This window comes from Azospirillum lipoferum 4B (assembly GCF_000283655.1).
Taxonomy (GTDB): domain Bacteria; phylum Pseudomonadota; class Alphaproteobacteria; order Azospirillales; family Azospirillaceae; genus Azospirillum; species Azospirillum lipoferum_C.
In genome coordinates this window covers 571,257-628,927 of record NC_016623.1, presented here as the reverse complement: position 1 = coordinate 628,927, position 57,671 = coordinate 571,257, and the positions used below count along the sequence as shown (strand labels likewise).

Annotated in this window: 43 protein-coding genes (2 of these 43 cut by a window edge); 35 read left to right on the top strand and 8 right to left on the bottom strand. The window is 69.6% G+C overall.

The window, feature by feature from the left end; genetic code table 11:
• From AZOLI_RS24150 to AZOLI_RS24070, 17 genes are all read left to right on the top strand, one after another.
• Nucleotides 1–539, top strand: partial view of an ABC transporter permease gene (locus AZOLI_RS24150; protein ID WP_014249828.1) — the 3' portion only. 220 nt of this gene lie to the left of the window's left edge; 539 of the gene's 759 nt are visible here — the last part of the coding sequence; its start codon lies off the left edge, out of view; its stop codon occupies nt 537–539.
• A gap of 238 nt (nt 540–777) precedes the next feature.
• Nucleotides 778–1,734: a thiamine pyrophosphate-dependent dehydrogenase E1 component subunit alpha gene (locus AZOLI_RS24145; RefSeq protein WP_014249827.1), complete on the top strand. Its 957-nt coding sequence runs from the start codon at nt 778–780 to the stop codon at nt 1,732–1,734.
• 17 nt (nt 1,735–1,751) lie between these two features.
• Nucleotides 1,752–2,711 (top strand): alpha-ketoacid dehydrogenase subunit beta, encoded by a 960-nt coding sequence (locus tag AZOLI_RS24140; protein ID WP_014249826.1) that lies wholly within the window; start codon nt 1,752–1,754, stop codon nt 2,709–2,711.
• Between the two features lie 48 nt (nt 2,712–2,759).
• Nucleotides 2,760–3,248, top strand: a complete 489-nt coding sequence (locus AZOLI_RS24135; RefSeq protein WP_044552916.1) for a c-type cytochrome — start codon at nt 2,760–2,762, stop codon at nt 3,246–3,248.
• 116 nt (nt 3,249–3,364) lie between these two features.
• Nucleotides 3,365–5,488, top strand: a complete 2,124-nt coding sequence (locus AZOLI_RS24130) for a 3-hydroxyacyl-CoA dehydrogenase NAD-binding domain-containing protein (RefSeq protein ID WP_014249824.1) — start codon at nt 3,365–3,367, stop codon at nt 5,486–5,488.
• A 170-nt stretch (nt 5,489–5,658) separates the two neighbouring features.
• Nucleotides 5,659–6,174 (top strand): hypothetical protein, encoded by a 516-nt coding sequence (locus AZOLI_RS24125; protein ID WP_014249823.1) that lies wholly within the window; start codon nt 5,659–5,661, stop codon nt 6,172–6,174.
• 282 nt (nt 6,175–6,456) lie between these two features.
• Nucleotides 6,457–7,167, top strand: coding sequence for a flagellar hook assembly protein FlgD (locus AZOLI_RS24120; RefSeq protein ID WP_044552913.1), 711 nt, complete (start codon nt 6,457–6,459; stop codon nt 7,165–7,167).
• Between the two features lie 41 nt (nt 7,168–7,208).
• Nucleotides 7,209–8,504 (top strand): flagellar hook protein FlgE, encoded by a 1,296-nt coding sequence (flgE, locus tag AZOLI_RS24115; RefSeq protein ID WP_014249820.1) that lies wholly within the window; start codon nt 7,209–7,211, stop codon nt 8,502–8,504.
• Between the two features lie 4 nt (nt 8,505–8,508).
• Nucleotides 8,509–8,766, top strand: a complete 258-nt coding sequence (locus tag AZOLI_RS24110; protein WP_014249819.1) for a hypothetical protein — start codon at nt 8,509–8,511, stop codon at nt 8,764–8,766.
• Between the two features lie 88 nt (nt 8,767–8,854).
• Nucleotides 8,855–9,433, top strand: coding sequence for a hypothetical protein (locus tag AZOLI_RS24105; RefSeq protein ID WP_014249818.1), 579 nt, complete (start codon nt 8,855–8,857; stop codon nt 9,431–9,433).
• A 30-nt stretch (nt 9,434–9,463) separates the two neighbouring features.
• Nucleotides 9,464–11,224, top strand: coding sequence for a flagellar hook-associated protein FlgK (flgK, locus tag AZOLI_RS24100; RefSeq protein WP_014249817.1), 1,761 nt, complete (start codon nt 9,464–9,466; stop codon nt 11,222–11,224).
• An 11-nt stretch (nt 11,225–11,235) separates the two neighbouring features.
• Nucleotides 11,236–12,141 (top strand): flagellin, encoded by a 906-nt coding sequence (locus tag AZOLI_RS24095; RefSeq protein ID WP_014249816.1) that lies wholly within the window; start codon nt 11,236–11,238, stop codon nt 12,139–12,141.
• Between the two features lie 126 nt (nt 12,142–12,267).
• Nucleotides 12,268–13,092 carry a flagellin gene (locus tag AZOLI_RS24090; RefSeq protein ID WP_014249815.1) on the top strand — a complete coding sequence of 275 codons (825 nt, stop codon included), beginning with the start codon at nt 12,268–12,270 and terminating at the stop codon, nt 13,090–13,092.
• 158 nt (nt 13,093–13,250) lie between these two features.
• Nucleotides 13,251–14,936 (top strand): flagellar filament capping protein FliD, encoded by a 1,686-nt coding sequence (gene fliD / locus AZOLI_RS24085; RefSeq protein WP_014249814.1) that lies wholly within the window; start codon nt 13,251–13,253, stop codon nt 14,934–14,936.
• Nucleotides 14,937–15,006: 70 nt separating this feature from the next.
• A complete protein-coding gene (gene fliS, locus AZOLI_RS24080; protein ID WP_014249813.1) occupies nt 15,007–15,486 on the top strand; it encodes a flagellar export chaperone FliS in 480 nt (159 codons plus the stop codon).
• Entirely contained in the window at nt 15,467–16,201 is a 735-nt protein-coding gene (locus AZOLI_RS24075) for an RNA polymerase sigma factor (RefSeq protein WP_244442627.1), read from the top strand. Before fliS ends, AZOLI_RS24075 begins: the two co-directional genes overlap by 20 nt.
• The gene (locus tag AZOLI_RS24070) at nt 16,191–16,469 is read left to right on the top strand and encodes a hypothetical protein (protein ID WP_014249811.1); all 279 of its coding nucleotides are present in this window, start codon (nt 16,191–16,193) and stop codon (nt 16,467–16,469) included. The genes AZOLI_RS24075 and AZOLI_RS24070 overlap by 11 nt, the downstream gene beginning before the upstream one ends.
• A gap of 15 nt (nt 16,470–16,484) precedes the next feature.
• Here the strand turns inward: AZOLI_RS24070 and AZOLI_RS24065 are convergent, their stop codons facing one another.
• The 5 genes from AZOLI_RS24065 to ptsP all read right to left on the bottom strand — a co-directional run bounded on the left by AZOLI_RS24065 (nt 16,485) and on the right by ptsP (nt 24,818).
• The gene (locus tag AZOLI_RS24065; RefSeq protein WP_014249810.1) at nt 16,485–18,794 is read right to left on the bottom strand and encodes a tetratricopeptide repeat protein; all 2,310 of its coding nucleotides are present in this window, start codon (nt 18,792–18,794) and stop codon (nt 16,485–16,487) included.
• 153 nt (nt 18,795–18,947) lie between these two features.
• Nucleotides 18,948–19,265 (bottom strand): hypothetical protein, encoded by a 318-nt coding sequence (locus AZOLI_RS24060; RefSeq protein WP_014249809.1) that lies wholly within the window; start codon nt 19,263–19,265, stop codon nt 18,948–18,950.
• 160 nt (nt 19,266–19,425) lie between these two features.
• Entirely contained in the window at nt 19,426–21,207 is a 1,782-nt protein-coding gene (locus AZOLI_RS24055) for a fructose-specific PTS transporter subunit EIIC (protein ID WP_014249808.1), read from the bottom strand.
• A 132-nt stretch (nt 21,208–21,339) separates the two neighbouring features.
• Nucleotides 21,340–22,290 carry a 1-phosphofructokinase gene (gene pfkB, locus AZOLI_RS24050; RefSeq protein WP_014249807.1) on the bottom strand — a complete coding sequence of 317 codons (951 nt, stop codon included), beginning with the start codon at nt 22,288–22,290 and terminating at the stop codon, nt 21,340–21,342.
• Nucleotides 22,287–24,818: a phosphoenolpyruvate--protein phosphotransferase gene (gene ptsP / locus AZOLI_RS24045; protein WP_014249806.1), complete on the bottom strand. Its 2,532-nt coding sequence runs from the start codon at nt 24,816–24,818 to the stop codon at nt 22,287–22,289. The genes pfkB and ptsP overlap by 4 nt, the downstream gene beginning before the upstream one ends.
• A gap of 274 nt (nt 24,819–25,092) precedes the next feature.
• Between ptsP and AZOLI_RS24040 the strand changes: the two genes are divergently transcribed.
• The 11 genes from AZOLI_RS24040 to AZOLI_RS23990 all read left to right on the top strand — a co-directional run bounded on the left by AZOLI_RS24040 (nt 25,093) and on the right by AZOLI_RS23990 (nt 42,428).
• Complete coding sequence (locus tag AZOLI_RS24040) at nt 25,093–26,118, top strand: LacI family DNA-binding transcriptional regulator (RefSeq protein WP_014249805.1); 1,026 nt, start codon at nt 25,093–25,095, stop codon at nt 26,116–26,118.
• A gap of 633 nt (nt 26,119–26,751) precedes the next feature.
• Entirely contained in the window at nt 26,752–28,119 is a 1,368-nt protein-coding gene (locus tag AZOLI_RS24035) for an oligosaccharide flippase family protein (RefSeq protein WP_014249803.1), read from the top strand.
• 52 nt (nt 28,120–28,171) lie between these two features.
• Nucleotides 28,172–30,022, top strand: coding sequence for a glycosyltransferase (locus AZOLI_RS30545; protein WP_014249802.1), 1,851 nt, complete (start codon nt 28,172–28,174; stop codon nt 30,020–30,022).
• Complete coding sequence (locus AZOLI_RS24025; protein WP_014249801.1) at nt 30,019–32,163, top strand: hypothetical protein; 2,145 nt, start codon at nt 30,019–30,021, stop codon at nt 32,161–32,163. The genes AZOLI_RS30545 and AZOLI_RS24025 overlap by 4 nt, the downstream gene beginning before the upstream one ends.
• A gap of 66 nt (nt 32,164–32,229) precedes the next feature.
• Nucleotides 32,230–34,554 (top strand): GumC family protein, encoded by a 2,325-nt coding sequence (locus AZOLI_RS24020; RefSeq protein WP_014249800.1) that lies wholly within the window; start codon nt 32,230–32,232, stop codon nt 34,552–34,554.
• A gap of 53 nt (nt 34,555–34,607) precedes the next feature.
• Nucleotides 34,608–35,765, top strand: a complete 1,158-nt coding sequence (locus AZOLI_RS24015; protein ID WP_014249799.1) for a glycosyltransferase — start codon at nt 34,608–34,610, stop codon at nt 35,763–35,765.
• Nucleotides 35,762–36,772 carry a glycosyltransferase family 2 protein gene (locus AZOLI_RS24010; protein ID WP_014249798.1) on the top strand — a complete coding sequence of 337 codons (1,011 nt, stop codon included), beginning with the start codon at nt 35,762–35,764 and terminating at the stop codon, nt 36,770–36,772. The genes AZOLI_RS24015 and AZOLI_RS24010 overlap by 4 nt, the downstream gene beginning before the upstream one ends.
• Complete coding sequence (locus AZOLI_RS24005) at nt 36,769–38,316, top strand: O-antigen ligase family protein (RefSeq protein ID WP_014249797.1); 1,548 nt, start codon at nt 36,769–36,771, stop codon at nt 38,314–38,316. Before AZOLI_RS24010 ends, AZOLI_RS24005 begins: the two co-directional genes overlap by 4 nt.
• 14 nt (nt 38,317–38,330) lie before the next feature.
• Complete coding sequence (locus AZOLI_RS24000) at nt 38,331–39,476, top strand: glycosyltransferase family 4 protein (RefSeq protein WP_014249796.1); 1,146 nt, start codon at nt 38,331–38,333, stop codon at nt 39,474–39,476.
• Nucleotides 39,477–39,486: 10 nt separating this feature from the next.
• Nucleotides 39,487–40,767, top strand: coding sequence for a glycosyltransferase family 4 protein (locus AZOLI_RS23995; RefSeq protein WP_014249795.1), 1,281 nt, complete (start codon nt 39,487–39,489; stop codon nt 40,765–40,767).
• Nucleotides 40,764–42,428, top strand: a complete 1,665-nt coding sequence (locus AZOLI_RS23990) for a DUF2190 family protein (RefSeq protein ID WP_014249794.1) — start codon at nt 40,764–40,766, stop codon at nt 42,426–42,428. The genes AZOLI_RS23995 and AZOLI_RS23990 overlap by 4 nt, the downstream gene beginning before the upstream one ends.
• Before the next feature lie 83 nt (nt 42,429–42,511).
• On the opposite strand, the gene AZOLI_RS23985 is transcribed toward AZOLI_RS23990, so the two are convergent.
• Nucleotides 42,512–43,684, bottom strand: a complete 1,173-nt coding sequence (locus tag AZOLI_RS23985; RefSeq protein ID WP_014249793.1) for a glycosyltransferase family 4 protein — start codon at nt 43,682–43,684, stop codon at nt 42,512–42,514.
• A 341-nt stretch (nt 43,685–44,025) separates the two neighbouring features.
• Between AZOLI_RS23985 and AZOLI_RS23980 the strand changes: the two genes are divergently transcribed.
• The 3 genes from AZOLI_RS23980 to AZOLI_RS23970 all read left to right on the top strand — a co-directional run bounded on the left by AZOLI_RS23980 (nt 44,026) and on the right by AZOLI_RS23970 (nt 50,300).
• On the top strand, nt 44,026–46,755 hold the full coding sequence (locus AZOLI_RS23980) for a carbohydrate-binding domain-containing protein (protein WP_044552907.1): 2,730 nt from the start codon (nt 44,026–44,028) through the stop codon (nt 46,753–46,755).
• Between the two features lie 739 nt (nt 46,756–47,494).
• The gene (locus tag AZOLI_RS23975) at nt 47,495–48,304 is read left to right on the top strand and encodes a LuxR C-terminal-related transcriptional regulator (protein WP_014249790.1); all 810 of its coding nucleotides are present in this window, start codon (nt 47,495–47,497) and stop codon (nt 48,302–48,304) included.
• A 202-nt stretch (nt 48,305–48,506) separates the two neighbouring features.
• Entirely contained in the window at nt 48,507–50,300 is a 1,794-nt protein-coding gene (locus AZOLI_RS23970; RefSeq protein ID WP_014249789.1) for an ABC transporter ATP-binding protein/permease, read from the top strand.
• Between the two features lie 7 nt (nt 50,301–50,307).
• On the opposite strand, the gene AZOLI_RS30735 is transcribed toward AZOLI_RS23970, so the two are convergent.
• Both AZOLI_RS30735 and gcvA read right to left on the bottom strand, forming a co-directional pair.
• Nucleotides 50,308–51,225 (bottom strand): glycosyltransferase family 2 protein, encoded by a 918-nt coding sequence (locus AZOLI_RS30735; protein WP_014249788.1) that lies wholly within the window; start codon nt 51,223–51,225, stop codon nt 50,308–50,310.
• A gap of 53 nt (nt 51,226–51,278) precedes the next feature.
• Nucleotides 51,279–52,178, bottom strand: coding sequence for a transcriptional regulator GcvA (gene gcvA, locus AZOLI_RS23960; protein ID WP_014249787.1), 900 nt, complete (start codon nt 52,176–52,178; stop codon nt 51,279–51,281).
• Nucleotides 52,179–52,304: 126 nt separating this feature from the next.
• Between gcvA and AZOLI_RS23955 the strand changes: the two genes are divergently transcribed.
• From AZOLI_RS23955 to AZOLI_RS23940, 4 genes are all read left to right on the top strand, one after another.
• Nucleotides 52,305–53,975 (top strand): thiamine pyrophosphate-binding protein, encoded by a 1,671-nt coding sequence (locus AZOLI_RS23955; protein ID WP_014249786.1) that lies wholly within the window; start codon nt 52,305–52,307, stop codon nt 53,973–53,975.
• A 71-nt stretch (nt 53,976–54,046) separates the two neighbouring features.
• Complete coding sequence (gene amaB, locus AZOLI_RS23950; protein ID WP_014249785.1) at nt 54,047–55,543, top strand: L-piperidine-6-carboxylate dehydrogenase; 1,497 nt, start codon at nt 54,047–54,049, stop codon at nt 55,541–55,543.
• Nucleotides 55,544–55,631: 88 nt separating this feature from the next.
• The gene (locus AZOLI_RS23945) at nt 55,632–56,864 is read left to right on the top strand and encodes a hypothetical protein (RefSeq protein ID WP_044552904.1); all 1,233 of its coding nucleotides are present in this window, start codon (nt 55,632–55,634) and stop codon (nt 56,862–56,864) included.
• A 253-nt stretch (nt 56,865–57,117) separates the two neighbouring features.
• Nucleotides 57,118–57,671, top strand: the 5' portion of a protein-coding gene (locus tag AZOLI_RS23940) for a motility protein A (protein ID WP_014249783.1). Its footprint extends 286 nt past the window's final position; only the first 554 of its 840 coding nucleotides appear in the window; it begins with the start codon at nt 57,118–57,120; its stop codon lies off the right edge, out of view.

Genomic DNA, 57,671 nt, shown 5'->3' with positions numbered 1-57,671 from the left:
TGCTGGGCGGCGGGGCCGGCATCGCCGTCACGCGCCCCTGGGGGCGGGAGTTCCGCGGCCTGCTGGAGACCGTCGCCACCATGGGCCAGACCTTCCCGCCGGTGGCGGTGCTGGCGCTGGCGGTTCCGGTGATGGGCTTCGGTCCCGAGCCGGCGCTGATCGCGCTGACGCTCTACGCCCTGCTGCCGGTGGTGGAGAACACGGTGGCCGGGCTGGACGGCGTCTCGCCTGCGGTGCTGGACTCCGCCCGCGGCCTCGGCATGGGACCGGCGGAGGTGCTGTTCAAGGTGGAGCTGCCGTTGGCCGCCCCGGTGATCCTGGCCGGCGTGCGGACCGCCGTCATCATCAATGTCGGCACCGCCGCCATCGCCTCCACCGTCGGGGCGAAAACCCTCGGCCTACCCATCATCGTCGGGCTGAACGGATCCAACCAAGCCTACGTCATCCAGGGCGCTTTGATCGTTGCCGCACTTGCGGTGGTGATCGACGCCGGGTTCGACCGGCTGGCCGGATGGATGACACGCTGGTCGCGTCGCTGAAAAAATCGATATGATTCAGATAATTATATCGGCCGCGACACTTAATGAACTTTTAGCATTCCGGTAAGAAACAGTTAGTACCGGAAGTTCGATTAGCGTGCCTATGGTCGTTTCCGAACACAGACCGTTCGGAATGCAACATCGCGGCAGGCCCCGCCACTTCGCTGAAGAGAGGCATCAGGCGCCGCAACGAAGAATCCCCGCATCCGAACGGTCCCCCGAATTCAGGGAGACCACCATGAGCATTCATCCACTGGACCCCGTCCAGGCCCTGGAACGCATGATGCTGATCCGGGCCTATGAAGAGACGCTGATCGACCTGCATGGCCGCGGCCGCGCCGCCGGAACCTGCACCTCGGTGGGGCAGGAGGCGCCGGCCGTCGGCGTCGTGTCGGCGCTGACCGCCGACGACCTGATCCTCACCAACCACCGCAGCGCCGGCCATCTGCTGGCCCGCGGCGCCGATCCCGGCCGCATGCTGGCGGAGGTGATGGGCAAGCGCGACGGCTATTGCGGCGGCAAGAGCGGGTCGCTGCACATCTCCGCCAAGGATCTGGGCGTCGTGCTGACCTCCACCATCGTCGGTGGCGAACTGGCCCTGGCGACCGGGGTCGGGCTGTCGCGCAGGATGCTGGACCAGCCGGGCATCGTCGCCTGCTTCTTCGGCGACGGCGCCGCCACCGAAGGGCGTTTCCAGGAATCGCTGAACCTCGCCGCGGTATGGACGCTGCCGATCCTCTATGTCTGCGAGAACAACCAGTGGCAGGCCTTCGTCCACCGCAAGGAAACCATGCTGGCCGACGGCATCGCCGGTCAGGCGGCGGCCCTGGGGGTGCAAAGCGCCGTGGTCGACGGCAACGACCCGCTGGCGGTGTTCGATGCCGCCTGCACCGCCATCGACAGCATCCGCCGCACCGGCAAGCCCTTCCTGCTGGAGGCGATGACCTACCGCCTGCGCGGCCATTTCGAGCCCGACGACCAGGCCTATGTCGACCGCACCGAACTGGCCCAGTGGCGGGAGCGCGACCCGATCCTGCGCCTGCGCACGAGGCTGGAACGTGAAGGCCGCCTCGGCGCCGACGGCGTCGCCGCCATGGAGTCCCGCGTCCGCGCGACGATGGAGGCCGCGACCGCCTTCGCCGATGCCAGCCCCTATCCGGGCCCCGATGCCCTGACCACCGACGTCTACGCCTGAGCGGAAGGATCGCCATCATGACCACCATGACCGTCAACGACGCGATCTCCGCCGCCCTGGCCGAGGAGATGCAGCGCGACCCCACCGTGATGATCTTCGGCGAAGGCGTCGCCACCAAGCGCCGCGACCTGCTGGAGCGGTTCGGCGCCGCCCGCGTCCGCAACACCCCGCTGGCGGAGGGCATCATCGCCGGCACCGCCGCCGGGGCCGCCGCCACCGGCCTGCGCCCGGTGGTGGACCTGCTGTTCGCCCCCTTCCTCTGCTATGCCATGGACGAGATCGTCAACAGCGCCGGCAAGCTGCGCTACATCTCCGGCGGGCAGTTCAGCTTCCCGATGGTGGTGCTGGCGATGACCGGCGCCGGCTGGGGCGTCGGCGCCCAGCACAACCACAATGTGGAGAGCTGGTTCGTCCACAGCCCCGGCCTGAAGATCGTCATGCCCTCCACCCCCGCCGACTTCAAGGGGCTGATGAAATCGGCGATCCGCGACGACAACCCGGTGCTGGTCTTCGCCGACATCGCGCTCGGCTACAGCGCCGGCGACGTGCCGGAGGATGCCAACGCCATCCCGCTGGGCAAGGCGGCGGTGCGGCGCGAGGGCCGCGACGTGACCCTGGTGTCCTATGCCAAGACGGTCGGCACCTGCATGGCCGCCGCCGACACACTGGCGGCCACCGGCATCGACGCCGAGGTGATCGACCTGCGCAGCCTGAAGCCGCTGGACGAGGATGCCATCCTGCGCTCCGTCGCCAAGACCGGACGTCTGGTGGTGGTGCATGAGGCGAGCCGCCTGTGCGGCGTCGGCGCGGAGATCGCCGCCCTGGTGGCGGAAAAGGCCTTCGCCAGCCTGCGTGCCCCGGTTCTGCGCCTGACCGGCCCCGACGCCCCGGCCCCGGCCAGCTTCCCGCTGGAACAGGCCTTCGTCCCGCAGGCCGACGCCATCGTCGCGGCCGTCCGCTCGCAGATGGGCGGCTGACGCAGCGCCCGATACCCCGCCATGTCTTTTTCCCCGGAGCACACCCCTATGATCCGCCACACCCTGTCCGCCCTGCTTCTGTCCGCGACCCTCGCCGGTCCTGCCCTGGCCGACGACGCCGTCGCCCGCGGCAAGTATCTCGTCACCGTCATCAGCTGCGGCGATTGCCACACGCCGGGCCATCTGCTGGGCAAGCCGGACCTCGCCCGCGCGCTCAGCGGGTCGGAGGTCGGCCTTGAGATTCCCGGCCTCGGCGTCTTCCACGGCTCCAACCTGACCCCCGACAAGGAGACCGGGCTCGGCAACTGGACGGAGGAGCAGATCGTCACCGCCATCCGCACCGGCAAGCGTCCGGACGGGCGCATGCTGGCGCCGGTCATGCCCTGGATGTCCTTCGCCGCGCTCAGCGACGAGGACGCCCGCGCCATCGCCGTCTATCTGAAAAGCCTGCCCCCGGTCGCCAACAAGGTCGCCGGCCCCTTCGGTGCAACCGACAAGCCGACAGGCTTCGTCATGCGGATCTCGGCCCCGCAATGATCTTAAATTCCGTATAGCAAAATCATATTCCGAAAACTTGATTCCGGCCGGTCGTCTGCTAGACTGACCGTCCGCGGGCCGACGTGCCCTGATTCAAGGCTTTTCGGAGAGCGCCGATGCCGTCGCCGGCCCAGACTGAAGCGATTCCGTCCAATCCTGTCCAGTATGCCCGGCAGGGGCGCGTCGGCGTCATCACCGTGGACTATCCGCCGGTCAACGCCGTCGGCCATGGCGTGCGCAGCGGGCTGGTGGCGGCGCTGGAGGCGGGGCTTGCCGATGCGGAGGCGGAGGCACTTCTGCTGGTCTGTGCCGGCCGCACCTTCATGGCCGGGGCGGATATCCGCGAGTTCGGCAAGCCGTCGGCACCGCCGACCCTGCCGGAGGTGGTGGCCCGCCTCGACGCCTCGACCAAGCCGGTGATCGCCGCCATCCACGGCACGGCGCTGGGCGGCGGGCTGGAGGTCGCGCTGGCCTGCCATCTCCGCGTCGCGCTGAAATCGGCAAAGCTCGGCCTGCCGGAGGTGAAGCTGGGCCTGCTGCCCGGCGCCGGCGGCACCCAGCGGCTGCCGCGGTTGGTCGGCGCCGCCAAGGCGCTCGACATGATTCTGTCCGGTGACCCGGTGGGCGGGGAGGAGGCTCTGACAATCGGCCTTGTCGATGCGGTGGAGGACGATGTTTCGCCGCTTGAGGCAGGCCTGCGCACCGCCGACCGGCTGCTCGCGGACGGGCGGATGCCGGAGCCGGTCAGCGCCCGCACCGACCGCATCGCCGGGACCGACCCCGCCCTGTTCACGGCGAAGCGAGCGGAACTGGCGAAGCGTCAGCCGCAGCTGTTCTCCCCCCACCGGATCGTCGATGCGGTGGAGGCCGCCGTCACCCTGCCCTTCGCCGAGGGCACGGCGCGGGAGCGGGAACTGTTCCTGGCCTGCATGGACTCGCCCCAGCGCGCCGGACTGATCCACGCCTTCTTTGCGGAGCGCGAGGTGGCGAAGGTCCCCGGCCTGCCGGCCGGCACGCCGACGCGCGAGATCCGCAAGGTCGGCGTGATCGGGGCCGGCACCATGGGCGGCGGCATCGCCATGTGCTTCGCCAATGCCGGCATCCCGGTGGTTCTGGTCGACAGCGCGCAGGAGGCGCTGGACCGCGGCACCGCCGCCATCCGCCGCAACTACGAAGCCACTGCCCGCAAGGGCCGCCTGACCGCCGCGCAGGTGGAGGAGCGGATGGCCCTGATCCGCCCCACCCTGTCCTACGGCGACCTCGCCGACGCCGATCTGGTGGTGGAGGCGGCGTTCGAGAGCATGGAGGTCAAGCGGACCATCTTCCGGACGCTGGACGACACCTGCAAGCCGGGCGCGATCCTCGCCACCAACACCTCTACGCTGGATGTCGATGCCATCGCCGCGGCGACCGGCCGGCCGCAGGACGTGCTGGGCATGCATTTCTTCAGCCCGGCCAACGTCATGCGCCTGCTGGAGGTGGTACGCGGTGCCCGGACCTCCGATACCGTCCTGGCAACCGTGATGGGTCTGGCGCGGCGGATCGGCAAGGTGGGCGTGGCGGTCGGCGTCTGTTACGGCTTCGTCGGCAACCGCATCCTGCACCAGCGCGGGCGTGAGTCGATGGCGCTGGTCGAGGAAGGCGCCAGCCCCGAGCAGGTCGACCGCGTGCTGACGGAGTTCGGCTTCCCGCTCGGCCATTTTTCGATGACCGACCTTGCCGGCATCGATGTCGGCTGGCGCATCCGCGAGGAGCGCCGCAAGGCCGGCGATCCGGAGGCGCAGGCGCCCAACTGGCTGGACGTGCTGGCGGAACGCGGCCGCTACGGCCAGAAGACCTCGGCCGGCGTCTACCGCTACGAACCCGGCAGCCGCACCCCCATCCCCGATCCGGAGGTGGCGGCGGTGATCGAGGAGGACCGCCGAAATCGCGGCATCGCCCCGCGCGCCGTCAGCGACGAGGAGGTTCGCGAACGTTGCCTCTACGTCATGGTCAATGAGGCCGCCAAGATTCTGGAGGAGGGCATCGCCGCGCGGCCGGTCGACATCGACGCAATCTGGCTGCACGGCTACGGCTTTCCATCCTGGCGCGGCGGCCTGCTGTTCTGGGCCGACCGCGAGGGGCTGGGCAAAATCGCAGCATCCGTGCAACGTTACCACCGCGACATCGGCGGACCGCAATGGCGCCCATCCGCTTTGCTTCTGCAACGGGCGGCGGACGGACAGCCGATCGGATGCTGAATCCGGAATGTGGATTACAGTCCCGAAACTAGTTTGCGTTACCGATTGTTAGGATTCCTCCCTATACTCTTCCCCTAGGACCGCTCCACCGGCCCCCTCCCGTCCCCCCAGGCGGCGGAACCGGCGGAGCGGTCCTGAAAGCGGCCCGGACCTGACCGAAGGGGAAGAGCATGAAGGACATGACCGTCGCAGCCACCGACTGGGGTCTCCACGCCGTCGCCTGCACCGGCCTTCCTCTTGCTCCCCCCTCCGCCTGGCTCGGGACGCTGCGCAATGCGCTGTCCGGCGCCGGCACGGGCTCCCGCCTGTTCCTGGATTTGCGGGAGGTCGGCACTTCCCCCCTGCCGCCGTCCCATCTGGGTGCTTTGGCGTCGGTCCTGGCCCAGGCCGGGTTCAGCGCGGTTCTGGTGCCGGACCTCCGGCTCGGCCACGCGCTGTGCGATGCGGTCCGCCGCAGCGGCGGCACGGCCGGCAGCGAGACGGCCACCGGCCTGCGCGTCCTCCCGACGGAGGGCCGCGACCGGGTCGCCATCGCCGCCGCTTACCAGTGGCTGCTGAACGGCCGGGAGCCTGCGGATGCCCTGCGGGTGTCCGACGGCCGCCCGTCGGTCCTGGCCTTCCCCGTCACCGCCGCGCACCGGCCCGCGACCTCCCCCGGTCGCTCCGACCTGCGCCGCGCCGGCTGACGGGACTCCCGCAACGGCTGCCTTGCAACCGTTCATCCCTGCGGTCATCGTCGTCTCACCTGCCTTTTCGCCCCGGCCGGACCCCGTCCCGCCGGGGCTTTTTATGCACACCGCATTTTTCCCGAAAAAAACCGCGCCAGCTTTCGCCCGCCGTTCCGTGGATAGCCACAGAACGAACGGGGCGGCGCCTGCCCGTCGCCCCTCCCGGAACGACACCGGCCTGAACCGACGCGAACCCCATCCCGGAGTCCGCGAACGGGCCGCGATTGGGTGGAGAGCGCGATGCTGGTGGATTCGGTCACTTCCACGTCCTCGACGACCACGACGTCCTCCTCGTCGTCCAGCAGTTCGTCGTCGACCAGTTCGTCGTCCAGCGTCAGCGAAAGCTACGAGACGTTCCTGACCCTGCTGCTGAAGCAGTTGGAAACCCAGGATCCGACGAACCCGGTGGACACCACCACCTTCACCACCCAGCTCGTCCAGCTTTCCGGGCTGGAACAGCAGATGACGACCAACGACAAGCTCGACGAGCTGAACAGCACGGTCTCAGACCTTGCCAGCTCGGTGAGCTCGTCGCTCGGGTCCGGCAGCAGCGCCATCAATTACTACGGCAAGACGGTGGAGGCCGAAGGCTCCACCACGCCGCTGCAGGACGGCGAGGCCACCTGGGAATACGACCTCGATTCCGAAGCGTCGTCGGTGACGCTCACCATCACCGATTCCAGCGGCAACACGGTCTACAGCGACGTCAGTTCCTCCACCGATGCCGGCACCCATGAAGTGACCTGGGACGGCATCGGCACCGACGGCAGCAGCTACAGCAGCGGCACCTACACACTGACGGTCAAGGCCCTCGACGCCAACGGCAAGGCCATCGACACGACGACGCGCTTCAAGGGCACCGTGACCTCGGTCGACAGCTCGTCCGGCACCGCGGTGCTGAGCGTCGGCGGCGTCAGCCTGTCGTCCGACGACGTGCTGTCGGTGTCCTGACCTCTCCTCCCCTCCCCGAATTCCAGACGACAGGTGCCGCGATGAGCATCACCAGCGCCATGTACAGCGCCGTGTCCGGGCTGACCGCCCAGAGCAAGGCGCTCGCCAGCATCTCCAGCAACATCGCCAATTCCAGCACCACCGGCTTCAAGGGCACCGTCACCGAGTTCACCTCCTACATCAACAAGACCACCACGGTCGACGAGCAGGTCGGCGGCGTCATCGCCTCGAACAGCCGCAGCATCAGCAGCCAGGGCGAGATCGAAACGTCCAGCGTCACCACCAATCTGGCGGTGAACGGCGAGGGCTTCTTCGTGGTGTCGGACGACACGGCCGACGGCGGAACCTACTTCACCCGCAACGGCTCGTTCAGCGCCGATTCCGACGGGTATCTGGTGAATTCGGAGGGCTACTACCTCTCGGGCTGGAAGCTGGACGACAGCGGCAATGTCAGCGCCGGCAACAAGACCTCGGTCGACAGCCTGGAATCGATCAATCTCTCCAACATCAAGGGCACGCCCAAGGCGACCTCCACCCTCGGGATCGAGGCCAATCTGCCGTCCGATGCCGAAACCGGCGACAGCTTCACCTCCGATGTCGAGATGTTCGACGCGCTGGGCAACAGCCACTCCGTCACCATGACCTGGAGCAAGACCGCCGACAACACATGGTCGGTCGATGCCGCCAACCCGGTCAGCTCCAACGATGGAACGACCACGACCGGCACCATTTCCGGCTTCCCGATCACGATCGAGTTCAACGACGACGGGTCGCTGGCCGGCGCCACCCAGAACGGCACGGCGGTCGATCCCTCCGCCATCGCCTTCTCCGTCACCGGATGGACGACCGGCGCCGCCGACAGCAGCGTCTCGATGGATCTCGGCACCGCCGACGGCATCGACGGGCTGACGCAGTACACGTCCGGCGAGGATGAACCGGAAATCGGCGACTGGACGGCGACCAAGGACGGCTACGAGCCCGGCACGCTGACCGGCACCACCATCGACAGCGAAGGCGTGGTGCGCGCCACCTTCGACAACGGCGAAACGCGGGCGATCTACCAGATCCCGATCGCGACCTTCGCCAATGCCGACGGGCTGGACAGCGAGAGCGGAACCACCTTCACCCAGACCTACGAATCCGGCAGCTACCAGCTGCGCACCGCGGGCGACGGCAAGGCCGGCGACATCGAGGCCGGCTCCCTGGAAAGCTCGACCGTCGAACTGACCGACGAGTTCAGCCGGATGATCGTCGCCCAGCAGGCCTATTCCGCCGCATCCAAGGTGATGACGACGGCGCAGGACATGCTGGACACGCTGATCTCGATGAAGCGGTGACGCCATGGCCGCCGCACCGGACGAAGGGTTCACCCGCGCCGACTCCCTGCTGCTGGAACATCGCCGGCTGGTGGCGCATGCGCGGTCGCTGCTGGCCCGCAGCAGCACGCGGGCCGAGCGGCTGGCCCTTGCCGACGATCTGATCTCGCTGATCGACCGGCTGGGCAGCGAAAAGCGTAGCCTCGCCGCCCGCATCCACCGCGGCCGCGCCGCGAATGCCGCGGTCAGCGCCTATGGCAAGGCGATGGCCGTACGCCGCTGACAGGGCGGCTCTCCTTAAAAAAAAATACAGCGCCAGCTTTCGCCCCGCCCGCCGTGGAACCCGACATCACAACCCCGGAGCCTTCGCCATGGCGCTCAAGCAGACCCTGCGCAAACCGGCACCCCAAAAGCCCGCGGCGGCGAAGTCCCAGCCTGCCGAGCTGAAGCTGACGAAGGCCGCGGCGCCCGCCGCCTCGACCGTTCCGGACGCCCCCACGATCTTCCTGCGCGTCGATGCGGTGCAGGTGCTGGAAGACTTCGTCGCCGAACTGGACCGGACGGCGGCACGGGCCGAGGCGGCGGTACGGGAAGGCCGTCCGCGCGACGCATTGCTGGCGGCGGGCGACATGCAGACCCTGTTGAGGACCTGGAAGGACCGGCTGGCCGATGCGCTGGCACAGGTCCGCAGCAAGCGCGTCGCCCCGGCGGTACGCGGCGCGGCCAAGGCCGCCGCCGGGCAGGTGTTGCCGGCGCTTGCCGCCCGCATGCGGGTGATGGAGGCCCAGATCAAGGTCCACCGCGCCCGCCAGAACGCCATCGGCGCCGCCCTGCGCGCCGCCTCCACCGCGCCGGCCGGCGTCTACGGCGTCGCCTGCGGTCCGGGTGCGCGGTACGGCGCACGGGTGGCCATGCGCACCACCGGCCATGCCGTCGGCGTGACGGTCTGACCCCGCAACGAAGGAGAGGGAGACCGCGCCATGTCGCTTCGCGTCGCCGGATCCATCGCCACATCGGCTCTGCGCACGTCCGAGGTCGGGCTGGCGGTCGCCTCCTCCAATGTCGCCAACGCCGATACCGAGGGCTATACCCGCAAGACCTCCTCCACCGTCACCCGCGACACCGGGACCGGAATCTCCAGCGTCGACATCACCTCCGTCTCCAGCAATGTCGACCGCTATCTGCTGAAGACCATCGTGTCGGCGGAGTCCGACCTCGGCTATGCCGAAACGCGCGACAGCTATCTCGACCAGCTGCAATCGTCACTCGGCAGCGTGACGGCGGACGATGACAGCACCGGCACCGACATCGGCTCGATGATCGACGCGCTGGCCGACACGCTGGGCACGCTCGCCACCTCGCCGGAAAGCGGGAGCGCCAAGGCCGCGACCGTGCAGGACCTGTCCGACCTGGCCGAGACGCTGCGCAGCACCTCCTCCACCGTCCAGTCGCTGCGCGCCCAGGCCGACGACGAGATCGCCACCACCGTCGACAGCATCAACGAGACGCTGCACAGCATCGACGACCTGAACGAGCAGATCGTCAAGGGCAAGGCGCTCGGCCAGAACGTCACCGACCTGGAGGACCAGCGCAACACGGCGCTGAAGTCTCTCGCCTCCGATCTCGACGTCACCTATCAGGTCGACGACAGCGGGCTGATGCGCATCTCCACCGCGTCGGGCAAGTCGCTGCTCGACAGCGCGGTGCACGAGCTGTCCTACACGCCGGCCTCCTCGGTGAGCGCCGATACGACCTACAGCGCCAGCGGCAGCAGCGGCTTCAACGGCATCATGCTGAACGGCACCGACATCACCGGCTCCTCGCTGGGCGGCTCGCTCGGCGCGCTGGTGCAGCTGCGCGACAGCGATCTGCCGGCCCAGCAGGCCGCCCTGGACGAATTGGCGACCTCGCTGATCGACACGCTGAACGGCATCCAGAACCAGGGCACCTCCTATCCGGCACCGCAGACACTGACGGGAACCGAAACGGTATCGGCCGGCGACGCACTCAAGGTCACCAGCGGCACGCTGCGGGTCGCCGTCACCGACAGCAGCGGCACGGCGGCGGAGGTTCTGGACATCGACCTGTCGACCATGTCGACGTTGCAGGACGTGGTGGACGCCATCAACACGATGAGCAACGCCTCCGCCTCGATCTCCGCCGACGGCAAGCTGGTGATCTCCGCCGACAGTTCCAGCAACGGCATCGCGCTCGGCGGCGACGCCAACGACGGGACGACCGGCGCCTTCTCCGACGCCTACGGCCTGAACGACCTGCTGACCGGAACCGGCGCCTCCGACATCGAGGTGGCGGCGCGCATCTCCGCCGACAGCAGCCTGCTCGCCACCGGCGTCCTGTCCTCCACCAGCGGGTTGACCGCCGGGGATACGGCCTTGACCAGCGGCGAGGGCTCCATCGCCAGCGCGCTGTCGGCCGCCTTCTCGACCAGCCGCTCCTTCGATGCCGCCGGGGGCCTGAGTGCCCGCAGCACCACCTTCGCCGGCTATGCCGGCGCCGTCATCCAGGGTGCCGCTACGCTCGCCGAGACGGCAGCCAGCGCCCTGGAGAGCCAGGAAACCTACACCAGCAGCCTGGAGACGACCTTTTCGTCCCGGAGCGGCGTCAATGTCGACGAGGAGACGGCTGCGATCTCCACCCTGCAATCCGCCTACGAGGCCGCAGCCGCGGTCATGAAGACGCTGCAGGAGATGTTCGACACGGCGCTGGACATGGTTCAGTAAAGGAGACCGCGATGGAACGGGTCGCGACCTACAACCATCAGAACACGCTCGTCCAGTACATGCTGAAGGCCGAAGCCAAGGTGGCGGCCGAACAGATCCGGTCGGCGTCGGGCCTGAACTCCACCGATTACAAGGGCATCGCCACCGACAGCAGCCGGCTGGTCAATCTGGAAAGCCATTACCGCCGCCTGGAACAGTATGTCGACGAGGGCGAGGTCGTGAACGGCCGCATCCAGTCGATGTACGACGCGGTCGGCAGCATGACCGACCTGACCTCCCGCCTCAGCGCGCTGATCACCGGACTGATGGGCGACAATGCCGCCGGGGTCGAGGGCGTGGTGGCGGAAGCCGGCCAGCTGATGGAGGAGCTCGCCGGCCTGATGAACACACAGCAGGACGGACGCTACCTGTTCGCCGGCGGGCGCACCGACCGGACGGCGGTGGATCTCGACAGCTATGCTGCCCAAACCTATCCGTCCAGCTCCGACACCGGCTATTACCAGGGCGATTCCACGGTCGCGCATTTCCAGGCTGCCGACGATTTCGTTCTGTCCTACGGCGTGACCGCCGACGATCCGGCCTTCGAACAGGCCCTGCGCGCCTTCAGCCTGATCGCCAACATGTCGACCGATCCGGTGGACGAGGATCTGCTGGCCGAAGCGACGACGCTGGCATCCGACGCGACCGACGGCCTGACCATCGTCCAGGCCAAGCTGGGCGCCGCCAGCGCGTCGCTGGAAAACACCATCGACCGTCATGTGGACGAGCAGCTGGTGCTGCAGACCCAGGTCGACGACATCCGCAGCATCGATCTGGCCGAATCAACCACCAGGCTGTCGCAGCTCCAGGCCTCGCTGGAGGCGACCATGAGCCTGATGAAGATCCTCGAAGAGAACAGCCTGTCCGACTACCTGTGACCGCTGCGAGGGCGCCCGCAAAAAACTTCTACCCCAATCGAAAAACCCCGCCAGTTTCCGCCGCGTCCCCCGTGAGTCCCGGTGAGGGTCGCCGAAACGGCCCCGGTTCGATCAGGAGACCAGATCATGCCCGTCATCACGACCAACACGGCATCCAATTCGGCGCTTCGCTATCTGAACATCAATTCCGAAAACCAGTCGGATTCGGTGTCGAAGATCGCCAGCGGCTCGCGCATCACCAAGGCGTCGGACGACGCCGCCGGCCTCGCCGTCGGCACCTCGCTGCAGTCGGACATCACCGTGCTGAACCAGGCAGCCACCAACGCCTCGCACGGCTCGTCGATCCTGCAGACCGCCGACGGCGGCATGTCCAGCATCTCCGACATCGTGCAGCGCATGCGCTCGCTGGCGACGCAGTCGCTCTCCGGTTCGGTCACCGACAACGAGCGCGCCTATCTGGATGCCGAATTCCAGCAGTTGCAGGACGAAATCGACGGCATCGCGTCCGGCACCCGATTCAACGACGAATCGCTGCTCGACGGCACCGAACAATGGGCGTCGGGCGTGAGCTTCCGCGTCGGCACCACCGACACCGACAACATCACGGTGACCATCGGCGACGTGACCACCACCGGGCTGGGCATCAACACGCTGGATGTCGGCACGTCGGCCACCGCCGCCGCCGCGCTGACCGCGCTCGACACCGCGGTGACCAGCCTGTCGGACGCCCGCGCCGATGTCGGCGCGCTGATCTCGCGCTTCGAGTTCCGCAGCGACATGATCGACACCACCATCGAGAACACCGAAGCGGCGCAATCCGCGATCATGGACGTCGACGTGGCGGCCCAGCAATCGCAGCTCGCTTCGGAAAAGGTGCTGACCCAGGCGGCCATCGCCGTCCTGTCGCAAGCGAACTCGATGCCGGAAAACCTGCTCTCCCTGCTGCGCTGACGGTTGGCCGGCCGCCGCGCCGGCGCGCCCCGCCCAGCCTCACATCACCGCGGGGCGCCGCCATCCGGCGGCCTCTACAACCGCCGCGCTCATCCTTCCCCGGCCGCCGCGATACCGGCAGCCGGAGAAGGATGACCATCCGGGGGATTACCGTCGCCATGACCACAGTCACCTCGACCACCAGCACGACGACCACCGCCGCAAGCACCGGCTATTCGGCGCTGACCTCCAGCGATTCCGGCACGGGAATCGACTATTCCCTGCTGATCGAGGCGAAGGTCAACGCGCGCCTGACCAAGGCCGACCGGATCGACGCCAAGATCACCGCGAACGAGGCGAAGATCACCGCCTACACCGACCTGCAGGACCTTCTGCAGACGGTGAACGAATCGCTGGACGGTCTGCGCAACCGCAGCACATCGACCGGCGCCTCCAGCAACCTGTTCAGCCAGCGCGCCGCCTATATCGGCGACGACGACGTGTTCAGCGCGACGGTGGACGACGATACCGAGGTCGGGACCTATTCGGTGGTGGTGCAGCAGATCGCGACGAAGCACAAGATCGCCGCCGACAGCGCCAGCAGCAAGACCGACGCGATGGGGTATTCCGGCAGCTTCACGCTGCAGGCGGCCGATGGCAGCGCCGTGACCATTTCGATGGAAAGCGACGACAGCCTGACCGACCTGCGCGATGCCATCAACTCCCAGAAATCGACGAGCGGGGTCACCGCCAGCATCGTGCAGGTCAGCGACAGCGGCTATCAGCTGATCCTGACCGCCAACAACACCGGCGAAGAGATCACGCTGACCGACGGCGGCGACGGGGTGCTGTCCTCGCTGGGCCTCACCGATGACGACGGCGCGATCAAGAACGAACTGGTCGCGGTCCAGGACGCCATCGTCGAGATCGACGGCGTCACCATCACCCGCAGTTCCAACACCATCGACGACGCCATCGAGGGCGTGACGCTGAATCTCTACAGCGCCAGCCCGGACACCGCGGTCTCGATGGAGATCTCGACCGACCTGTCGTCGATCAAGACCGCGATCACCGATTTCGTCGATGCCTACAACGCCTATCGCGACTTCGTGGTCACCCAGCAATCGACCACCTCGGACGGCGAGGCGAGCGAGGATGCGACGCTGTTCGCCGACAGCCTGCTGCGCCAGATCACGCAGTCGGTATCGAGCGCGCTGAACACCACGATCGCCACTGACGACGGGACCGTGCTGTCCCTTGCCTCCCTCGGCATCACGTTCGACAGCACCAACAATCTGGAGCTGGACGAGGACACGCTGAACAGCGTCCTCAGCTCCGACCTGGATGCAGTGAAGCAGCTGCTCGGCCTCAATATGACGTCTTCGTCGAGCCAGCTGTCCCTGCTGCGCTACGAAACCGCGCAGACGCCACAGTCCTTCACCCTCGACATCGTCCGGGGCGAGGACGGGACGCTGACCTCCGCCTCGGTCGATGGCGACAGCAGCCTGTTCACCGTCAGCGGCAACCGCATCATCGGCGCCGAAGGCACGGCCTATGAGGGCATCGTGCTCGTCTACACCGGCAGCAGCGGCAGCGTCGACGTCGACTTCTCCCAGGGACTGGCCGACACGCTGTACAGCGCCATCGATGCTGCGGCCGCCGACTACGACAGCGACCTCACCACCGCCATCGACGACCTGGAGGCCCAGGACACCACCCTGCAGAGCCGGTCGGACGACATCCGCACCAAGGCCGAAACCTACCGCACGACGCTGACCGCCTATTACGCCCGGCTGGAGGCGGCGGCCGAAACCGCGGCCCTGCTGCTGAAACAGCTGACCTACAGCGAGGACGACGACAGCTGAGCGGTCTCAGTACGACCGACCCCAGCCCTTCCGAAAGCAAGGCTCTTCCCCATCACGAGGACCCGGCGCCATGCGCAACTCCGCCTATTCGAAAGCCCTGAACGCCTATGCCGTCGCCAACAGCACGGTGCCGCCGCTGGTCGCCGTGGTCCGGCTTTACGAGCGGGCGATGATCCACCTGCACGCCGCCCGCGACGCCGCGGCCGCGCGCCGCTTCGAAGACCATCATGTGGCCATCCAGCGCGCCGTGATGGTGTTCGCGGGTCTTGATTCCATTCTAATTTTCGACAAATATGAGGATGTTGCCTGGACGCTCCGGCGGTTCTATCGCCGGCTGATCGCACAGGCGGGCGCCGCCGCCAGCCGGAAGGATCCGGTTGCGGCCTGCGACTCACTCATCAGCCAGACCTCCTTCATGCTGAAGGCCTGGCAGGCCATCGCCGCAGAACGCGGCGGGCCTTCCACTGTCGTCGGTGCCCCGGCCAAAGGGCCGCATGCATCCGTCGTCGGGAGAACGATGGATCATGCTCATGGCGGACTCTCGGCTTGATGCCAGGCGCCGGTCGGACGACTGCGGGCGCGCCGATCCCGGACTGGCCGATTCCGGACTGGCCAATCGCGGACTGGCCAATCGCGGACTGGCAATGACCGGCGAGGTGACGCGGGGGACCCCCGCCGGCGCCATCGTTCCACTGGGCGAGGAGCCGGACGAGACGCTCATGGCGCAGATCCGGTCCGGCAGCCAGACGGCCTACCGGCGCCTGGTCCACCGCCACCTGAAGCGCACCTATGCGCTGGCCCGCCGCCTGACCGGCAACGAGGCGGAGGCGGAGGACGTCGTGCAGGATGCCTTCCTGCAGGTCTGGCAACGCCGCGCCCAATGGACCGACGACGGCGGCGCCCGCTTCACCACCTGGCTCTACCGGGTGGTGGTGAACCGCTGCATCGACCACAAGAGGCGGCCTGTCGGCCAGGATCTGGACGCGGTGGCGGAACCGTCGGACGCCGCGCCCGACGCGGTGAGCACCATCCACCGCCGGCAGGTCGCCGCGCGCCTCCTGGATGCCCAGAACAAGCTGACCCCGCAGCAGCGCGCCGCGGTGACGTTGTTTTATTACGAGAATTTAAGCAACGCCGACATCGCGAGCGTTATGCAAATCAGCATAGGTGCTGTAGAATCCCTTTTGAAACGTGCGCGCCAGCAGCTCCGGCTGCTGCTGCGCGCCAGTGCGCAGGCGGCCAGGGATTCATTCGATGACGGATGAGGAGTTTCGCGATCGGCTCGATCGCCACGGGGGCGACCTCGCACTCTGGCCCGCCGATGCGGCCCGGGATGCGCGGCGCCTTCTTCTGCGTTCGGTCAAGGCGCAGGCGATGCTGGACGAGATGGTGACGATGGAACTGGCGCTCGGCCGGTCGGAGGATCGCCCCCCGCCCGGCCTCGCCGACCGCATCTTCGCCGCCGCCTTCCGCCTGCCGCCCTCGGAACGCGGCTTCGACGAGGATGGCGATCAGCCGACGCGGCTGATGTAGCTTTTCCGCGTACGGTCAGCGCCCCGCCACCCGCCGCAGCTCCGCCGCGATGCGATCCATCGCCTGTTCCAGGCCCTGGCCGGCCAGCGGCTGGAACAGGCGCATCGACGGATACCAGGGCCGCCCCCCGGTGCCGAGTTGCGTCCAGTCGCGATGGCCGAAGCGCCAGACCGGCACACCCAGCGCACCGGCCAGCTCCGCCACGGAATTGGCCGGCGCGATGATGAGGTCGAGCGCCGAGACCAGGGCAGCCGTCTCTTCGAAATCGTCGCGCAGGTCCAGCCCGGTCCAGCCATAGATCGGCTGTCCGAAGCGGCCTTCCGCATCGAGGATTTCGCGCCGGCAGTCGTCATATTGCAGGTTGACGAAGGTGACGCCGGGCACGGCGAAGACCGGTCCCCAGGCATCCAGCGGCAGATAGGCGCCGCGGCGGTCGGCGGTCATCAGCTGGCTGCGCCAGCTGATGCCGACGCGCAGGTCGTCGCCGGCGCCGTCCAGCCGCTCCCGCCAATCGGCGACGCGGCCGCCGTCGGCGAACAGCCAGCAGGAGCGCGCCGGGAAGGCCGACAGCCGCTCCCGCAGCAGCCGCGGGACCGAGCCGGCCGGGATGTGATAGTCGCAGTCGACGGTTTCCGCCTCCACCAGTCCGCAAGGCGGCTGCTCGGCGCGCACGGTGGCCTTGGGGAAGGAGCGGGCGAACAGCGGAACCAGCCGGCGCTCGCATTCGATCACCACGCTTCCCGCCAGCTTGATCAGGTCGGGATAGCAGGAGGCGAACAGGAACTCGTCCCCCACCCCCTGCTCGCGCCAGACGAACAGGCGTTTGCCGGCCAGCGGCTGGCCGGTCCATTCCGGGATGGTGAAGCGCCGTTCGGGACGCACCCGCCCCGCCTTGAAGCGGAAGGCATAGTCGGCCCAGCCGTCGCTCAGCGCCCCGCGCTCCAGCGACAGCAGCCCGCGGTTGAAGCGGGCCAGGGCATGGCCGGGGGCCGAGGTGACCGCACGCTCGAACCAGCGGCCGGCATCGGCACGGCCCTGCCGCTGTTCCGCCAGCCCAAGGGTGCAGAGCGGATCGGCCAGCGCCGGGGCGAGCACCAGCGCATGGCGGCAGGCGGCCCCGGCCTCCGCCGTCCGCTGCGCGCCGTTCAGCGCATAGGCCAGAACGGCATGAAGCGGCGCATGGCCCGGCAGCAGCCGGATAGCGCGGCGCACCTGCACCACTGCCGGCGCGAACTCCTCCTTGTCCGAGAGGTTCGCACCGAGATTGCCGAGCGCGTCGGCGAAGGCGGGATTCAGCGCCAATGCGCGTTTCCAGCAGTCTTCCGCCTCCTCGCGCCGTCCTTGCGCCTTGCAGGCGTTGCCAAGGTTGTTCCAGCCTTCGGCCTGACGGCCGTCGCGGGCGATGGCGCGGCGCTGCCACCGTTCCGCAAGGTCGTAGCGACCGAGCGCCGCTTCCGCCAGGCCGAGATTGACCAGCGCCGGCAGATGGGCTGGATCGAGCGCCAGAGCGGCGCGGAACCGCTGCCGCGCGTCGGCGTGGCGACCCTGCGCATGCAGCAGCAGGCCCAGATTGTTGCGGGTCTCGGCATGGTCGGGCTGGCGGCGCAGAGCCTGGACATAAGCCGCCTCCGCATCGGAAAGCCTGCCCAGCCCCTGCAGCGTGGCGCCCAGATTGGCCCAGACCGAGGCGTTGTCGACGCCCAGCCGCAGCGTCTCGCGATAGGCGGATGCCGCTTCGCCGAGCAGGCCACAGCGGCGCAGCGCATTCGCGAGCGCGATGCGGATGGCTGGGTCCTGCGGCCTCATCCGTGCCGCCAGCCGGTAGCAGCCGAGTGCGGCGCCCGCCTGCCGCAAATCCTCCAGCGCCCGCCCCATGCCCAACCGCGGTTCGGCGGCACCCGGCACCAGCCGCGCGGCGGTGCGGTAGCAGCGAAGTGCGGGCGCCGGCCGCCCCTGCCTTCCCAGGATGGCCCCCAGCAGGCACAGCACGTCCGCGTCGTCGGGGTTGAGGATCAGCGCGCGGCGGGCGCTGGCGAGTGCCGCCTCCGCCCGCCCCTCCTCCATCAGCGCCTGTCCCAGCACCAGATGGTAGGAGCCGACCAGCATGTTGGAACGGGCCGCCGTGTCGAACAGCCGGGTGGCATCCTTGCGGCGCCCATCCTGGAAGACGATATGGCCGAGCAGATGGGCGGCGTCGCCGTGCGACGGGTCGATCCGCAGGATTTCGCGGTAAAACCGCTCCGCCCGCTCCATCTGTCCGGCATTGTGATGCTGGACCGCAAGACGCAGAAGGCCTTCGGTACGCCGTGTCGCGTTCCCGTCCATGGTCGTCGCCGTTCCGTCAATGAACTGGTCTGCGGTGTCAGAACCGCATCTGTTCGTTGGTACGGAAGCGGCGGAGAACTCCTGCGCGACTGCGCAATTTTTCTTATCGCAGGGGCTTCACTTTAGTCGTCGGCCAGAATGGATGCGGCGGACTCAACCGTGATGACGCAGATAGGCGCGCGGATCGCATTCCTCCCCCAGCGCCATGGCGCGGGCGCGGTGGATGTGCTGCATCAGCACGTCGCGGAATTCCTGCGCCGTCAGATCGCTCCATTCCGGCGTTTCGCCGGCGAAGGTCATCTGGGCGGCGGTCGCCTCGAACAGGCGCAGCCATTCGTCCGCCTTGCCGGCCGGGTCCCCGTCCTTGCGGAACAGTTCCGCCATCATCTTGGTCATCAGCGTGCCAAGGGCCAGCAGGTTCACGTGCAGCAGCATGTTGCCCAGCATCACATCGGGCTTTTCGTCGAGCATGGGTCGTCACTCCGGGCGATGTCGTGACGGATCACACGGACGGGCCGGCAAAAGCTGGCGCGGAATTTTCGCGAAAAAGAAAACCCCTCCCCGCGCGGGGCGGAGAGGGGCAAGGCTTCGGGAGGACGCCCGAGAGGAAACGGTTCAGGAATGGATGGGGTCAGGCATGTGCGCCTGCGCCCTGCACCGCCGGCTTCGGCGCAGCCGCTGCGGCAACCGGCTTCTTCAGCACGCGCAGCGCCACGGCCGTCAAGATTGTGCCGACCACCAGGGCGACCACATAGCCCAGCAGATGCGTGACCGCGTTCGGGATCGGCAGCACGAAGATGCCGCCATGGGGGACCTTCAGCTCCGCCCCGATCGCCATGGAGATGGCGCCGGTCAGCGACGCCCCGATCATCAGCGCCGGAATGACGCGCAGCGGGTCGCGGGCGGCGAAGGGGATGGCGCCCTCGGTGATGAAGGCGATGCCCAGCACGGCGGCGGCGTTGCCGGCCTCGCGTTCCTCCGCGGTGAAGCGGTCGGCGAACAGCTTGGTGGCCAGCGCCAGACCCAGGGGCGGAACCATGCCGGCGGCCATGGCGGCGGCCATCGGGGTGTAGACCTGCGACGCGATCAGGCCGGTGGAGAAGGCATAGGCCGCCTTGTTGACCGGACCGCCCATGTCGAAAGCCATCATCGCGCCGATCAGCAGGCCGAGCAGGATGGCGCTGCTTCCCTGCATGCCCTTCAGCCAGGCGCTCATCCAGCCCAGCGCTTCGGCGACCGGGGTGCCGACGACGTAGATCATCAGCAGGCCGGTCAGCAGCGAACCCAGCAGCGGCAGGATCAGAACCGGCTTCAGCCCTTCCAGGTTGCGGTGCAGCTTGATGTGCCGGTTGAGGAAGGCTGTGCCGTAGCCGGCGATGAAGCCGGCGACGATGCCGCCCAGGAAGCCGGCGCCGATGCTGCCGGCGAGGATGCCGCCCACCATGCCGGGGGCGATGCCGGGCCGGTCGGCGATGGAATAGGCGATGTAGCCGCCCAGCGCCGGCACCATCAGGGCGAAGGCACCCTTGGCGCCGATCTGGAACAGGGCATAGCCCAGGGTTCCGGCGTTGGATTCCTCATAGACGTAGATGCCGCCCAGCGCGAAGGCCAGCGCGATCAGCAGGCCGCCGGTCACCACGAAGGGCAGCATGAAGGACACGCCGGTCATCAGGTGCTTGTAGGGGCCGGTGCGCTGGCCCGACCGCTCCGCCTTGCCGGCGGCGACCGCATCGGCCAGCGGAACGGCGCTGCCGGAAGCGCCGCCGGGGGCGCCATGCGGCTTGGCCTCGGCCAGCGCGCGGGTGACCAGGGCCTTGCCGTCGTTGATGGCTGGCTTGGTGCCGCTCAGGAACACGCGTTTGCCGGCGAAGCGGGACAGGTCGATCTGGGTGTCGGCGGCGATCAGGACGACGTCGGCATCGCGGATCTCCTCGTCGGTCAGCGTGTCGCGCGCACCGACGGAGCCCTGCGTCTCCACCCGGACCTTGTGGCCCAGCGCGGTCGCCGCCTGCTGGATGCCCTCGGCCGCCATGAAGGTGTGGGCGATGCCGGTGGGGCAGGAGGTGATGGCGACGATCCGGCGCGGGGCCGCGGCGGCGGGCGCTGCGGGAGCGGCGCCCAGCGCCCGTTCCAGAACCGCAGCCGGGCCGGCCAGCACCTCGTCGAGCGAGGCGGTGCTGCGCTTCAACGCGGCGAAGCGGCCTTCGTCGAGGTCGCCGCCACCGATCAGGATGACGCCCTCGGCCTTGGACAGCGCCGCGGCGTCGAGCGGGGACTGGATGCCGAGGCTGGTGCGGATCTCCACCTGGATGCCATGGCCCAGCGAGGCCGCAGCCTTGCGCAGAGCTTCGGCCGCCAGAACGGCCTGGGTGGATAGATCGCCCGCCGCGATCACGGCCAACAGGTTCGCCATTGTTTCCTCCTGGCGGGTTCGGTCCCGCCCCTGCCACTGTGTTGAGTCCACTGTGTTCAATCTCGTCCGATACCATCGGCAATGCAAAGTCGGCACACCCGGATCGGGCCAGCCCGGATCAGTAGGCCCCGATCAGCCAAGCGACGTCAGCGCCACCTGTGCCGCCAGCGACCGCACCGTCGCCGGATCGGGCAGGTTCGGGCCGAAGCAGCCCAGCTTGGCGGCGGCGAAGGCCACCGACAGGCGCGCCACATCCTCCAGCCCGCCATTCATCTGGAAGGCGGCGATCAGCCCGGCAACCATCGCGTCGCCCGCCCCGACGGTGCTCAGCGCCGTCACCGGCGGCAGACGCCCGTGCAGCGCACGCTCGCCGCTGACGAACAGCGCCCCGTCCGCCCCCAGCGAGACCACCACCACCGCCACGCCGCGCCGCTGCAGGCCACGCGCCGCCTCCAGAAGATCCGCGTCGGTCGGCAGCGGCCGGCCGGCCCAATCCTCCAACTCGTGGCGGTTCGGCTTGATGCAGTGGGGCAACGCGCCGGTGGAGGCCAGCGCCGCCGCCAGCGGAGCCCCGCTGCTGTCCAGCACCACCCGCGCGCCGGCCGCCGTGAAATCGGCGGTCAGCCCGGCATAGGCGTCGGCCGGCAATCCGTCGGGCAGGCTGCCGGCCAGCAGGACCGGCGTCCCCGGCTCCAGCAGCCCCAGCACGGCCTCGCGCACCCGGTCGAGAGCGCCGGCATCGGCGCTCAGCCCCGGCAGGTTGATGTCGGTGGTGTCGTTGGCGGCGAGGTCGGCGATCTTGATGTTGACGCGCGTCTCTCCCGGCAGCCGCAGGAAGGCGTCGGCGATGCCCTTGGCCTGGAACAGCGCCTCGAACGGCGCTGCGTTGCCGCTGCCGAGCAGGCCGGTGGCGACCACCGGCGTGCCCCAGTCGGCAAGGCAGCTGGCGACGTTGACGCCCTTGCCGCCGGCATTGTGGCGCACCGCCTTGGCGCGGTGGACGCTGCCGGGCTTCAGCGCCTCCACCGTGATGGTCTGGTCGATGGCCGGGTTCAGGGTGACGGTGACGACCGGTTTCGTCATGACGCACCCCCCTCCAGCGCCCGCACCTCGTCGGAGGAGTCGCAATCCAGCGCGCGCCGGGCGAGATCCTGCAGCCCGGCGAGGTCGCTGTCGCGCAGCCGGTCCTTGACGCCGGGAATGTCGCGCGGGGTCATCGACAGCTCGCGCACGCCCAGCCCCGCCAGCAGGGCGGCGCCGAACGGGTCGCCGGCGATGCCGCCGCAGACGCCGACCCAGCGGCCATGCTTCTCGGCACCGTCCACCGTCATGCGGATCAGGCGCAGCACCGACGGGTGCAGGCTGTCGGCCTCCGCCGCCAGTTCGGGATGCTGGCGGTCGATGGCCAGCGCGTATTGCGTCAGGTCGTTGGTGCCGATGGAGAAGAAATCGACATGGCGGGCCAGCATATCGGCCTGGATGGCGGCGGCCGGCACCTCGACCATGATGCCCAGCGGCACCGCCGGCGCGTCCAGCTCCGCCCGGATGCGGTCGCAGACGGCGCGCAGGGTCTCGATCTCACGCAGGGTGGTGATCATCGGGAACATGATCAGCAGCGCACCCGGCTTCGCCCCCTTGGCGGCGCGGTAGAGGGCGCGCAGCTGCGGCTCCAGCAGTTCCGGATGGCGAAGCAGCAGGCGGGCGCCGCGCACGCCGAGGAAGGGATTCTCCTCGTGCGGCAGCTGCAGGTGCGGCACCTGCTTGTCGCCGCCGATGTCGAGCGCGCGGACGATCAGCGGACGGCCGTCCAGCGCCTCCAGCATGGCGCGGTAGGTCTCATACTGCTCCTCCTCACTGGGGGCGTCGCCGCGCTCCAGGAACAGGAACTCGGTGCGCATCAGGCCGACGCCCTCGCCACCCTGGGACAGGGCCATGGCCACCTGATCGGGCCGGTTGACGTTGGCGCCGATCTCCACCGTGTGGCCGTCGCGGGTGCGGGCGGGCAGGCCGCGCCGCTCCTCCTGCTGGGCCTTCTTGACGCGCTGCTCCTCGATCCAGCCATGGGCGGCGGCAAGGTCGGCGTCCGACGGGTCCAGATAAAGCCTGCCGGACTGGCCGTCGAGGATGGCGGCGGTGCCGTCGGCAAGCCCGGTCAGCGCAGCGCCGCCCGCCACCATCGCCGGCAGGCCCAGCGTGCGCGCCAGGATCGCGGTGTGGGAGGTCGGGCCGCCCTGAGCCGTCGCCAGCCCGATGACGCGCCCCATGTCGAGCGCCGCGGTGTCGGACGGCGACAGGTCGTCGGCGATCAGGATGCAGGGCGTGTCCGGCAGGTCGCGGATGGAGCCGCCGCGCAGGTCGGGATCGATGCGGGTCAGCACCCGGCGGCCGACGTCGCGCAGGTCGGCGGCGCGGGCGGCCAGCAGCGGGTTGGGGTTGGCGGCCAGCGTCGCAGCGCTGCGTTCCACGGCCTCGTTCCACGACCAGCCGGGGCCATGCCCCTCCACCATCAGTTGGCAGGCCAGCGTGATCAGGTCGGTGTCGTTCAGCAGTTCCGCCTGCGCGGCGAAAATCCCGGCCTCGGCAGGCCCAAGGCGGCGGGCGGTGTCGTCGGCCAGCGCCTTCAGCTGCTGGCGGGTCAGGTTCAGCGCCTCGTGCAGGCGGTTGCCGCCCTCCAGCAGCGGGGCCGGGCGGTCGGGCACGGTCAAATCGGCCTTCGGCATCACATGCACCGGACCGATGGCGAGTCCGGGGCTGGCGCCGATGCCGGCGATCATGGGCATCTCGCGGCCCGCAGCGGCCGGCGGGGTCCAGCCCTGCACCACCGCCTTGGCCTTGCGCGCCGCGGCGGCGGCGTCCGCCTTCTCCCGCGCGCTCAGGCCGGTGATGGTCGCGCGCAGGCGGTTCAGCACGGCGCGCGCATCCGGACCGTCGGTGGAGACGGTGATGCGGTCGCCGGGCCGCAGGCCGAGCTGCAGCAAGGCCACCAGCGTCTTGCCGTCCGCCACCTCCGCGCCATGGCGGATGCGGACGCGGCCGGCGGCGGCGCGGGCGGTCTCCACCCAGGCGGCGGCGGGGCGGGCATGCAGGCCGGTCGGGTAATCGACCACCCACTCGAACGTCTCGGCGAGGTCGCCGGCCTCCGATGCGGGAGCGGCCGGCATCGCGGACTCGTCCGACAAGGCGGCGACCAGATCGGCCGGATCGGTGGTGGTGAACAGGGCGCCCAGCCGTTCCTCGTCCTGCATCAGGCGGGTCAGGCGGCGCAGGATGGCGATGTGGGCATCGGACTGCGCGGCGATGGCCACGACCAGCCTTGCGGTCTGCCCCTCGTTCCAGACCACGCCGTCCGGCACCTGCAGGATGGCGATGCCGTTGCGGCGGACCAGATTGCGGTCGTCCACCATGCCGTGCGGGATGGCGACGCCATGGCCGAGGAAGGTGTTCGCCACCGATTCCCGCCGGATCATGCTGTCGGCATAGGCGGGATCGATGCAGCCCGCGGCGATCAGAAGCTGAGCCGCCTCGCGGATCGCCGCCTCCTTCCCGGCCGGGGCGGCGCCCAGGCGGACCAGATCCGGGGGAAGGCTAAGGGGGTGCGTGTCGGTGGCCATGGCGACCGTCTCCTCCGCAAGTTCTTGTGTAAACTCTTGAGACCTACTGAAAACGATTACAGTTCCGCTGTCAACGCTTGTTGCGTTGCAGCATATGGTTTTTTCCGGGATGAGCGGCTTGTCAGCCGCACGAAAATGGGGGATGTTTACACCAAGGCACTGGAAACGTTTTCAGAGAGCTTCTCGAAATGTGCCGCGCCCTGGTCATCCCTGGCCGGCGCCGCTAAGGTTGCACCCCCTCAATCGGGGCATCCCCCACACGATCGGTCTGGACATGAGCGTCTCGGGAAAAACCGCCGGCATCAAGGATGTGGCCCTGGCCGCCGGCGTATCGGTCGCCACCGTGTCGCGCGTGCTCGGCAACGGCCCGGTCAGCGAGGCGCTGCGCAAGCGGGTGGAGGACGCAGTGCGCGCCACCGGCTACCGCCCGAACCTGTCGGCGCGGCGCCTGCGCTCCCAGCATTCGCAGACCATCGGCCTGGTGGTGTCGGACATCCGCAACCCCTTCTTCACCGCCGTCAGCCGCGCGGTGGAGGATGCGGCCTACCGCGCCGGCATGCGCGTCATCCTGTGCAACAGCGACGAGAATCCGGAGCGGGAGGAGCTGTATCTACGCCTGATGCAGGAGGAGCGGATCACCGGCCTGATCTTCGCCCCCACCCGCAGCACGCTTGACCGGCTGGACGGGCTCGACCTGGATTTCCCCGTCGTGCTGATCGACCGCAACGCGCCGACCGGGCGGCACGACGCGGTGGTGCTCGACAACCCGCGCGCCGCGGCGATGCTGGTCGAGCATCTGCATGCCCAGGGCTATCGCCGCATCGCCGGCCTGTTCGGCAACACCAGCACCACCGGCCAGGAGCGTCACGACGGCTATCGCGCCGCCATGGCCGCCCGCGGCCTGACGCCCGCCGCCCGTTTCCTCGCCCCCTATGCCGACGCGGCGGAGGAGGCGGTGGTCGACTGGATGGCCGAACCCGACCGGCCGGAGGCCTTCGTCGTCAGCAACAGCCTGTTCCTGATGGGCGTGGTGAAGGCAGCCCGGCGGCTTGGCCTGTCGATCCCGGACGGGCTCGCGGTCGCCGGCTTCGACAACGAACCCTGGACCGAACTGGTCGGCCCCGGCCTGACCGTGATCGAGCAGCCGGTGCAGGACATCGGCCGTTCCGCCATGGCCCTGCTGTTCGAACGGCTGGAGGCGCCGGACCGCCCCAGCCGCCGCCTCGTCCTTGGCGGCACCTGCATCCTGCGCGGCTCCACCGCCGCCCGGATGCCCGCCCGTTCGACCGGCGCGGACTGACCGTCCGCCCGTTTTTGCCCGTCGACACTTCGGACATGGATCGAAGGTTCCATTTCACCGCCTGCCACCCCTGGGGGCGGAGCGCGGTGGCGCGCTTGCGTCACCGGCGGTGCGCAGCCGGCGCATGACCGGGGTAATCCCACCGCTTTGAAATTGGTGTTCTCGATAATCGGGATCCGAAAGATTCGTCGGGATCCGAAAGATTCACCAACGGACGTCCAATAAAAAATACTCCTGCGGTGTGTTGGAAGAACAGTTCCGAAAGCGGCGTTGACCGCCGCCGCGGTCTCCCACTACCGTTCGGTGTGCAAATGCGAAAGAACAAACCCGCTCAAGACTGAATAACGCTGTCGAAGTGAGTTTGTTTCTTCACGAGAAAACAATCGAGATCAACGGAAGTTTTGTTAGCTCTGCCAGCAATCTTCACGCGGGAACCGGCCTGTCCGGTTCCGTGACTGAATATCCGGGCCACCGAAAGGCCGGGCCACCGAAAGGGATGAACCGTCCACCGCACAAGCCCATCGCCGCAGCCTCAGGGGAGGGGCCGGCGCCGAATCCCGGACAAGAGCCGCGACGCCGCCGGGATGACGCGGGACCGACGCTTCAGGGGACAGCAACGGGGGTGAGAGCGTTATGCATAATGGTTCCACCGGTCAGGCTGCGGCGGCAGCACCGGCCCGGCGCAGCTTCGCGCGGGACGGCGTCGCCACCATTCTCGTCACCGCCGCCACAATGGGGCTGGGCCTGCTGACCGGCGTCCTGGTCGCCCGCACGCTGGGGCCGGACGGCCGGGGGGCGCTGACCGCGGTGCTCACCACGGCTCAGCTTCTGGGCTGGCTGTTCGGCATGGGCTGCGGCAAGGCGGTGACCTATGCGCTGTCCCGCGACCCAAGGGCCGGCGGGCGGCTGCTGTCCACCTGGACGCTGATGCTGCTGCCGGTCGCCGCGGCGGCCGTGCTGACGGGCCACCTGCTTCTGCCGACCCTGCTGGCGGCCCAGCCGCCGGAGACGCTGGAGCTGGCCCGCCTCTATCTGCCGATGATCGCACTGGCGCTTCTGTCGGAGCTGATGCTTGGGCTGGTCCTGGGCGACCAGGATTTCCGCAACTTCAACGCGCTGAACTTCCTCCAGCCGGCCGGGGTCGCCGTCTCCTATGCCGTGCTGTGGGCCGTCGGCCTGTTCACGGTCGAGACCGCGGTGATCGCCCAGGCGGCGATGAGCACGCTGGTGCTGGTCGCGGCCCTGCTGATTCTGCTGCGGCGCCACGGCGTCGGCCGGCCCGACCTCGCGCTCGGCCGCACAACCGCCTGGTATGCGCTGCGCACCCACGGCGACGTGGTGGGGGGCGTCATCACCCAGCGGCTGGACCTGCTGATCATCCCGGCCTTCCTGCCGGCGGCGCAGGTCGGGCTCTATGCCCTGGCGACCAGCCTGTCCTGGCTGATCGTCAACCTGTCGAGCGCGCTCGCCACCGTGGTGATGCCGGCGGCCGCCCGGCGCGGGCGGTCGGGGCGCGATCTGGTGCTGAACAGCCTGCAGGCGACCTTCGCCGTCGGCGGGGTGCTGGGGGGCGGTCTGTTCCTGTTCGCCGACATCGCCATCGGGCTGGTCTACGGCCCCTCCTTCGCCGACAGCGCCCTGCCGCTGCGGCTGCTGCTGCCGGGCGCGGTGCTCTATGCCGCGGCGTCGATCCTGCTGAACGGCCTCTATGCCGAGAACCGGCCCTTCACCGCCACCCTCGCCAACCTGCTGGGCATGGCGGTCACGCTGGGCGGCCTGCTGCTGTTCCTGCGCAGCGGCGGGATTCTGGCGGCGGCGGTCGTGTCCACCGTCGCCTATGCGCTGGTGTTCGTCGCCGCGGCGGCGCTCTACCGGCGGGCGACCGGGCTGCCCTGGCGGGCCTTCCTGCCGGACCCCGCGCTGCTCGCCTCGCTGCCTCGACAGCTGCTCAACAAGCCGCCACCGGCCGCCGCCACCGCGGCCGGACATACCAGAGAATGACCCGACAAAAAGCCTGAACCCGGAAATCACCCGGCAATCGAGGAAACCCACCATGCGACTGTCGCTCTTGACGCCCGAATATCCGCCCGGCGAAAAGCTCGGCGGAATCGCCACCCACACCCAGACGATGGCGCGCGCGCTGACCCGGCTGGGCCATGCGGTTCAGGTGGTGACGCCGTGGAAGGCCGGCGGTCCTGCGGCCGGCACCACGATCGAGGACGGGGTAACGGTCCGGCGCGTCGATCCCGGCCCGCGCATCCAGCCGATGCTGGACCGCTTCCGCACCAACCGCCGTCTGGCCGACGCCGTCCGCTCCTTCAATCCCGACGTGGTCCATGCGGCGGAGTTCGATGCCGACGCCTGGTGGCTCACCCGCTTCAGCACCATCCCGGTGGTGACGCGGCTCGCCACCCCGACCGGCCTGGTGGTGGACACCAACACCCAGAGCTGGGGCCCGCACACCCACCTGCTGAACGCGCTGGAGCGTGACCAGACCAAGCGCAGCGCCGCGATCTACGCCTCCACCCGCGCCATCGCCCGCCGGGTCGCCGACTATTGGCACATCGCGCCGGAGCTGATCCAGGTCATCCCCAACAGCATCGACCTCGCCGCGGTGAAGGCCGCCGGGGCCGGCAAGCCGCCCATTTCCCTGCCGGACCGCTTCATCGCCTTCTTCGGTCGCCTGGAAGGGCGCAAGGGCATCGCCGCCCTCGGCCGCGCCATCCCCGCCGTGCTGACCGCCAACCCCGACCTGCATCTGGTGATGGTCGGCGGCGAGGACCCGGCGAGCGCCGCCGTCATCGACCAGTTCCGCCGCGACGTCGCCCCGGTCGCCGACCGCGTTCACTTCACCGGCGCCCTGCCGCGCGAAGACGCGCTGGCCGTGGTGGCGCGGGCGGAGCTGGCCGTCGTGCCGTCGCTGTGGGAAAGCTTCGGCTTCGTGGTGGTGGAGGCGATGGCGCTGGGCGTGCCGGTGGTCGCCAGCGACTGCGGCGGCTTCCCCGAGATCGTCGAGAACGGCCGTTCCGGCTGGCTGGTCCCGCCGGGCGAAGCGGAACCGCTGCGCGACATGCTGATCGCCCGGCTGGCCGACCCGGACGGTCTGAAGGCGGCGGCCAAGGCCGGGCTGGAACGCGCCAAGGCCTTCGACGTCGACAGGGTGGCCGCACAGGTCGCCAGCCTGCTGGAGCATGCCAAGGCCGAGCGCACGCAGGCCGCCAATTCCGGCATCTACAACAACGGCTATCGCCGCCATTTCCGCCCCGACCATCCGACCACCCCCTTCTACCGCATCTATGACGAGAAGCGGCGCGCGGTGGCGGCGGAGCTGGAGCGGGCGCCGCGGATGCGCATCCTCGACGTCGGCGGCGGCTATGGCCGCATCACCGGCCCCTTCGCCGAACGCCACGACGTGACCCTGGTCGACATCTCGCACGAGATGCTGGCCGAGGCGAAGGAGCGGTTCCCCGCCCTGGCGGTGCAGCAGGCCGACGCCCGCAAGCTGCCCTTCCCCGACGACAGCTTCGACCTCGTCATCGCCATGGATCTGCTCTGCCACCTGCCCGACCTGGAGGCCGGCGTGCGCGAGCTGCAGCGGGTGGTCAAGCCCGGCGGTCGTATCGCCTGCGACACCACGAATGCCAACCCGCTCTGGGTTGTGGCCTATCCCAGCTACTACCGCTGGCGGCCGGACCGGCTGCTGGCGACCATGCGCTGCCACGGCGTCCTGCCGGAATGGAAGGCGCTGGTTCGCCACCACTGGGCGCCGGAGATGCGCAAGGCCATCGCCGCGACCGGCCTGACCCTGCAGAAGACCGACCATTTCGGACCGCCGGGGGTGGCGAAATGGCATTTGTGGTGGTGCAAGCGCGGCGGCAACGGGCCGGAGGGGCACGCATCGTGACGAAACCGTCCCTGCTCCTCTTCCTTGCCCATGGCGGCGACCCGCACCGCGTCGCCATGGCGCCGGTGCTGGCCGCGGCGGCGGAACGCGCCGGCTGGGCCTTCGACCTCTACTATGACGGTCGCCGCAGCGGCCGCCATTTCGGCGGCTGGGAGGACGGCAACCGCACCGAGGCGACCGGCACCGGCAGCCTGATGGCCGGCGGCCGGCACCTGGATCATGCGCTGTGGCTGACCACCTGCTACCGCGTCGTGGCGCTGGGCGACCCCGCCTCGCCGCTGTGGCCGGTGGTGGAGGCCGGCGGCGAATGCGCCCTGCGCAGCACCGACCCCGCCGCCCTCTACGAGACCGCCTTCCGCCTGCTGGGGCAGCCGTTGCCCGTCGAGGTCGCGGTGCTGGATATGGCGCCGCAGACCCCGCTCGGCATCGTCGCTGCCCCCTTCCTCTACCCGCGCCTGCTGGCCGAACCGCGCCTGGGCATCGACGCCAGCGCCGACGCGGGCCTGCGCGAGCGGCTGGAAGCCTTGGGCGCGAGGCGCTTCGTCGGGTACTGCGTCGATCCGGTGCGCGCCCGCCACTTCCCCGGCGGACTCGACGCCGTCGAGGGCAAGGTCGCCGGCGAAAGCTATGCCAGCTTCAGCGCCGGCCTCGCCCACCGCCATGCGGAGTGGGGACGCGGCACCCTGCTGGGCGACCCGGACCTGATCGCGGCGCAGCTGCCGCTGGCGGCGGCCAAGCGCCTGCTGCCGCTCTACGGCCGGCCGCAGACCGACGTGATCGACCGCGCCGCCGACCTGATCCGCGCCGGGGCCGACCCGGTCTATGGCCGGCAGTTCGACGACCACGACTTCTTCGCGCTGGGCCGGCTCGGCCGCGGCCTGCAGATCGTCGATCCCGACCCGCCCTTCGCCAGCGCCGCCGCGGTGCCGCTGCGCATCCAGGAGCCGCCGCAGCCCTTCACCGACTACGAGCCCGACGACGCCACGCTGCGCCGCTGGGCGGATGAGGGGCGGGTGCTGACCACCCTGGTTCTGTGGTCGGGCATGATCCGCGAGCTGCACTGCATCCCGCGCATCCTCGATCTTGTGGCGGCGACCGGCCTGCGCTGCGGCCTGGTGGTCACGGTCGACAGCCTGACCCAGTCCAGCCCCGCCGACCTCGCTTTGCTGGCGGTGCCGGAGGAGCGCGGCGGCGTGCTCGGCCGGGTGGAGCTTCTGCTGGGCAGCACCGGCCGCGGCGTCTGCGCCGAAGGCGAGATGCAGGCGGACGAACTGGCCCGTCTGCTGACCGATGCGCGGGCGGAGGTGGCGACCATGCTGCCGTCCGGCCTGATGCCGCGGGGCTGGTGGCCGCTGGTCGACTCCCCCCTGGTGCCCGGCCGCACGCCGCGCCTGCATTGGGAGGAGGGCCGCCCGGTCCTGCGCATCTCCCCCCGCCCGCGCCCGTCGGAAACGCCGGCCGCCAGCGCCGAAAGCGCCGAGACCGAAGCCGCGGCGCCGCGCGCCACCCCCCGAACCGCCGCCCCGGCGATGGATGCCCGGCGGATGATCGGCAACGCGCTGCGCCGCTACCGGCTCGACCGCTTCTACGAGGCGTGGCGCCCCTATGACGACGCCCGTCCCGGCCCGGTCCGGCCCGACATCGCCGCCGCCGTGCGGTCCGCCGGTTTCGACTACATGTGGACCAAGGCCGGTTTCGGCAGCGCCGCGCCGGCGCTGGTGGACGGCGACTTCGTCGCCCTGCCCTTCACCGCCGGCGACTGGGACGGCTGGTCGCCCTTCTACACCATCCGCAACACCGCCCAGCTCCGCTCCGCCGAACGCCGGCTGACCCGCGGCGGCAAGCCGGGATGGCTGGCGTCCAACATCGATTCCATCCTGTGGATGCTGCCGGGCGAGGTTCTGGAGAAGGGCCGCGCGCTGTTCCAGGTCGCCCAGCTCGTCGCCGGCGGCGGGACCGGCAAGCTTGTCAACGTCACCCCCAACACCGTCGCCCGCTACGCCCGCATCCTGGCAGAGGCGAAGACGGCACATCTCCCGCCGCCGGACCGGCCATCCGGCACGTCCGGGGCCGCGCAGGACATTGCCGCCACCAACGCCGCACCCGTCAAAACCGCAAAAGACCCGGCCGAAGTCGGCTGAGTCACCACCCGATCCACCCATCGGACTTACCCGCGCACAGTCAGTCGAGATAGAGGAGTTCAGCCCATGGAAGCACCGGAACACCGCCTGCCGTCCGGCGCGGCCGGTTTCGCCTCCGGTCTGGTCGCACCGCCGGTCGGTTCGGGCGCCGACAAGGTCGACGTCAAACGGCTGGCTCAGACGCTTTGGCGCCAGAAATGGCTGATCCTGGGCATCACCGCGGTCCTGTGGCTGCCGGCGGTGCTTCTGATCAACTCGATGACGCCGCTCTACAGCGCCTCCACCGTGGTGGTGATCGACCCGCATCCGAACCGGGTCATCAACATCCCCTCGGTGTCGGAGCCGATGGGCATCTATCAGGACACCGTCAACACCGAGGTCGAAATCCTGCGCTCCCGCGATCTCGCCCGCCGGGTGGTGGAGGCGCTGAACCTGGGCCAGGAACCGGAATATGCGGCGACCGCCGCCAAGCCCGGCCCGCTCACCCCGCTGCTGGAGGACGGCCGCGCCCTGCTGATCGACGTGGTCGGCGCCCTGCCGGAACCGCTGTCCGCCATGCTGACGCCGCCGCCGCGCCCCGCCGCCCCCACCGGCGACGCCGCCGAGATGGAAAGCGCCCGCCTGATCGACGCCTTCCAGAAGAACCTGCGCATCAGCCCCGGCGTGCAGTCGCGCGCGATCCGCATCACGGTGGAGGCCAAGGATCCGCAGCTGGCCGCCCGAGCCGCCAATGCGGTGGCCGACGCCTATATCGCCATCCAGGTGGAGGCGAAGCGCAACGCCACCCAGCGCGCCAGCGAATGGCTGCAGAGCCGGCTGGACGAACTGCGCCAGGACATGACCGCCACCGGCCGCGCCGCGGTCGAGGCGATGCGGTCGGAGACCGGCATGGTGAAGGGCCGCGACGCCCCGCTGGTGAACGAGGAGATGTCGGCCCTCAACGCCCAGTTGGCGGAGGCGCGGTCCGCCCACGCCAACGCCCAGGCCCGGCTGCGCCAGTTGCAGGCCGTGCGTCCGGGCGACCCGGAATCGCTGGTCGGCGCCGACATCGGCGGCGATCCGCTGATCACCGGCCTGCGCCAGCGCCAGGCGGCGCTCAGCGCCCAGCTGGCCGAGCTGCGCGCCCAATATGGCGACCGCCACCCGGCGCTGACCCGTCCGGCCGCCGAACTGCGCGACCTGAACGCCTCGCTCGCCACCGAGGTCGACCGCGTGGTCCGCGGCCTGCGCGGCGAGGTGGAGCAGCAGGTCGCCAGAATCCAGGACCTCAGCCGCCGGCTGGAAGGCCTGCGCACCGAATCCTTCGACACCCTCCAGGCCGATGTCCGTCTGCGCGAGTTGCAGCGGCAGGCCGACGCGTCCGACGACAACTACCGCCGCGCCGTCACCCGGCTGAAGGAGACGCAGGTGCTCCAGGCGCTGGAGATGACGCCGGACGTGCGCATCGTGTCCTCATCCTCGGTGCCGACGGGTCCGGTCGGGCCGGGCAAGACGGTGCTGGCCGGGCTGGCCGCGGTCGTCTGCGGCGCCATCGCCACCGGCATCGCTCTGGTGCGCACCATGGGCCAGCGCGGCGTCTACAGCTCCCATCAGGTGGAGGCTCTGCTGGGCCTGCCGGCGGTCGGCATCGTGCCGCTGCTGGGGCGGACCAAGCGGGGCCGGAACGCCGAGTCCGCGCGCGATCCCTATGCGGAAACCGGCGGCAGCGACTTCGCCGAAGCGGTCTGGCGGCTATGCGCCCGGCTGCGGCTGGTCCGCACCGGTGCCGAGACCGCCACCGCCAAGGGCGGCGAGGTCATCATGCTGACCTCCTCCGTCGCGGGCGAGGGCAAGACGACGCTGGCGGTGGCGCTGTCCGCCTTCCTGGCCGATGCCGGCCGCCGCGTGGTGGTGGTCGATTGCGACACCCGCCGGCCCGCCGTCCACCGCCTGCTGGGCAACGGCCGGCCGCCCAAGGGCCTGACCGACCTCTTGGGCGGCGACGCCACGCTGGATCAGGTGCTGCATCTCGACGAGCGCCGCCGGGTGGCGGTGATCGCCGCCGGCCGGCTCGTGGACCGGCCGCAGACCCTCCTCGGTTCCCAGGCGATGCTGTCGCTGCTGGTGGAACTGTCCGAACGCTACGACGTGATCGTGCTCGACACGCCTCCGGTGCTGTCGGTGTCCGACGCGCTGATCCTGGCGCCGCTGGCCGACCGCATCCTCTATGTCGTGCGCTGGGCGCGCACCGCCTCCAGCCTCGCCGGCGCCGGCATCAGGCAGGTGCGGCAGGTCGGCGGACGGGTCAGCGGGGCGGTGCTGTCGATGGTCAACGCCCGCGAACACGCGAACCTCGAATATGGCGCCCGCCCGCCCGGCGGCCGCTCCTACCGCCTGCGCCGCATCGCCTGAGCGGCCGATTTCCAGCCTTTCGCGAAGGTCTGCCCCTTGCCGGAGAACCCACCATGAAAGTCGCGATCGTCCATTACTGGCTCGTCGGGATGCGCGGGGGTGAGAAGGTTATCGAAGCCCTGTGCGAGCTGTATCCGGAGGCTGACGTCTTCACCCACGTCTATCGGCCGGAGCGCATCTCTCCGGTCATCCGCAGCCACCGGGTCACCACCACCTTCATCGACCGGCTGCCGATGGCGCACCGGATGTACCAGAAATACCTGCCGCTGATGCCGCTGGCGCTGGAGCAGCTCGACCTCAGCGCCTACGATCTGGTGATCAGCAGCGAATCCGGCCCGGCCAAGGGCGTGCTGACGCGACCCGACGCGCTGCATGTCTGCTACTGCCACACGCCGATGCGCTATGTGTGGAGCGGCTATCACGACTATCTGTCGTCGGCGGGTCCGGTCATCCGGCCGCTGATGCCCTACGCCATCCACCGGCTGCGGCAGTGGGATCTGGCGACCGCCGCGCGGGTTGACCGCTTCATCGCCAACTCCGAAACGGTGGCCCAGCGCATCTGGCGGGTCTACCGCCGCGACTCCACCGTCATCAACCCGCCGGTGGAGACCCGCCGCTTCGCGACCGCCGAGCCGCCCGGCGACCATTACCTGTTCGTCAGCCAGCTGGTGTCCTACAAGCGCGCCGACGTGGCGGTCGAGGCCTTCAACCGCATGGGCCGCAAGCTGGTCGTCGTCGGCGAAGGCGAGGAGTTCCGCCGTCTGAAGCAGATGGCCGGGCCGACGGTGGAACTGCTCGGCCACTGCTCCGCCGCGGAGCTGGACCGGCAATACGCCTCCTGCCGCGCCCTGGTCTTCACCGCCAACGAGGATTTCGGCATCGTGCCGGTGGAGGCGATGGCCGCCGGCCGGCCGGTGATCGCCTTGAACCGCGGCGGCGCCACAGAGACGGTGAAGGACGGCCTGTCCGGCCTGTTCTTCGACCAGCAGACGCCCGAGGCGCTGATCGAGGCGGTGGAGCGGTTCGAGGCGCAGGAACACCGCTTCGACCCCACCGCCATCCAGGCCTATGCCGCCCGCTTCGACCGGGCCGTGTTCAAGACGCGGCTGCGCGAGACCATCGACAGCTGGATGAACGGCGAGGAACCGTCGCTGGCACCGGCCCGTCCGGCCGCCCACAGCGCCCGCGGGCGGGAGCTGGCCCCGGCATGAGCGAGACCATGCCCCCCACCGCCATTTCCCGGCCGATCCCGCTGGTCCCCGTCGATCCCGATACGACGGAGCGCCTCGGCGTCACCGTGATCGTCCCGACCTACCGCCGGCCGGACCAGCTGGCCGGCTGCCTCGACGGGCTGGTCCGCCAGACCATGGCGCCCGCCCAGGTGATCGTCACCGTGCGCGACACCGACCCCGCGTCCGCCGAGGTCGCCTGCCGCTACGAGGGCGCGCTGCCGATGCAGGTCGTCGAGATCGAGGTGCCGGGACAGGTGGCGGCCATCAACCGCGGCATGGACCATGCCCGCGCCGACATCGTCGCCATCACCGACGACGACGCCGTTCCCCATCCCGACTGGGTGGAGCGCATCGAGGCGTGGTATCGCACCGATCCCAGGATCGGCGGCGTCGGCGGACGCGACCATGTCTATCACGACGGCGTGCCCGAAACCGGCGAGAGGCAGGTCGTCGGCCGGCTGCAATGGTTCGGCCGCGTCATCGGCAACCACCATCTGGGCGTTGGCCCGGCGCAGGACGTCGATGTCCTGAAGGGCGCGAACTGGAGCTTCCGCCGTGCCGCCATCGCCGACGAACGGCTGAACACCCGGCTGCGCGGCAGCGGCGCCCAGGTCCGCAACGAGGTGGATTTCTGCCTGCGGCTGTCGCGGCGCGGCTGGCGGCTGGTCTACGACCCGCTGGTGGCGGTCGACCATTTCCCGGCCGTCCGCTTCGACATCGACCAGCGCGGATCCGACCATTTCCACCCGCTGGCACAGGAGAACGCCACCTACAACGACACCATCGCCCTGATGGCCCATTTCAGTCCGGCCAACCGCATGGTCTTCGCCGCCTGGGCCTTCCTGGTCGGCACCTGCGAGTTTCCCGGAGCGGTGCAATGGGCGCGGCTCGCCCTGCGCGGCGACCGGCATGCCGGGGCGAAGCTGCGCGCCACCCTGCGCGGCCGGCTGGCCGGAATGCGCGACTGGCGGGAGTCGCCGGCATGACCTTTGCCACTGCCGGCACCGCTGCGGGGATCGACCAGACCCGGCCGGGCCACCACCAGGGTGGGGACGGCCTGCCGTCCGTCGCCAAGTTGGCCCCCGCCCTCTTCTGGTTCGTGGTGGCGATGCCGGTGCTGATGGGCAAGGCCGGCCTGCTGGAAATCGTCTTTCCGGTCGGCGCGCTCGCCACCGGCGCCCTGCTGGTGACGCGCGACCCGGCCCGCTTCGCCGCCTTCACCTGGTGGCTGTGGTTCCTGACGCCGGAGGTGCGCCGGCTGGTCGATTACCAGGCGGGATGGAGCGTGATCAGCCCGGTGATGGTGACGCCGTTTGCCGTCGGCGCCATGACCTGTCTGGTGATCGCGCAGTATCTGCCGATGCTGCGCTACCGCGCCTATTTCGGATTCGTGCCGGTGATGATCGGGCTGTTCTACGCCTACGTCAACGGCGTCACCCAGGCCGGCATGGCGGCGGCGACCTTCGCGCTGCTGAACTGGCTGGTGCCGGTGACGCTCGGCCTCTATGTCGCCCTGCACTGGCCGATCTACCCGCAGATCCGCGACGCGGTGCTGCGCGCCTTCGTGCTGGGAATGGCGCTGGTCGGCGGCTATGGGCTGATCCAGTATTTCGTCATGCCGCCCTGGGATGCGCGCTGGCTGATCAATGTCGGCATGACCAACCAGGGCATGCCGCTGCCGATGCAGGTGCGGGTGTTCAGCACGCTGAACAGCTCCGGCCCGCTGGCCTTCCTGCTGGTGACCGGGCTTGCCGTGCTGCCGGCGGCGCGCGGCATCCTGGTGCCGATCGCCGGTGCCCTGGCGCTGGGATCGCTTCTGCTCAGCCTCGTCCGCGCCGCGTGGCTGGCGGGGCTGTTCGTCTTCGTCTGGCTGCTGCTGACGATGCCCGGGCGGCACCGGCTGCGGCTGGTCGCGGTCGGCTGCGGTCTGGTGCTGTGCTCCCTGCCGCTGCTCAGCGTGCCGTTGGTCAATCAGGCCATCGTCAAGCGGTTCGACACGCTGAATTCGATGGAGAACGACCGCAGCTATCAGGAACGGCAGGAGTTCTACGGCCGCTTCCTGATCCAGGCGCTGACGGAGGTTCGCGGCGCCGGGCTCGGCACCGTCGACACCGCGACCAAGCTGACCAACGAGGACGGCCATCTCGGCGCCATGGCCTATTTCGACAGCGGCATCCTGCGCGTCCCCTACGAGCTGGGCTGGCCCGGCACGCTCGGCTATGTCGCGGGCATCGTCACGCTGATGGTCGGGCTGCTGCGCCGGGGCGGCGCCCCGCCCGATCCCTTCGCCCGCTGTGCCGAGGCCGCCGCCCTGACGATCCTCGGCTGCATGGTGTTCGAACACACGCTGGTGAAGGTCACGGGCGTCGGCTTCTGGTTCTTCCTGGGCATGGGCATGGCCGCGAAGAATTACGGGCTCGCCAGCCTCCAGCCCGCGCCGCCACCGGCGGCGCTCGCCACGGAGCACCGCCCAGAGGACATGCGCCCCGAGGACAAGCCCCAGGAGGACAATCGATGGACGGAAGCCTGACCTTCCCCGCGGAAATGCGGGAGGCCAGCGTGCTCCAGCTCGGGCTGGGCTGGTTCCCCGAAACCCATGGCGGGGCGGAGAACATGTTCTACCACCTCGCCCGTCATCTGCCGCAGCAGGGCATCGCCTTCTCCGGGCTGGTGCTCGGCAACACCTCCGCCACGCTGGACAACGGCGCCCGCATCGACAGCTTCGCCCCGCCGACCGCCTCGCTGCCGCGCCGCGTGGCGGCGGCCCGCACCGCCATCGCCGCGGCGCTGCGCCGGCAGGCCCCCGACCTTGTCGCCTCCCACTTCGCGCTGAACACGGTGGGGGCGCTGCCCTCCCTGCGCAACCGGCCGCTGGTCGTCCATTTCCACGGCCCCTGGGCATTGGAAAGCGCCGCGGAGGGGGCCGGCGCCCTGTCGGTGCGGCTGAAGTTCCTGGTGGAACGGCTGGTCTACCACCGCGCCACCCGCTTCGTCGTGCTGTCACGCGCCTTCGGCACCATCCTGGCCGAGCGCTACGGCGTGCCGCCCGACCGCATCCAGCGAGTGCCGGGCGGGGTCGAGGCCGACCGCTACGATCTGCCCGACAGCCGGCACCAGGCGCGGGCGCGGCTGGGCTGGCCACAGGGACGCCCCGTGATCCTGACGGTCCGCCGGCTGGTCAAGCGGATGGGGCTGGCCGCTCTGGTTGACTCCATGGTGGAACTGCGCCGCCGGGTGCCCGACGCGCTGCTGGTCGTCGCCGGCCGCGGCCCGGAAGCGGCGGCGCTGCAGGACCGCATCGGCGCGCTGGGGCTGGAGGAACATGTGCGGCTGCTGGGCTTCGTGCCCGACTCGCAGCTGGCGCTGGCCTACCGCGCCGCCGACCTGTGCGTGATGCCGTCGCAGGCGCTGGAGGGTTTCGGCATCACCGCGCTGGAATCGCTGGCCTCCGGCACGCCGGTGCTGGTCACCCCCGTCGGCGGCCTGCCGGAGGTGGTGGAGGGGCTGGACGGCGACCTCGTGCTGGCGGGAACCGACGCGCGCGCCATCGGCATCGGCCTGGAGGAAGCGCTGACCGGCCAGCGCCGGCTGCCCGATGCCGACGCCTGCCGGTCGCTGGTGCGCAGCCGCTTCGACTGGCCGGTGATCGCCGCCCGCACCGCCGCCGTCTACCGCGACGCCCTGCAATGAGCCCGCCGCCATGAGCAGCATCGTCATCCTCTGCGACCATGCCCATCCCAGCGGCGGGCTGGCCAAGGTCGCCATCGCCGGGGCGGTCGGGCTGGCGCGGCGCGGCCACCGGGTGCACTTTTTCACCGCCGTGCCGCCCATCGACCCCGCCTTGCTGATCGACGGCATCACCGTCCATTGCCTGGAACAGCCCGACCTGAAGGGCAACGCCGACCGCATGCAGGCGGCGCTCCGCGGCATCTGGAACCGGGAGTCGGCACGCGCGCTCGACGAATTGCTGGCCCGCTGCCCGGCCAACGACACGGTGGTCCATATACATGGCTGGGCCAAGGCGCTGTCGCCCAGCGTCTTTCCGGTCTGCCGCCGCTCCGGCCTGCCGGTGCTGCTGACCCTGCACGACTATTTCCCGCTCTGTCCGAACGGCGCCTTCTTCGTCTTTCCCGACGGCGTCAACTGCCCGCACCGGGCGCTGTCCGCCGGCTGCCTCGCCACCGACTGCGACGCCCGCGCCCAGCATCACAAATGGTGGCGGGCGGCTAGGCATGCGGCGGGTGCGCTGGCCGGCGGCTTCACCGGCGGCATGGCGCTGGTGACGCTCAGCGACCGCCAGCGCGCGGTGATCGCGCCGCATCTGCCCCCCGGCACCGTCACCCTGCCGATCCCCAACCCGGTGGAGGTGCCGGACGACCTCCGCGACCGCGGCCCCGCTCCCGTCGCCGACAACCGCAATGTGCTGTTCGTCGGCCGCCTGTCGCGCGAGAAGGGCGCCGCCCTTCTGGCCGAGGCGGCGGCGCAGGCCGCCACCCCGGTGCGCTTCGTCGGCGACGGCGATGAGGCCGAGGCGGTCCGCCGCCTGAACCCGGAGGCGGAACTCGCCGGCTGGCTGCCGCCCGGCGCCGTGCTGGAGGAGGTCCGGCGGGCGCGGGCGCTGGTGGTGCCGTCGCTGTGGTACGAGACCTTCGGGCTTGCCGCCTACGAGGCTCTGGCCAACGGCGTTCCCGTGATCGTCAGCGACAATTGCGCGGCGGCGGAAGCGGTGCAGCCGGGCGGAAACGGCTTCCTGTTCCGCAGCGGCGACGTCACCGACCTCGCCCGCTGCCTGCGCCTGCTCTCCCATGATGGCGAGGTGCAGCGGATGGGCCGCGCCGCCCATGCCGACTATTGGCGTGCGCCCTTCACGCTGGACCGCCATCTCGACCGGGTGGAGGAGGTCTACCGCGCCGCGCTGGGTGGCGGCTTGGCGGCGTTGGCACGGCTCGACGAACCGGCGGCGCGGGCCTGCGCGCCATGACGGCCCCTCCGCTACTTTTCCGCCCCATCGGCAGGCGCCTGCTGCTGGCCGCGGCGCTGGCCCTCCCCGCCGCCGCGCAGGCCGCACAGGACAAGCCGTTGCGCCCCCGACCCGAACCGTCGCCGTCAGCCGGTCCCGCCCTGTCGATCCGCGACCGCGGCGCCATCGGCGATGGCCGCAGCCATCCCCTGTCCGAACGCTACAAGAGCCTGGAGGCGGCGCGGCGCGTCCATCCGCATGTCCGCTCGCTCGACCGGGAATGCGACTGGGCTGCCCTGCAGGGTGCCGTGCTGGAGCTGTCGCGGTCGGGCCATGGCGGAACGGTGATGGTGCCGCCCGGCCATTACCGGCTGGACGGCGAGATCGTCCTGCCCAACCTCGACCGCTATGACGAGGCCTTCAACGAGGTGGAGATCGTCGGCGCCGGCATGCGCGCCTCGCTGCTGTCCTGGCCGGAGGATCTCGGCGCCGGCCGCTTCGGCATCCGGGCGGGCAGCCGGCTGGCGGCTCGTGATGATGACGGCTACCAACGCAGCCGCATCGCCCATCTCAGCCTGCAGGGGCCGAAGCCCGGCAACCGGCCGGGCGACCCGCCACCGGGCATGGGCGGGGTGGCCCTGACCTCCCGCTTCGTGCTGGAACGGGTGGGGGTGTTCGGCTTCCGCGCCGGGGTGGATGTCTGGCGCGACCATTCCTCGCTGATCTCCTGCCAGCTCACCAAGAACCACATCGGCGCCTACTGGTCGGCCGGCACCGAGAGCTTCGGCGACCATCTGTTCCTCGACACCGATCTCGCCGGCAACACGCTGGCCTCCATCGCCGTCGCGCCGGAGAACGGCATCGACCATTCCAGCTTCATCTCCTGCCATTTCGGCTTCTCGCCCTACGGCATCCTGGCGGAGGACGGCCCGCCCAAGCGCAGCTTCCTGTCCAACAACAAGTTCCTGGACTGCGCCTTCGAGGCCTGCGGCAACGGCTGGATCCATGGGCCCCTGGCGGAGATGTACGGCAACAGCTTGATCGGCTGCAGCGGTTCGCTCCTGCCCGGATACCGGCTGGCGAAACAGCCGACGGCCGGTCTGATCGTGGTGCGCTCGCTGGAGCGCAACCGGTTCACCGGCGGCACCGCCAGCTTCGGCGACGGCACCAACGACCGCGCGGCCGAAATCCAGACCGCGGCCATCGTCGCCGCCAGTGCAGTCGGCAACCGGTTCGACGATGCCGACCGCCTGATCCGCCTCGGCCGCGACGGGCTCGCCCCCGCCCTGTCGGTCACCGGCACCTGCCGCGCCAACCGCTTCGAGGCGCAGGACTGTTCCGGCGAGTTCCGCAAGGTCGGCACCGGCGGCATCGATGCCGGCAATCTGGTGCAGCGCGATTACGACCGCGTCCGCCGTCTGGAGCCGGACCGCCCGGCCGACGGCGTCGCCCTGACCACAGCCCCGGCCGGCGGCATCGTCCCCGTCGCCACCGCCGGCACCGCCCCGGTCGGCAAGACCCGCGGCGCCATCCGCATGGGCACCGTCCTGCGCCCCGCCGTCGCCCTGCCGCACCGCGTGGACCCGGCCCCCGGCCCCGCCGCCGCGGTGGGCATCGCCGTGGCGGACGCACCGGCCGGCAGCGACAGCGTGACGGTCGATCTGCGGCTGGAGGTCAGGTGAGGCCGTCTCGCAGGGCAATCGCATGTATCACCCTCTCCCGCCCCGGGAGAGGGCGTTCGTCTCCGAGTGCGATGACGTGCCCCTCACGACGCCGACCTGACCAGCGCTCCGCCCATCTCCACACCGCTGGCGAGCGGCCCCATCGCTTCCAGAAGGTCCACATACTGCCCCGCCGTCACCGGCCAGTCGTGGCGTTCGGCGATGCGGCGGCCGGCCTCTCCCATGCGGCGGCGCTCCTCCGGGTCGGCGGCCAAACGGCGCATCGCCCCGACCAGCGCGTCATGCGCATCCGGGTCTTCCAGCACGACGGCCGCCCCGTCCTCCAGCAGCCAGCTGGCGCCGGCAAGCCGCGTGGTGACGACCGGCAGCCCGCTCGCCGCCGCCTCCAGCAGGACCAGCCCGAATGGCTCGTAACGGGTCGGGAAGACGAACAGGTCGGCCGCCCGCATCAGCGCCGCCACGTCGCGCCGGTGGCCGAGGAAGCGCACGCGATCCTCCACCCCCAGTGACCGCGCCAGCGCCGGGAAGGGACCGCCGCGTTCGTCCCCCACCACCGCCAGCGAGAGGTCCGGCACTTCGGCCAGCGCGCGCAGAACGCCGTCCAGATTCTTGCGGTCGCTGCGGGCGTCGCCGACGAACAGCGCCACCGGACGGGACGCCGGCAGGCCGAACACGGTCGGGTCGGGCGTTCCGGGCCGGAATTCCGCCACGTCGACACCGTTGTCGATCACCGCCAGCCGGGCCGGGTCGATGCCGTCCCGTCGCAACTCCTCCGCCACCGTGCGCGACACCGCCACCAGCCGGCCGGCACGGCGGAAGCTCCAGCGCTCGAAGCCGACATTCAGCAGGGTGTAGAGCGCCCGGTAGAGCGACAGCGGCGACAGACCCTTGCGCACGGGATGGGTGGATGAGCGCATCCAGGCCGAATGGACGAAATGCACGGCGTTGACGTCCGACCGCGCCCAGCTGACGAAGCCGTTCACCACCACCCGGTCGAGCCCCGCCCGCCTTGCCCGCGCCAGCGCCCGGCTCGCCCGCCAGGCGAACAGCTGATCTTTTGCCAGTTGCGTCGGCACCCCGCCGCCGCTGACCGGCACCCAGCGCAGGCTGGGATGGCGCGCCAGTTCGTCGGCAACCTCCGTCGCGATGGCAACCACCTCGTGCCCGCGGCGCAGCAACTCCTCCACCACGACGGCATTCACCCGGCCCTGCCCGTCATGGCGGACGATCTTCTGCGTCACCACGGCAATGCGCATCGCGCTTCCCCTGCTCGGCTGTATCGACGGTATCGGCGGCGGTTCACGCCGGAGTGGACCACGGAGACGCCGCGCACACCAAACAAACGAAAGATACCGAATCCGCTCAACAGGCTTAAGTCTGTCGTTGCTTCGCCATTGCTTTCAACGGCTGAAGAAATCGCACAACCAAAATCGTTTTTTACGGAAGAGTCAAAGATGAGTCAAATACATATCCCATCTTTGACTCTCCAAACGATGGCGATGACCTGTCAAGACTCCCGAACGGGAAGGGTAGCCAAATCGATCTGATTACCCCGACCTTGTACGTTCTTAATCTTTCGTTAATGGGAGTCGTGCCGATGGCGATCACCGGGTCCAATCTCATCGATGTCACCTTCGCAATCGACGCGTGGGGGCAAGAAGCCGGCGGCGTCTGGCCGCATCTGGCGCTGAAGCTGGACGGCGCGACCATCGGACAGGCGACGGTGAACGGCAGCAGCGCCGGGCGCTACACCATCAGCGCCAAGGTCGCCGCCGACACCGCGCATAATTTGCAGCTCGTCTACGACAATGACGGGATGGCGGGCGGCGCCGACCGCAACCTGTTCGTCCGCGCCGTCTCCGTGAACGGCACCCCGATTGCCGTGACCGATCCGTCGGTGACCTACGACAAGGGTGCCATCGACGGTCGCGACGTGGTGAAGGGCCAGGAAGCGATGTATTGGGGCGGCGCGCTGAACGTCCCGCTGCCGGCGACCCTGTTCCCGGCGCCGGACGCGGCCACCGCCGAGCCGGCCGCCACCAAGTCCTTCAGCGTCGTCGTCAACGCCTGGGGCAAGAGCGCCGGCGGCGTGCCGCCGCACTTCAAGCTGCTGGCCGACGGCAAGGTGGTGGGCGAGGCGAAGGTGTCCGCCACCACCCAGACCGCCTACAAGTTCACGGTCGACCTCGACCCGGCGCTGGCGCACAAGATCCAGGTCCAGTACGACAACGACGCCGTCGTCAACGGCCAGGACCGCAGCCTCTTTATCGGCTCCGTCGTGGTGAACGGCCACAGCGTCGCCTCCACCGCCGCCGGCGTCACCTATGACCGCGGCGCGCTGGACGGCAGGGACGTCGTCGCCGGCCAGCAGGGGCTGTGGTGGAACGGCACGCTGAACGTCCCCGTCACCAAGGCGATGCTGGGCGGCAGCTCGACCACCGCCCCCGCCGCGCCGGCCCCCTCCCCGACGCTGCCGAAGAACGAGCACACCGCCAGCGCCGGGGTCAGCAGCGACCGTCCGCCGCTGAAGTCCGACGTGTCCGCCATCTCCTGGGGTGCGGACCGCGGGCTGGCGCCGCAGCACCTGTTCTGGGAATCGGTGCCGGACTATGCCAGCTCCACCCACCTGAAGGAGACGCGCGATGTCGCCGCCGGCCATCTGGCCGACGGGGTGATGCCGCTGATCGGCCTGCAGCTGTGGGAGGACACCTTCGAGTATTCGCAGACCGGCGGCGAGTTCGCCAATCTCGGCGGCCACAAGGCCTGGGTCTCCTGGGTGAAGGCGCACCAGCAGTATCTGGGGCGCGACGCCGACGGCAACATCCTCAATTCCGACAGCGGCAATCCCTATGGCTGGGGCTATGTCAGCCCGCTGATGCCGCTGGACACCAAGGACGCGCCGGCCGGCTGGACCGGCGGCACCGCCCATTACGGCGACTGGATGGCCGACAAGCTGGGCCGCCTGTCCGCCCTGACCGGCACCCGCGGCTATGAGCTTGCCGATTTCTTCGACGGCAGCCCGCATTCCGGCGTGATGGACTTCTTCAACACGCGGATGATCGCCGAATTCAGCGCCAAGACCGGCATCAAGGTCTCCGGCACCACCCTGGCGCAGCAGGCCGATTACATCGTCGCCAACCATCCGACCAAGTGGCTGGACTATTTCGTCGACGGCTGGGCCGAAAGCTGGAAGGCGCTGGACGAGTCCATCGTCGAGCACACCGGCAAGCCGGCCTGGCTGACCACGCAGGTGTCCTTCACCCCGGCGGCGATGCGCGAATTCGCCGGCGTCGACGCCCGGGTGATCGCCGAGAAGATGAACGAGGACGACATCCTGTTCAACGTCCAGACGCTCGAGCGCTTCACGATGCAGCACAAGCAGGCGCCGGCCTCCTACGAGCAGGCGATGCTGGGCATCCACGCCGCCCGCGCGCCGGACGCCCATTTCGGCCACATGATGTCCTCGTCGGAAAAGGACTATTGGGGTGCGGTCGACAGCCTCTACACCGGCGTCTCCGGCACGGCGCGCGAGGAGCTGGGCTGGGGCCGGCTGGAACAGACCTGGCTGCAGAGCGGCTGGACGATGATCGCCGACGACCAGGGCGGCGTGCGCCGCGCGGCGGAGCAGTGGTCGCGCAGCTATCACGACTGGGGCGAGGTGAAGCAGCCCTGGCTGGACATGCTGCGCGACATCGTGCCGACCCGCCCCTTCGGCCCGGCGCTCTATTACAGCGCCAATGCCGAAAAGGCGATGAACGCGCTGGAGCCGGCCGGCAACTCCATCGGCAACGCCTATCTGGGCGAGCTGCTGACGCCGATCACCAAGCTGCACGATGCCGGCGTGACCTTCGGCTATTACGTCAGCGACGCCGCCCTGCCGGCGATGACCAAGGCCAGCGCGCCCAGCGCCTGGATCATCCCGCAGGCGACCTACGAGGGGCAAAGCCTGTTCAGCGATGCCGAGATCGCCGCGCTGAAGGCCAAGGCCCCGGTGCTGATCGGCGACGAGGCGCTGACCTACAAGCACCCGCTGACCTTCACCGACACGGATCCGGACGCCCAGATCACCGGCTACGGCTTCTACGACCAGAAGGACCGGCTGATCGTGGTCGCGTCCGACCGGGTCGACTTCAACGACACCGCGGCGCGCAAGTCGGTGGCGACCCATGTGGAGCTGCAGCTGGCCAACGGCCATTACACGGTCCAGGATCTGATCCACAACACCACCCAGAGCTTCGACGTGGTGAACGGCATGGGCAGCTTCGACACCGCCATCGACCGCTGGGATACCGGGGTCTACGCCATCACCCAGGACATGGCAGCGTAAGGGGGCGGCTTAAGGCAGCGGCTTAAGACGGAACCGGACGGTTCGGGATGGGGACGGGGGCCCGCTTCGGCGGGGCTTCGTCCCCGCCTTTTTCGGCCGCCGAATTGTCCGGCTGGTCGCAGCTGTTTAAGAGTCTATATTATCTTTGCGGGCGGGCGCCAATGGAACGGCCTTCGAAGTTGCTGCTTCTAATTGAAATTGTTTTTTTAAACCGTTTTTCTTGCAGTACAGGCGCATTCTTTCGGCCGATTCATCTACGCCCCCTCTCCACAAGACGTCATCCACTGGAGGCCCGCGCGGGTTGACTGGGCTATCACTTCCCATATCCGGTGCAAAATAGCCCAGTTACTGTTCGCCTTTCAGGGCCGGGCTTCTCCTGCCGGCATGACACTCTCTCCCTCTGACCCTGGAAGCTTTCCAAAAGTGATGCAGACAATGCCGTGAGTGCCGGATCATAGTTCGATCTAAATTCGATCGGACGAACACGCACCCATCGATACAACGTGCATCGTCCATCGAATTCGCACATCGCGCCGGTTCAGCGCGGCGGCAGTCGACGGAGCAACGCGAAGGCTCGAACGGGGAGCCGAAGGCACATCGCCGGACGGAAGAAACCGGCAGCCATCATCGCCACGTCGCCCTTGCCGCCCTACCGTACAGCGTCCGGGGGAGGAGGCCCTGCGGTCCAGCCGCGCGACGATGTCGCCTGCCATATCGTCCATTCCTGGGGGAGACGGACATGCCCGACCGCATTCGTGTGATAGTCCACAATCAAAGCCGATTGCTGCGTGAGTCCATCCTGAACATCCTGGATGATTGCTTCGAGGTCATCGATCCGCAAAGCCGGCTTGCCACGGGGCTTTCCCCGAAGACGGCATGGAACGGGCGGGCGAACGGGGCGGGCGACCGTTATGCCGCCGGCATTTCCGCCGGCGGGGCGGTGGTCACGCTGGAACCGCCGGCCGGCAACGGCGGCACCGAACGGGCCGGCGAACGGACGGCGGACATCGTGCTGTTCGATCTCGCATCGCTGAAGACCGACGCCTGGAACTTCCGCAGCTGGTACGGCGAAAATGCCAGGCTGGCGATGATCGCGGACGAATTCTCGGCCCATCACATGCGGATGGCGCTGCGTTTCGGCGTGCGCGGCTATCTGCTGAACCGGATGGCGCCGACCGCCTTCGTCCTGGCCCTGCGCCTGATCCATGCCGGCGAACCGGTGGTGCCTGAGGAATGCTTCGACTATTTCTCACCCACGGCCCTCCGCCGCAACGGCGAAGACGGGTCGGCGGCCCAGCATGAATCCGAGCTTCTGGGCTATCCCGGCCTCTATCCGCGCCATGCACGCATCCTGAAGCTGATCATGGACGGATGCAGCAACAAGGAGATCGCGCGCGAGATGCTGATGACCGAGGATCTGGTCAAGCTGCATGTGCGCCACATCATGCAGACCATCAACGTCCGCAACCGCACCCAGGCCGCCCTGTGGGCCGCCCAGAGCGGCATCATCCAGGAGATGGAGTATTTCCTGGAGCGGACGGGACCGTAGGATCCGGCTGCCTCGGGGCGCGGCGCCGCCGACCTTGCCGTCCAGCGCCCCCTCCAGCGCCCCCCTCCAACACCATGCCGCCGCACCTCGTGGCGGCCTCGGCCGATCCGCTGGCGGCAAGTGACAGCGAATTCATGCCTCCGCTGCGGCAAAGGATGGTAATCGGCATCCCATGTGCTGACCGCTTGCGAGTGCCCGGCCGATGTCCGCGCGTGCATATTCTCCGCCTGCTCCCACCGGACGCCTGTCCGCCGCCCGTCACTTCCTGTCCGACGTCTGGCGCCTGACCAGACCATACTGGTCCTCGGACGAGAAATGGGCGGCACGCGGACTGCTGGCGGCAATCGTCGTCCTCAATCTGGGCGCGGTGTTCATGGAAGTCTGGTTCACCCAGATCAACGCCGACATCTTCAACGCGCTGCAGGAGAAGGACCAGGGCGCCTTCATCCACTCCCTTCTGGTCTTCGGCGGGCTGGCGCTGGTCTTCATCGCGGTGGCGGTCTACCGCCTGTACCTGAACCAGATGCTGCAGATCCGCTGGCGCCGCTGGCTGACCGAACGCTATCTCGGCGACTGGCTGGAGAACCAGACCTATTACCGCCTGCAATTCGCCCACACCGGCACCGACAACCCCGACCAGCGCATCGCCGAGGATCTGCGCGGCTTCGTGCAGCTGACGCTGAGCCTGTCGCTGGGCTTCCTGACCAATCTGGTGTCGCTGCTCTCCTTCCTCGCCATCCTGTGGAGTCTGTCGGGCTCGGTCGCCATTCCGTGGCTGGGCATCGACCTGCCCGGCTACATGGTGTGGGTGGCGCTCGTCTATGCCGTCGCCGGCACCTGGATCACCCACCGGATCGGCAAGCCGCTCGCCCGGCTCAGCTTCGAACAGCAACGCTACGAGGCCGACTTCCGCTTTGCCATGGTCCGCCTGCGCGAGAATGCCGAAAGCGTCGCCCTGCAGCAGGGAGAGGCGCAGGAAACCCGCGGCTTCAACGAGCGCTTCGCCCGCGTGGTCGCCAACTGGTGGGCGCTGATGCGCACGCAGAAGCGGCTGGTCTGGTTCACCTCCGCCTATGGGCAGATCGCCGTCATCTTCCCGCTGCTGGTCGCCGCACCGCGCTATTTCAGCGGCGCCCTGCCGCTGGGTTCGCTGATGCAGACATCGCAGGCCTTCGGACAGGTGCAGGGGTCGCTGTCCTGGTTCATCGACGCCTATGTGAATCTCGCCGACTGGCACGCCACCACCACCCGCCTGACCGGATTTCACCATGCGGTGGAGGCCGTCCGGGCAGCCAGCCGCGACCATGCCGGGGTGGAGCGCACCGTTGGCGCCGACCATGCCCTTACGCTTGACGGGCTGGCCCTGACCCTGCCGACCGGAGGCACGCCGCTGCTGCGCGCCGACCTGACGGTCCGGCCGGGCGAGACGCTGCTGATCTCCGGCCCTTCCGGCTCGGGCAAGAGCACGATCCTGCGCGCCATCGCCGGCATCTGGCCCTTCGGGCAAGGCCGCATCGCGCTGCCGGCCGGCGGCACCGCCACCGCCACCGCCACCGCCACCGGCAGCATGATCCTGCCGCAGCGGCCCTATCTGCCTATCGGGACCCTGCGCGCCGCCGTCACCTACCCGGCCGCCCCCGACGCCTTCGGGACCGAGACGGTGCGCGAGGCCCTGGACGCCGTCGGCATGGCCGCTTTCGCCGACCGGCTGGCGGAGGAGGACCACTGGTCGCAACGCCTGTCCGGCGGCGAGCAGCAGCGCATCGCCGTCGCCCGCGCCCTGCTGCACAAGCCCGGCTGGCTCTATCTGGACGAGGCGACCTCGGCCTGCGACCCGGAGACGGAGGAACGGCTCTACCGCCTGCTGCGCGAGCGCCTGCCCGGCACCGCCCTGGTCAGCATCGGCCACCGCCCCAGCCTCGCCGCCTTCCACGACCGCAGGCTGACGGTGCGGCGCGACGGCGAGGGGACGGCGGAGCTGGTGGCGGCGGGGTGACCTTGACTCACCCCTGCCGCAGGATCGCCTGTTGGAAGCGCAGCACCCGGTTGTTGACGATCTGGTCGAGCACCGACCGCGATTCGCCGAAGACCGGCTCGGTCCACCGCTTCGCCTTGGTTGCGGCGGCCACGGCTTCGCACAAGGAGGAAAAGCTGAAGCTGCCGCCCCCCGGCGGGCTGCCGGCGAACAGGTTTGCCAGCGCCGTCACCTCCAGCTGGGTCAGGTGGGGATAGAAATCGGCGATCAGCCCCTTGCGGATGCGATAGACCGCAGAGGCCGTTCCGGTGACGTTCCTGGACAAGGCGGTCGGGTGGCGGCGGTAGCGCAGCAGGGGCTTCTTCACATTGGTGAAGACGGCGCCGGCGCGCATGAAATCGATCCAGAAGGCGAGATCGCCGCCCGACACATAGGCCTGATTCCAGCGGATCCGATGCTTCATGACGAAGTCGCGGCGGAACAGCGAGGTGGCGTCGAAGACATTCCGCGCCGCCTCCAGGAACAGCGCCTTGATGTCACAATCGGCAACCGCGGCGTCACTCGCCCCGGTGGCGTCGCCGAACATCTCCAGATCGGCGCCGCAGACCGTCACCTCGGGCCGGCTGTCCAGCAGAGCCACCTGCAGGGCGAGGCGGTCGGGTGCCGCGATGTCGTCGCTGTCCATGCGCGCGACATATTCCCCCTCCGCCAGCGCCAGCCCGACATTGAGGATGCCCGACAGGCCGAGCTGCACCGGGTTGCGGAAGACCTTCAGCCGCGAATCCCCCATGGCAAGCACCCGGTCTGCCGTCCCATCGGTCGATCCGTCGTCCAGCACCAGAAGCTCGAAGTCACCGTAGGTCTGGGCCAGGATCGACCCCACGGCCTCCTCGACATACGCCGCCGTGTTCCAGGCCGGCAGCAGAACCGAGACGCGGGGAGCCATTCAATCATCCTCGAAACAGAATCAGCCCAACCATGCATGGAAGAGCGCTCGCATCATACTGCACAGCCGCGCGCCTCCGCCAGCAGCCACTGCCGGAAGGCGGCGAAGGGCGGGTGGTTGGCCTTGCCGCGGGGGTGGACGAGGTGATAGGCCCGCGCGCTGCGGTGCGGCCGGTCGATGGCCGGCACAAGGGTGCCCTCCTCAAGCTCGGCGCGGACCAGCAGGGTGGGCAGCAATGCCACGCCAAGCCCGGCCTCCGCCGCCTGGGCGGTCGTGGCGAACTGTTCGAACACCATGCCGGCGCCGGGACGGGGCGCGAGTCCCTGGGCCGACAGCCACTCGTTCCAGGCGTCGGCGCGGGTGCTGGTGTGCAGCAGCGGCAGCGACGGCAGGTCGGCCGGCTCCGCCACCGGATGTGCCTTCAGGAAGGCGGGAGAGCAGACCGGCAGCACCTCCTCGTCCAGCAGATGGTCGCAGACGGCGTCGGGCCAGTCGCCGAAGCCGTAATGGATCGCGGCGTCCAGGTCGTGCAGGCGGAAATCGAAGGGCGCCAGCTTGGTGGTGAAGTGGATGGTCACCTGCGGGTGCGCCGCCTGGAAGGCCGGCAGCCGCGGCACCAGCCAGCGCGTGCCGAAGGTCGGCAGGATGGCGAGGTTCAGAACGCCGCCCTTGGGCGCCGCGATGGTCCGCACGGTGGCCGCCGCGATCTGGCGCAGCGCGTCGCGGATGGGATCGGCATAGAGCGCGCCGGTCGGGGTCAGGCTCACCCGCTGGCCCTTGCGGGTGAACAGCGGGGTGCCGATCTGGTCCTCCAGCGCCTTGACCTGCCGGCTGACCGCCCCTTGCGTCAGCGACAACTCCGCCGCCGCCGCGGTGAAGCTGCCGGTGCGGGCCGCCGCCTCGAAGGCGGTCAGCATGCTCATGGAGGGGAGAAGGCGGCGCTGCAGATCCATGACCGCTTCATTACCAAAGCTCATGACCTGTGGAAAGAATGTCGTTTGCACCCTGGCGCGCGGCACGGCACGGTCGGTATCCTGGAGATCCGGATTATTCCCACAGGCAGGCGGGGCGGCATCGCGATGAAGACCGGTGGTCAGTTGATCGTCGAAGCGCTGGAGGCGCAGGGCGTGCGGCGGGTGTTCGGCGTGCCGGGCGAGAGCTATCTCGCCGTGCTGGACGCCCTGCACGACAGCCCCATCGAAATGGTCGTCGCCCGCCATGAGGGCGGTGCTGCGATGATGGCGGAGGCGCAGGCGAAGCTGACCGGCCGTCCCGGCGTCTGCCTCGTCACCCGCGGCCCCGGCGCCACCAACGCCGCCTCCGGCATCCATGTCGCCCAGCAGGACGAAACCCCGCTGGTCGTGCTGGTCGGCCAGATCGAGCGCGGCATGCGCGGCCGCGACGCCTTCCAGGAGGTCGATTACGGCAAGCTGTTCGGCGGCATGTGCAAATGGGTCGCCGAGATCGACAGCGCCGACCGCGTGCCGGAGATGATCTCCCGCGCCTTCCACACCGCGATGTCCGGCCGGCCCGGCCCGGTGGTACTGGCCCTGCCGGAAGACACGCTGACCGAAACCGCCGACGTCGCGGCAGCCCCGCGGGCGGAGCCGGTCGACAGCGCCCCCACCCCGGCCCAGCTGGCGGCCTTCGGCGACCTGCTGGGCAAGGCGGAAAAGCCGCTTCTGGTCGTCGGCGGCTCCCGCTGGACCGAGGAGTCGGTTGCGGCGCTGCAAGTCTTCGCGGAAAGGCTGTCGCTGCCGGTGGCGGTCACCTTCCGCCGCCAGATGCTGTTCGACCATTGCCACCCCCTCTATGCCGGCGACATCGGGCTGGGCATCAACCCGAAGCTGACGGCGCTGGTCAAGGACAGCGACCTGCTGATCCTGCTGGGCGACCGCTTCTCCGAGGTGCCGTCGCAAGCTTACGACCTGCTGGGCATCCCCGATCCCCAGAAGATTGGGGGCAAGGCGGTGGTCCACATCCACCCCGGCGCGGAGGAGATCGGCCGCGTCTATCGCCCGACCCTCGGCATGGTCGCCACGCCGGCCGCCTTCCTCGACGCGACGGCCGGCATGCCCGTGACGGCGAAGCCCGGCTGGGCCGCCCGTGCCGAAGCCGCCCATGCCGCCTACGAGGCCTGGAGCACCCCGCCCGAGACCATCCCCGGCGACGTGCAGATGGGCCGCATCATGGCCTGGCTGGACGAGCGGCTGGAGCCTGACGCCGTCTTCACCAACGGTGCCGGCAACTACGCCACCTGGATCCACCGCTTCCACCGCTTCCGCCGCTTCGGCACCCAGGTGGCGCCGGTCTGCGGCTCGATGGGCTACGGCCTGCCCGCCGCCATCGCCGCCAAGCTGCAGCACCGCACCCGCGACGTGCTGTGCTTCGCCGGCGACGGCTGTTTCCAGATGACGGGGCTGGAGTTCGGCACCGCCGTGCAGGAAGGCGCCGCCGTCATCGTGCTGCTGGTCGACAACGGCATGTACGGCACCATCCGCATGCATCAGGAGCGCGAGTATCCCGGCCGCGTGTCCGGCACGCAGCTGAAGAACCCGGATTTCGCCGCCTTCGCCCGCGCCTATGGCGGCCATGGCGAGACGGTGGAGACCACCGACCAGTTCGCCCCGGCCTTCGAACGCGCCCGCGCGTCCGGCCTGCCGGCGATCATCCACATCAAGCTCGACCCCGAAGCCCTGACCCCCAGCCGGACGCTGTCCGAAATCCGTGCGGCGGGGAAGGGGAAGTAACCGATGCCCCGCTTTATCCCCTCTCCCCGGGGGGGAGAGGGAGAATTCTACAGACCCAAGGAGCCACCCCGGTGCAGCACAGCGACATCCTCTCCCGTTTCGGCCTGACCTCCAGCGGAGCCGGGCTCACCGCCCGGTCGCCGGTCGACGGCGCCACGCTCGCCACGGTGGCGGAGACCGCGCCGTCGCAGGTGTCGGACATCGTCGCCAACGCCGCCCGCGCCTTCGAGGCGTGGCGCTCGGTGCCGGCGCCGCGCCGCGGCGAGCTGGTCCGCCTGCTGGGCGAGGAGCTGCGCGCCGCCAAGGAGGATCTCGGCCGTCTGGTTTCGCTGGAAGCCGGCAAGATCTACCAGGAAGGCCTGGGCGAAGTGCAGGAGATGATCGACATCTGCGACTTCGCCGTCGGCCTGTCGCGCCAGCTCTACGGCCTGACCATCGCGTCGGAGCGTCCGGGCCACTCCATGCGCGAGACCTGGCACCCGGCCGGTCCCTGCCTCGTCATCTCCGCCTTCAACTTCCCGGTGGCGGTGTGGTCGTGGAACGCGGCGCTGGCGCTGGTCTGCGGCGACCCGGTCGTCTGGAAGCCGTCGGAGAAGACCCCGCTGACCGCCGCTGCCTGCCAGGTGATCTTCGACCGCGCCGTCGCCCGCTTCGGCGATGCGCCGGCCAACCTGTCCCAGGTCGTCCAGGGCGGCCGTGAGATCGGCGAGGCGCTGGTCGCCCATCCGGGCTTCCCCATCGTCTCGGCCACCGGCTCGACCCGCATGGGCCGCGAGGTCGCCAAGGTGGTGGCCGAGCGTTTCGGCCGCTCGATCCTGGAACTGGGCGGCAACAACGCCATGATCGTGGCGCCGTCGGCCGACCTCGACATGGCGCTCCGCGCCATCCTGTTCTCCGCCGTCGGCACCTGCGGCCAGCGCTGCACCACGCTGCGCCGGCTGATCGTCCACCGCTCGGTCAAGGACCAGCTGCTGCCGCGCCTGAAGGCCGCCTATGCTTCCGTGTCGATCGGCAGCCCACTGGAGTCCGGCGTGCTGATGGGTCCGCTGGTCGATGCCGACGCCTTCAAGGCGATGCAGCGCGCGCTGGAGTCGGCGAAGGCCGAGGGCGGCACGGTGACCGGCGGCGAGCGCACGCTGACCGACCGCTTCCCCGACGCCTATTATGTCACCCCGGCCATCGTCGAGATGCCGGCCCAGACCGAGGTGGTGCGGCACGAGACCTTCGCGCCGATCCTCTATGTCCTGGCCTACGACACGCTGGAGGAAGCCATCGCGCTGCAGAACGCGGTGCCGCAGGGCCTGTCCTCCTGCATCTTCTCCACCGACGTCCGTGAGACGGAGCGCTTCCTGTCGGCCGCCGGGTCCGACTGCGGCATCGCCAACGTCAACATCGGTCCCAGCGGTGCGGAGATCGGCGGCGCCTTCGGCGGCGAGAAGGAGACCGGCGGCGGCCGCGAATCCGGCTCCGACGCCTGGAAGGCCTACATGCGCCGCCAGACGGCGACGGTGAACTACTCCTCCGCTCTGCCGCTCGCCCAGGGCATCAAGTTCGAGATCATGGGCTGATCGTATCTGTCCCGCGGCGTCATCGCCCCTTGCGACCGGCACCGCCCGGCGCGACACTTCCGCCATGAACGGTCGGGAGCATGGGGCGATGGCGGACGCGGCAGCTCATACGCTTCTGGCACGCCTGCAGGCCCTGCGGGCGGCGCCGGAACCGCTGGCGGCGCTGCTGGCCGATCTCCGCGGGATCGAACATGGCGGCGATCCGCGTTTCGCCATGACACTCGACCATTATCTGGAAAGCTGGCTGGGCAGCCAGCCGCGCGAGGTGTTCCGGCTCGCCGGCCCCCGCCTGCTGATCCTTGCCCCGGCCGAGGCCGCCCCGCTGTTCGACGCCGGGGCCAGAGCGCTGGCGCACACCCTGTTGTCGCACGGCTTCGGCACGCTCCACACCGACCGCTACGACATGGCGACGGAAGGCGAGCGCCTGTTCGCCGACCTGTTTCCCGACGACGCCACCGCAGCCCTGCGCGAAGCGGCCCAACACGCGCCGACCGCGGCGCTTGCCCATCTGCTGGAGGTGGAGCGGGTCCTGCACGGCGCCGACATCGACAGCATCGTCCGCGAACAGCCGGTCTGGTCCTTCGCGGAGGCCCACCCCGCGGTGGTCACCACCGAACTGGCCATATCGCTGGAGGAGCTGGAATCGCGGCTTTCCCTGTCGCTGCGCCGCGATTCCTGGCTGCGCCACGAGGTGGCGGTGCGGCTCGACCGCGGGCTGTTGCGCCATATCGCCCGCGACCGCAGCCGCGATCCCCGCCCCTTCGCCATCGACCTGCACACCGCCACCGCGCTGGACGACGGCTTCGACGAATTGGCACGCGCCATTCCGACTGAGATGCGCACGCGGATCACCGCCGAGCTTCCCTGCTGGGAACTCTCGCTGGCCCCGGCGCGGGTGGTCGCGGCGGCCGGACGGTTGGCCGACGCCGGCTTCGCGGTGGCGTTGGACCATGTGCCGCTGGCGGCGCTGGCCGGGCTGGACCTCGGCGGACTGGAACCGGCTTTCATCAAGACACAGTGGATTCGCGGAGCCTCCGGCGCCGCTGATCTGCTGACCGCCGCCGTAGAGCGTTTCGGCGCCGGGCGGCTGGTCCTCTGGCGCTGCGACGAGCCGGCGGCGCTGGAAACCGGCCATGCAGCCGGGGTCGCCCTGTTCCAGGGCCGCGCGGCGGATGCCGCCTCTGTCGCACCCTGGCACCCGAGCGAAAGCGTGCCGCGCCCCGTGGCGGAGGAACCGGAGGAGCCTGCCCCATCCGAAACGGCAGACCCCACCCGGCCCCCACCCCCCGGCCTGCTCGGCCGCCTGTTCGGGCGCGGCTGACCGCCGCAGGACGTCGACACTTCCAATGAGCCGATCGTCCTGAAAGCCCCTCTCCCCTTGCGGGAGAGGGGTTGGGGTGAGGGGACGCAAGCCTTTCAATTTCCATCGGCTTTCAGCCGCCCGCCCCCCTCATCCCGAGAAGGGCTTCCTGGCCTTGCCGACCTCACCCTCCGCACCCGCCGCCCCCCGGATTGACAGCCGGTCATTACGGGTTCCTAATAAATAAAATACCAATGAACGACGAAGGCGTCGGATGTCCATCCAAACGCCCGGCCAAGCGCCCACCAAGCCCGCCCCCTCTGCGGCGTCCTCCCGTCCCACCCGCCTGCTGAACGCCACGGCCGTCGGCCTTCTGGGTGCGGTCGGCCTCCTCTCCTACATCGGCCTCGGCCATGGGATGGAGGCTCTGTGGAACCCGACCGGCGCGGTCATCATCGCCGGCGGCATCGCCGTTTCCGCCCTGATGGCCTTCCGGGCGAGCGAGCTGCGCGCCGCCCTCGCCGCCCTCCGCACCATCTTCCGCGACGACGAGTCCATCGCCACCGACATCGCGGAGCTGGTGACCTTCGCCCGGCTCTACCAGCGCGGCCAGATCCAGCGGGCGGAGGAGCAGGGGACCAGAGCCGGCAGCCCGTTCCTGCGGCTGGGGCTGCAGCTGATCGCCGACGGCACGCCGGTCAACGACATCCTGCATGTGATGAACTGGCGCATCCAGAAGCTGATCGAGCGGGAATCGGTGCAGTCCCGCCTGTTCCGCACGCTGGCCGGGCTGGCGCCCGCCTTCGGGCTTCTGGCGACGCTGGTCGG

Excerpts from the sequence above, each read along its gene's own strand:
- AZOLI_RS23975 (WP_014249790.1), top strand. The coding sequence starts at position 47,495 with ATGCCCGACCGCATTCGTGTGATAGTCCACAATCAAAGCCGATTGCTG.
- AZOLI_RS24090 (WP_014249815.1), top strand. The coding sequence starts at position 12,268 with ATGCCCGTCATCACGACCAACACGGCATCCAATTCGGCGCTTCGCTAT.
- AZOLI_RS24065 (WP_014249810.1), bottom strand. The coding sequence starts at position 18,794 with ATGGACGGGAACGCGACACGGCGTACCGAAGGCCTTCTGCGTCTTGCG.
- AZOLI_RS23970 (WP_014249789.1), top strand. The coding sequence starts at position 48,507 with ATGTCCGCGCGTGCATATTCTCCGCCTGCTCCCACCGGACGCCTGTCC.
- AZOLI_RS24055 (WP_014249808.1), bottom strand. The coding sequence starts at position 21,207 with ATGGCGAACCTGTTGGCCGTGATCGCGGCGGGCGATCTATCCACCCAG.
- AZOLI_RS23990 (WP_014249794.1), top strand. The coding sequence starts at position 40,764 with ATGACGGCCCCTCCGCTACTTTTCCGCCCCATCGGCAGGCGCCTGCTG.
- AZOLI_RS24140 (WP_014249826.1), top strand. The coding sequence starts at position 1,752 with ATGACCACCATGACCGTCAACGACGCGATCTCCGCCGCCCTGGCCGAG.
- AZOLI_RS24095 (WP_014249816.1), top strand. The coding sequence starts at position 11,236 with ATGGAACGGGTCGCGACCTACAACCATCAGAACACGCTCGTCCAGTAC.
- AZOLI_RS24040 (WP_014249805.1), top strand. The coding sequence starts at position 25,093 with ATGAGCGTCTCGGGAAAAACCGCCGGCATCAAGGATGTGGCCCTGGCC.
- gcvA (WP_014249787.1), bottom strand. The coding sequence starts at position 52,178 with ATGGATCTGCAGCGCCGCCTTCTCCCCTCCATGAGCATGCTGACCGCC.
- flgE (WP_014249820.1), top strand. The coding sequence starts at position 7,209 with ATGAGCATCACCAGCGCCATGTACAGCGCCGTGTCCGGGCTGACCGCC.
- AZOLI_RS24105 (WP_014249818.1), top strand. The coding sequence starts at position 8,855 with ATGGCGCTCAAGCAGACCCTGCGCAAACCGGCACCCCAAAAGCCCGCG.
- AZOLI_RS24060 (WP_014249809.1), bottom strand. The coding sequence starts at position 19,265 with ATGCTCGACGAAAAGCCCGATGTGATGCTGGGCAACATGCTGCTGCAC.
- AZOLI_RS30545 (WP_014249802.1), top strand. The coding sequence starts at position 28,172 with ATGCGACTGTCGCTCTTGACGCCCGAATATCCGCCCGGCGAAAAGCTC.
- AZOLI_RS24135 (WP_044552916.1), top strand. The coding sequence starts at position 2,760 with ATGATCCGCCACACCCTGTCCGCCCTGCTTCTGTCCGCGACCCTCGCC.
- fliD (WP_014249814.1), top strand. The coding sequence starts at position 13,251 with ATGACCACAGTCACCTCGACCACCAGCACGACGACCACCGCCGCAAGC.
- AZOLI_RS23985 (WP_014249793.1), bottom strand. The coding sequence starts at position 43,684 with ATGCGCATTGCCGTGGTGACGCAGAAGATCGTCCGCCATGACGGGCAG.
- fliS (WP_014249813.1), top strand. The coding sequence starts at position 15,007 with ATGCGCAACTCCGCCTATTCGAAAGCCCTGAACGCCTATGCCGTCGCC.
- AZOLI_RS24075 (WP_244442627.1), top strand. The coding sequence starts at position 15,467 with ATGGCGGACTCTCGGCTTGATGCCAGGCGCCGGTCGGACGACTGCGGG.
- AZOLI_RS24035 (WP_014249803.1), top strand. The coding sequence starts at position 26,752 with ATGCATAATGGTTCCACCGGTCAGGCTGCGGCGGCAGCACCGGCCCGG.
- flgK (WP_014249817.1), top strand. The coding sequence starts at position 9,464 with ATGTCGCTTCGCGTCGCCGGATCCATCGCCACATCGGCTCTGCGCACG.
- AZOLI_RS24120 (WP_044552913.1), top strand. The coding sequence starts at position 6,457 with ATGCTGGTGGATTCGGTCACTTCCACGTCCTCGACGACCACGACGTCC.
- AZOLI_RS24020 (WP_014249800.1), top strand. The coding sequence starts at position 32,230 with ATGGAAGCACCGGAACACCGCCTGCCGTCCGGCGCGGCCGGTTTCGCC.
- AZOLI_RS23945 (WP_044552904.1), top strand. The coding sequence starts at position 55,632 with ATGGCGGACGCGGCAGCTCATACGCTTCTGGCACGCCTGCAGGCCCTG.
- AZOLI_RS24005 (WP_014249797.1), top strand. The coding sequence starts at position 36,769 with ATGACCTTTGCCACTGCCGGCACCGCTGCGGGGATCGACCAGACCCGG.
- AZOLI_RS24145 (WP_014249827.1), top strand. The coding sequence starts at position 778 with ATGAGCATTCATCCACTGGACCCCGTCCAGGCCCTGGAACGCATGATG.
- AZOLI_RS24070 (WP_014249811.1), top strand. The coding sequence starts at position 16,191 with ATGACGGATGAGGAGTTTCGCGATCGGCTCGATCGCCACGGGGGCGAC.
- AZOLI_RS24130 (WP_014249824.1), top strand. The coding sequence starts at position 3,365 with ATGCCGTCGCCGGCCCAGACTGAAGCGATTCCGTCCAATCCTGTCCAG.
- AZOLI_RS23980 (WP_044552907.1), top strand. The coding sequence starts at position 44,026 with ATGGCGATCACCGGGTCCAATCTCATCGATGTCACCTTCGCAATCGAC.
- AZOLI_RS24015 (WP_014249799.1), top strand. The coding sequence starts at position 34,608 with ATGAAAGTCGCGATCGTCCATTACTGGCTCGTCGGGATGCGCGGGGGT.
- AZOLI_RS24125 (WP_014249823.1), top strand. The coding sequence starts at position 5,659 with ATGAAGGACATGACCGTCGCAGCCACCGACTGGGGTCTCCACGCCGTC.
- AZOLI_RS30735 (WP_014249788.1), bottom strand. The coding sequence starts at position 51,225 with ATGGCTCCCCGCGTCTCGGTTCTGCTGCCGGCCTGGAACACGGCGGCG.
- AZOLI_RS23955 (WP_014249786.1), top strand. The coding sequence starts at position 52,305 with ATGAAGACCGGTGGTCAGTTGATCGTCGAAGCGCTGGAGGCGCAGGGC.
- AZOLI_RS23995 (WP_014249795.1), top strand. The coding sequence starts at position 39,487 with ATGAGCAGCATCGTCATCCTCTGCGACCATGCCCATCCCAGCGGCGGG.
- pfkB (WP_014249807.1), bottom strand. The coding sequence starts at position 22,290 with ATGACGAAACCGGTCGTCACCGTCACCCTGAACCCGGCCATCGACCAG.
- AZOLI_RS24000 (WP_014249796.1), top strand. The coding sequence starts at position 38,331 with ATGCGGGAGGCCAGCGTGCTCCAGCTCGGGCTGGGCTGGTTCCCCGAA.
- AZOLI_RS24110 (WP_014249819.1), top strand. The coding sequence starts at position 8,509 with ATGGCCGCCGCACCGGACGAAGGGTTCACCCGCGCCGACTCCCTGCTG.
- AZOLI_RS24010 (WP_014249798.1), top strand. The coding sequence starts at position 35,762 with ATGAGCGAGACCATGCCCCCCACCGCCATTTCCCGGCCGATCCCGCTG.
- ptsP (WP_014249806.1), bottom strand. The coding sequence starts at position 24,818 with ATGGCCACCGACACGCACCCCCTTAGCCTTCCCCCGGATCTGGTCCGC.